At 40.5% G+C, this 48,167-nt stretch carries 42 protein-coding genes; 8 read left to right on the plus strand and 34 right to left on the minus strand.

Going from position 1 to position 48,167, the window contains the following annotated elements; genetic code table 11:
* Window positions 1-70: 70 nt before the first annotated feature.
* The 10 genes from HMPREF2607_RS03170 to add all read right to left on the minus strand — a co-directional run bounded on the left by HMPREF2607_RS03170 (window position 71) and on the right by add (window position 10,846).
* Window positions 71-1,819 carry an ABC transporter ATP-binding protein gene (locus tag HMPREF2607_RS03170; RefSeq protein ID WP_021144020.1) on the minus strand — a complete coding sequence of 583 codons (1,749 nt, stop codon included), beginning with the start codon at window positions 1,817-1,819 and terminating at the stop codon, window positions 71-73.
* Window positions 1,809-3,548 (minus strand): ABC transporter ATP-binding protein, encoded by a 1,740-nt coding sequence (locus HMPREF2607_RS03175; protein WP_070475801.1) that lies wholly within the window; start codon window positions 3,546-3,548, stop codon window positions 1,809-1,811. Before HMPREF2607_RS03175 ends, HMPREF2607_RS03170 begins: the two co-directional genes overlap by 11 nt.
* Window positions 3,549-3,578: 30 nt before the next feature.
* Complete coding sequence (locus tag HMPREF2607_RS03180; RefSeq protein ID WP_037597899.1) at window positions 3,579-4,190, minus strand: lysozyme family protein; 612 nt, start codon at window positions 4,188-4,190, stop codon at window positions 3,579-3,581.
* A gap of 1 nt (window position 4,191) precedes the next feature.
* A complete protein-coding gene (locus HMPREF2607_RS03185; RefSeq protein ID WP_004182031.1) occupies window positions 4,192-5,169 on the minus strand; it encodes a nucleoid-associated protein in 978 nt (325 codons plus the stop codon).
* Window positions 5,170-5,174: 5 nt separating this feature from the next.
* Window positions 5,175-6,425 (minus strand): serine hydroxymethyltransferase, encoded by a 1,251-nt coding sequence (gene glyA / locus HMPREF2607_RS03190; RefSeq protein WP_002891158.1) that lies wholly within the window; start codon window positions 6,423-6,425, stop codon window positions 5,175-5,177.
* A gap of 92 nt (window positions 6,426-6,517) precedes the next feature.
* Window positions 6,518-7,123: an L-threonylcarbamoyladenylate synthase gene (locus HMPREF2607_RS03195; protein WP_070475805.1), complete on the minus strand. Its 606-nt coding sequence runs from the start codon at window positions 7,121-7,123 to the stop codon at window positions 6,518-6,520.
* Window positions 7,110-7,943: a peptide chain release factor N(5)-glutamine methyltransferase gene (prmC, locus tag HMPREF2607_RS03200; protein ID WP_021144016.1), complete on the minus strand. Its 834-nt coding sequence runs from the start codon at window positions 7,941-7,943 to the stop codon at window positions 7,110-7,112. The genes HMPREF2607_RS03195 and prmC overlap by 14 nt, the downstream gene beginning before the upstream one ends.
* Window positions 7,940-9,019, minus strand: a complete 1,080-nt coding sequence (gene prfA / locus HMPREF2607_RS03205; RefSeq protein ID WP_004182370.1) for a peptide chain release factor 1 — start codon at window positions 9,017-9,019, stop codon at window positions 7,940-7,942. Before prfA ends, prmC begins: the two co-directional genes overlap by 4 nt.
* Window positions 9,020-9,054: 35 nt before the next feature.
* The gene (locus HMPREF2607_RS03210) at window positions 9,055-9,651 is read right to left on the minus strand and encodes a thymidine kinase (protein ID WP_070475808.1); all 597 of its coding nucleotides are present in this window, start codon (window positions 9,649-9,651) and stop codon (window positions 9,055-9,057) included.
* Window positions 9,652-9,835: 184 nt separating this feature from the next.
* Complete coding sequence (gene add, locus HMPREF2607_RS03215) at window positions 9,836-10,846, minus strand: adenosine deaminase (RefSeq protein WP_070475810.1); 1,011 nt, start codon at window positions 10,844-10,846, stop codon at window positions 9,836-9,838.
* A 172-nt stretch (window positions 10,847-11,018) separates the two neighbouring features.
* Here add and yghU point away from each other — a divergent pair, with 172 nt between their 5' ends.
* From yghU to HMPREF2607_RS03235, 4 genes are all read left to right on the plus strand, one after another.
* Window positions 11,019-11,807, plus strand: coding sequence for a glutathione-dependent disulfide-bond oxidoreductase (gene yghU, locus HMPREF2607_RS03220; RefSeq protein ID WP_021144013.1), 789 nt, complete (start codon window positions 11,019-11,021; stop codon window positions 11,805-11,807).
* 80 nt (window positions 11,808-11,887) lie between these two features.
* Window positions 11,888-12,832 (plus strand): DHH family phosphoesterase, encoded by a 945-nt coding sequence (locus HMPREF2607_RS03225; RefSeq protein ID WP_004182366.1) that lies wholly within the window; start codon window positions 11,888-11,890, stop codon window positions 12,830-12,832.
* Complete coding sequence (locus HMPREF2607_RS03230; RefSeq protein WP_021147186.1) at window positions 12,819-13,751, plus strand: FAD:protein FMN transferase; 933 nt, start codon at window positions 12,819-12,821, stop codon at window positions 13,749-13,751. Before HMPREF2607_RS03225 ends, HMPREF2607_RS03230 begins: the two co-directional genes overlap by 14 nt.
* Before the next feature lie 106 nt (window positions 13,752-13,857).
* Window positions 13,858-14,100, plus strand: a complete 243-nt coding sequence (locus HMPREF2607_RS03235; protein ID WP_003093591.1) for a type B 50S ribosomal protein L31 — start codon at window positions 13,858-13,860, stop codon at window positions 14,098-14,100.
* Window positions 14,101-14,226: 126 nt separating this feature from the next.
* On the opposite strand, the gene HMPREF2607_RS03240 is transcribed toward HMPREF2607_RS03235, so the two are convergent.
* The 5 genes from HMPREF2607_RS03240 to gyrA form a co-directional block, all read right to left on the minus strand.
* A complete protein-coding gene (locus HMPREF2607_RS03240; RefSeq protein WP_059749189.1) occupies window positions 14,227-15,489 on the minus strand; it encodes an NRAMP family divalent metal transporter in 1,263 nt (420 codons plus the stop codon).
* A gap of 140 nt (window positions 15,490-15,629) precedes the next feature.
* Entirely contained in the window at window positions 15,630-16,598 is a 969-nt protein-coding gene (locus HMPREF2607_RS03245) for a DUF1002 domain-containing protein (protein ID WP_013990439.1), read from the minus strand.
* Between the two features lie 114 nt (window positions 16,599-16,712).
* On the minus strand, window positions 16,713-17,114 hold the full coding sequence (locus tag HMPREF2607_RS03250) for an SMU1112c/YaeR family gloxylase I-like metalloprotein (protein ID WP_021144008.1): 402 nt from the start codon (window positions 17,112-17,114) through the stop codon (window positions 16,713-16,715).
* A gap of 37 nt (window positions 17,115-17,151) precedes the next feature.
* Window positions 17,152-17,913, minus strand: a complete 762-nt coding sequence (locus tag HMPREF2607_RS03255; RefSeq protein WP_004182361.1) for a class A sortase — start codon at window positions 17,911-17,913, stop codon at window positions 17,152-17,154.
* Window positions 17,913-20,381: a DNA gyrase subunit A gene (gene gyrA / locus HMPREF2607_RS03260; protein WP_070475813.1), complete on the minus strand. Its 2,469-nt coding sequence runs from the start codon at window positions 20,379-20,381 to the stop codon at window positions 17,913-17,915. Before gyrA ends, HMPREF2607_RS03255 begins: the two co-directional genes overlap by 1 nt.
* 220 nt (window positions 20,382-20,601) lie before the next feature.
* Between gyrA and HMPREF2607_RS03265 the strand changes: the two genes are divergently transcribed.
* The gene (locus HMPREF2607_RS03265; RefSeq protein WP_004182359.1) at window positions 20,602-21,588 is read left to right on the plus strand and encodes an L-lactate dehydrogenase; all 987 of its coding nucleotides are present in this window, start codon (window positions 20,602-20,604) and stop codon (window positions 21,586-21,588) included.
* 94 nt (window positions 21,589-21,682) lie between these two features.
* Here HMPREF2607_RS03265 and nox read toward each other — a convergent pair whose 3' ends face one another.
* From nox to HMPREF2607_RS03295, 6 genes are all read right to left on the minus strand, one after another.
* Window positions 21,683-23,056, minus strand: a complete 1,374-nt coding sequence (gene nox, locus HMPREF2607_RS03270; RefSeq protein ID WP_004182358.1) for a H2O-forming NADH oxidase — start codon at window positions 23,054-23,056, stop codon at window positions 21,683-21,685.
* Window positions 23,057-23,344: 288 nt separating this feature from the next.
* Window positions 23,345-24,883: an ABC-F family ATP-binding cassette domain-containing protein gene (locus HMPREF2607_RS03275; protein WP_070475816.1), complete on the minus strand. Its 1,539-nt coding sequence runs from the start codon at window positions 24,881-24,883 to the stop codon at window positions 23,345-23,347.
* Window positions 24,884-25,021: 138 nt separating this feature from the next.
* Window positions 25,022-25,552: an ECF transporter S component gene (locus HMPREF2607_RS03280; RefSeq protein WP_070475819.1), complete on the minus strand. Its 531-nt coding sequence runs from the start codon at window positions 25,550-25,552 to the stop codon at window positions 25,022-25,024.
* Complete coding sequence (locus HMPREF2607_RS03285) at window positions 25,542-26,399, minus strand: pyridoxamine kinase (protein WP_070475821.1); 858 nt, start codon at window positions 26,397-26,399, stop codon at window positions 25,542-25,544. Before HMPREF2607_RS03285 ends, HMPREF2607_RS03280 begins: the two co-directional genes overlap by 11 nt.
* Window positions 26,400-26,909 (minus strand): ECF transporter S component, encoded by a 510-nt coding sequence (locus HMPREF2607_RS03290; protein WP_002891181.1) that lies wholly within the window; start codon window positions 26,907-26,909, stop codon window positions 26,400-26,402. It abuts the gene before it with no gap.
* Window positions 26,910-27,047: 138 nt separating this feature from the next.
* Window positions 27,048-27,578, minus strand: a complete 531-nt coding sequence (locus HMPREF2607_RS03295) for a DUF5067 domain-containing protein (RefSeq protein ID WP_002891182.1) — start codon at window positions 27,576-27,578, stop codon at window positions 27,048-27,050.
* Window positions 27,579-27,737: 159 nt separating this feature from the next.
* Here HMPREF2607_RS03295 and HMPREF2607_RS03300 point away from each other — a divergent pair, with 159 nt between their 5' ends.
* Window positions 27,738-29,003, plus strand: a complete 1,266-nt coding sequence (locus HMPREF2607_RS03300; RefSeq protein ID WP_070475824.1) for an aminotransferase-like domain-containing protein — start codon at window positions 27,738-27,740, stop codon at window positions 29,001-29,003.
* Window positions 29,004-29,042: 39 nt separating this feature from the next.
* On the opposite strand, the gene HMPREF2607_RS03305 is transcribed toward HMPREF2607_RS03300, so the two are convergent.
* The 5 genes from HMPREF2607_RS03305 to pheS all read right to left on the minus strand — a co-directional run bounded on the left by HMPREF2607_RS03305 (window position 29,043) and on the right by pheS (window position 34,326).
* On the minus strand, window positions 29,043-29,381 hold the full coding sequence (locus HMPREF2607_RS03305; protein WP_002891184.1) for an ATP cone domain-containing protein: 339 nt from the start codon (window positions 29,379-29,381) through the stop codon (window positions 29,043-29,045).
* 91 nt (window positions 29,382-29,472) lie between these two features.
* Window positions 29,473-30,054 carry a hypothetical protein gene (locus HMPREF2607_RS03310; RefSeq protein ID WP_070475827.1) on the minus strand — a complete coding sequence of 194 codons (582 nt, stop codon included), beginning with the start codon at window positions 30,052-30,054 and terminating at the stop codon, window positions 29,473-29,475.
* Window positions 30,055-30,122: 68 nt separating this feature from the next.
* On the minus strand, window positions 30,123-32,531 hold the full coding sequence (pheT, locus tag HMPREF2607_RS03315) for a phenylalanine--tRNA ligase subunit beta (RefSeq protein ID WP_070475856.1): 2,409 nt from the start codon (window positions 32,529-32,531) through the stop codon (window positions 30,123-30,125).
* A gap of 216 nt (window positions 32,532-32,747) precedes the next feature.
* A complete protein-coding gene (locus tag HMPREF2607_RS03320) occupies window positions 32,748-33,266 on the minus strand; it encodes a GNAT family N-acetyltransferase (protein ID WP_070475832.1) in 519 nt (172 codons plus the stop codon).
* Window positions 33,267-33,282: 16 nt separating this feature from the next.
* Complete coding sequence (gene pheS / locus HMPREF2607_RS03325; protein WP_064521186.1) at window positions 33,283-34,326, minus strand: phenylalanine--tRNA ligase subunit alpha; 1,044 nt, start codon at window positions 34,324-34,326, stop codon at window positions 33,283-33,285.
* Window positions 34,327-34,763: 437 nt separating this feature from the next.
* Between pheS and HMPREF2607_RS03330 the strand changes: the two genes are divergently transcribed.
* Together HMPREF2607_RS03330 and HMPREF2607_RS03335 are read left to right on the plus strand one after the other, a co-directional pair.
* Window positions 34,764-34,961, plus strand: coding sequence for a helix-turn-helix transcriptional regulator (locus tag HMPREF2607_RS03330; RefSeq protein WP_002891190.1), 198 nt, complete (start codon window positions 34,764-34,766; stop codon window positions 34,959-34,961).
* 26 nt (window positions 34,962-34,987) lie between these two features.
* Complete coding sequence (locus HMPREF2607_RS03335) at window positions 34,988-35,533, plus strand: DUF3278 domain-containing protein (protein WP_070475835.1); 546 nt, start codon at window positions 34,988-34,990, stop codon at window positions 35,531-35,533.
* A gap of 390 nt (window positions 35,534-35,923) precedes the next feature.
* On the opposite strand, the gene smc is transcribed toward HMPREF2607_RS03335, so the two are convergent.
* The 8 genes from smc to cls (HMPREF2607_RS03375) all read right to left on the minus strand — a co-directional run bounded on the left by smc (window position 35,924) and on the right by cls (HMPREF2607_RS03375) (window position 47,830).
* On the minus strand, window positions 35,924-39,457 hold the full coding sequence (gene smc, locus HMPREF2607_RS03340) for a chromosome segregation protein SMC (protein WP_059749191.1): 3,534 nt from the start codon (window positions 39,455-39,457) through the stop codon (window positions 35,924-35,926).
* Window positions 39,458-39,459: 2 nt separating this feature from the next.
* Entirely contained in the window at window positions 39,460-40,149 is a 690-nt protein-coding gene (gene rnc / locus HMPREF2607_RS03345; protein ID WP_002885331.1) for a ribonuclease III, read from the minus strand.
* Between the two features lie 156 nt (window positions 40,150-40,305).
* Window positions 40,306-41,241, minus strand: coding sequence for a 4-hydroxy-tetrahydrodipicolinate synthase (gene dapA / locus HMPREF2607_RS03350; protein WP_013990425.1), 936 nt, complete (start codon window positions 41,239-41,241; stop codon window positions 40,306-40,308).
* A 383-nt stretch (window positions 41,242-41,624) separates the two neighbouring features.
* Window positions 41,625-42,701 (minus strand): aspartate-semialdehyde dehydrogenase, encoded by a 1,077-nt coding sequence (locus HMPREF2607_RS03355; RefSeq protein ID WP_070475838.1) that lies wholly within the window; start codon window positions 42,699-42,701, stop codon window positions 41,625-41,627.
* Window positions 42,702-43,021: 320 nt separating this feature from the next.
* A complete protein-coding gene (locus HMPREF2607_RS03360; protein ID WP_070475841.1) occupies window positions 43,022-43,909 on the minus strand; it encodes a LisH domain-containing protein in 888 nt (295 codons plus the stop codon).
* A 72-nt stretch (window positions 43,910-43,981) separates the two neighbouring features.
* A complete protein-coding gene (gene cls / locus HMPREF2607_RS03365) occupies window positions 43,982-45,556 on the minus strand; it encodes a cardiolipin synthase (RefSeq protein WP_070475844.1) in 1,575 nt (524 codons plus the stop codon).
* 130 nt (window positions 45,557-45,686) lie between these two features.
* The gene (locus HMPREF2607_RS03370) at window positions 45,687-46,199 is read right to left on the minus strand and encodes a GNAT family N-acetyltransferase (RefSeq protein WP_070475846.1); all 513 of its coding nucleotides are present in this window, start codon (window positions 46,197-46,199) and stop codon (window positions 45,687-45,689) included.
* A gap of 80 nt (window positions 46,200-46,279) precedes the next feature.
* Window positions 46,280-47,830: a cardiolipin synthase gene (gene cls, locus HMPREF2607_RS03375; RefSeq protein ID WP_186821381.1), complete on the minus strand. Its 1,551-nt coding sequence runs from the start codon at window positions 47,828-47,830 to the stop codon at window positions 46,280-46,282.
* Window positions 47,831-48,167: the final 337 nt, after the last annotated feature.

Genomic DNA, 48,167 nt, shown 5'->3' on the forward strand with positions numbered 1-48,167 from the left:
TTTCGGAACCACTAGCACAGCTAGTGGTTTTCGTGAGACAAAAAAACAGAGCTTAAAAGCTCTGTCGGATTTAACTATTTTGTGTCTTTTGGGCCGTCTGCATACGATAGTACATTCCCTTAGCTTGCATCAGTTGTTCATGGGTTCCGTGTTCAACGATATCTCCATTATTCATGACCAAAATAAGGTCCGCATTTTCGATGGTAGACAATCGATGAGCAATGATGAAACTTGTTCTACCTTTCATTAATTTAGCGAAGGCCTCTTGAATGAGGAGCTCTGTACGGGTATCGATACTAGAAGTGGCTTCATCCAAGATTAAGATTTTAGGCACATTGACAAATATGCGAGCAATGGTCAAAAGCTGACGTTGCCCCTGAGAAAGGGATTGCCCCGCATCATTCAAGTAGGTGTCGTAGCCTTGAGGCAACTGCTGAATAAAGAAATCTGCATTGGCAGCCTTGGCCGCTGCTATGACTTCTTCACGACTGGCTTCTGGATTACCATAGGCAATATTATCATGAATAGTGCCAACCTCAAGCCAAGTTTCCTGCAAGACCATCCCAATCTGTTTCCGAAGACTCTCACGAGTATAATCTGTAATAGGTCTACCGTCTAGTAAAATTTGACCCTTGTCCAAATCATAGAAACGCATGAGCAGGTTAATGAGGGTAGATTTGCCTGCTCCTGTAGGGCCAACAATGGCAACAGTACTTGCCGCAGGTATATCAATGCTCAAATCCTTTATAAGAGGTTTATTAGGCAAATAACCAAATTGAACATGCTCAAATTGAAAATGTCCCTGAACATCTGCTTCTTCTAAAATCGCATTACCCGTTTCTGGTATTTCATCTTCATCTAAAATCATATAAAGGCGATCAGCACAGGCCAAAGCACTTTGAAGTTCAGATAGAACAGATGAAATATCATTAAAAGGTTTCGTATACTGAGTCACATAATTTAGGAAGGTAGTCAATTGTCCCACTGTAAAAGCACCACCTGACATGATTCGATAGGCTCCAACACCTGCAATAAGAGCATAGATCAGACTATTGACAAAACGTGTAGCTGGGTTAACCGCTGACGAATAAAAGATAGCACCCTGTGAATAATCAGCATACTTACCATTGACGTCTTTAAAACTCCTAACCATCTGGTCTTGAGCATTTAGACTTTGTACTAAAGCTTCTTGAGTCAGACTTTCCTCAATCAACTGAGTCTGCACACCTCGCCATTTAGTTTGATTGCGATAGAGTTGATAGCTCTTCTTTGCGATAAAACGTGCCACAAGCATTGACAGAGGCGTCATCACTAGAACTAAGAGCATCATGAACCAGTCTAACCGAGCCATGGTAATGATTATGACAAAGATAGTCAAAAGCCCAACGAAAAATTGGTTAAAGACCATGAGAAGTCCGTTGTTTAACTGATCGCTATCTGTAGTCACACGGCTAACCATGTCTCCAGTTCCTTGACGATCAAGGTAACTAAGTGGCATAGCATGAATTTTCATCATGACTCGTTCACGTAAACTTTCGCTATATGAATAAATTAATCGATTATAAATCAAAGGGTTAAGCCACTGGATTGCACTATTAGCTAAGATAACTACAAGCATCTGCCAAATTAAACGTGACATCAATAGAACGGCGTTCATCTTAAGAACAGCGTCCACTGCATCACCAATTAAGATAGGTAAGTAAACCGTTAAGGCAACTTGAATAATGGTCCCAACAGTTGCTAAGGCAAAGAGGTAGCGCTGACTTAAGATATCTCTACTTAAACGTTTAAGCGTTGATTTATTATTTCTAGCCTTCATCAGCGACCTCCTTTTGATGTTGAGAATAATGAATGTCTTGATAGAGTTTATTTGTGGCAAGCAATTCTTCATGATTACCCAAGCCAACTTGATGTCCCTTATCAAGCACCAAAATTTGATCAACAGCTTTTAGACTATTTGTTCTTTGCGAAATAATAATCAGACTCGTTGATTTAAGATTGTCTCTGATAGCCGCTAGTAAGCGACTTTCAGTCAAGTAATCTAGGGCTGAGGTGGAGTCATCCAAAATCAAGAATGGTGCTGGTCTCATCAGCGCACGCGCAATAGTCAAACGTTGACGTTGCCCCCCCGAAAAATTACGGCCAAATGACTCAACTGGCTCATCTAAACCAAGGTCCTTATCCCTTACAAAATCAGCAGCCTGAGCCATGTCAAGCGCATGCCACAGTTCTTGCTCACTCGGTTCGTGGTCAAGTCCTAATGACAAGTTTGAACGAATGGTTCCTCTAAATAACTCAGCTTTTTGCGGGACATAGGCAACCCAAGAACGCCACTCTTTAAGGTTCTTTGGTGATTTTTGATCTTTGAAAATAGCTAATAAACCAATCTGAGGCTGATATAAGTTCATGATTAAGTTCACCAATGTCGATTTACCCGAACCTGTACCACCAATAATACCTAGTGACTGACCTTGAGTAAGACTGACATTAATCTCTTGGAGTGATGGCGAACTAGCTGTAGGATAGGTAAAGGTCATCTGATCAATAGCTAGCACTGTGGAAGCCTGACTAGAAGTTCGGACTTCTAAAGGTGCTTCAATATCCTCATCTTGGAGTTCAAAAATAGCTTGTACCCGTTTTGCTGAAATAAAGCTTTGATTCAGATTGGTCAACATCATGGCTAATTTAAGGAGCTCCGTCAAAATTTGCAAGAGATAATTGACCAGAGCAATCAGCATACCTTGAGACAAAAGACCAGCTTGAATTTGCAGATTTCCTTGCCAAAGGATAGCAATCAAGGTCATATTAACAACCAAGAAAGTCAAAGGACTAATGAGACTTGCTATTACTCCTGTTTTGAGCTGCCACTTCTTCAAGTCTTTATTGACAGTAGTAAAGTTATCTAATTCACGCTCACTCTGATCAAAAGCCCGAATAACCCTCATACCTTCAAGTTGTTGACGCGTATTGGTAACAATTGATTCATTAATTACTCGAATCTTGACGTATAAAGGATTGACGATGCGACTAGCTAGTACAATAATAAGGGTCAATACCAAGACCATGCCAAGAAACCAAAGGGTCAAGCGTGGACTGATTCGGAATGCCATAATAATGGCTCCCGTCACGATAATCGGTGCCCTCAAAAAGAGCCTCAAAAATTGATTGATGCCCGTTTGGATTTGAAAGGTATCACCAGTCAAACGTGTCACCAAACTTGACGTTCCAATCTCATCCCGCTTTTCCTTTGATAAACGCATGATCTTCGCATACAAATCATTGGTTAAACCTCGGGCATAGCCAACTGCTGCTCTGGATGAAAAATACTGTGCTGAAATAGCAACAACAACCCCAATAACGGCAAGTCCGAACAAGAGAAAAATCATCATAAACAGATGATTTTGGTCTTTATTTGGAATAGTTGTGTCGACAATTCCAGCAATCACTAGAGGGACCAAGAGTTCGAAACTGGCTTCGATTAATTTAAAAACGGGTCCCAGGATACTGTCTTTGATGTATCCTCTAAAATACACTAATAATGCTTTCATTTGTCTTTCCTAAGTTTAACGTCCTTTCTCTTAGAGGCGCGAGAACATACGCATCAAAAAGAGATTAAACTGTACTTCCTTAGCGTAGTAAATATTACCGCCATTTGTATAAAGTTTTCCGCCACCATAGTACATGGCAACCGGTTGGTAATAGGTGTATGTTTGCCCGCTAGTGTTTCCTAGACTCGGAGCAACGACATTTTTAGAGTAAGCCTTTGCGAGTTCGACGGTGTTCACTCCACCATTATCAGCCACATAATCAATATAGGCCTTACCAAAATTATAGGCTTGTACTGCTGTCCAAGGATCCACCTTATGGTGGGCAGCTTCTTCCAGATTTTCCGACAGCACCGTCACCCCTTGACGAATACTTTCTTTTCGATCTGTTATGGAGTTGGTCACCCCTGTAGAACTTTCACTGGACTGCATCACGTCATCTGTCTTCCCCTTGGTTTCTGTGTAGATCATAGCCAGAACCAAATCGACATTGGTTGTATTATCAATGTCGTCCTCTGCCAAAACCTCCTTAACCATGGATTCATAGGTTAAGACATGTTGAATATTGGCATGGATTCGATAGCATTGGATACCTATGATGAGGACTACGACAAAAACCGCCAGACGTCTTATCCATTTAAACATATTATTTATTGATGATATCCTCGATATTTTTGATGAGAATAGAGTAGGTGCCATCAGGATTTTGAATAAACTCAACACTATCAGCATCCTGATACACATTATTAGGCACGATTAACTCAATTCCGTTCGATAACGATAATTTTTGATTCTCCAATTTCTTAATTTGACGCGAATGGTCAATATCTGATACCGAGATAGGCTCAGGTATGGCCTCTTTGAGCTCATCAACAAAGGTCAAACGAGCTGTCAAATTATTATCAAAGAGCTGGTCTGCCAATTTTTCAGGTGATAACTCTTGATCTTCTTCCAAATTATTGAAAATAGCAGATTTCATTTTTCCTTGGAAGTTAAAATCATCCTGATTAAAATTCTCAGCAATCTTCTGGGCAGTGTCTTCAACCATCTTAATCGATTTCTTGACAGATTGCTCAGGCTGGACTTGCAACAGATTTTCAGAGAAATAATTGGCAAAGCTTCCATTATGCTTGATTCGCTTTTCAATCAAATAATACTGCTTACTACTACGATTGATTACCAAAGCTTCATCAGGTGTCTGGGCTGCAGAAGGCAAATTATTTTGTGACAATTGAATAGGATGTTGGCTATCTCCCAAAGAATGAATCAAACTATCCTTGAGAGCAATACGCAAGAAAGCAAAATACTCTTGCCCTTCTTTGTCAAACTGAATAAAGACCAAATCATTGGTCTTTTGATCTTCAGAAATGACAAATTCTTCCTTCCAAAGTTGGGCAATCTTGACTGAGCTTTCCATCAAATCATCTCCTAAATGACTGATGAAAACATTCTCTGCATCGAAATAGCCACGTTTAGCCTCATCAGAGAAAACTTTAGAGAGTTTCTTTCGAAAATACTCATCTAAGCGTGGCGTTATTTCAAGAGGCCCTTCTGCTAAAACCAGCTCCGTATCATTTGGCGAAAACTGGTGAATGATAATGCGTTTAATATATAAATCTAACATAGTTTTTAATAGAGTGGGAAGGCATCTGTAAGAGCTTTAACTTCTCCACGAATGCGTTCCAAAACTTCAGGTTTATCGTGATTTTCCAAAGCTTCAACCATTAATTCAGCAATTTTACGGCTCTCAGCTTCACCCATACCACGACTTGTGATGGCTGGACTACCAACACGGATACCTGATGTCTTGAATGGAGACAATTGCTCGTAAGGAATACCATTCTTGTTCAAAGTAATATTAACTTCTTCAAGAACGTTTTGTGCAACTTTACCATTTTCAACAACTTTAGTCACATCAACCAAGAAGAGGTGATTGTTAGTACCACCTGAGATAACACGGAAATCTGGATGTTGATTGAAAACATCAGCCATGGCAGCAGCATTCTTGATAACATTTTCCCCATATTCCTTAAAGGCAGGGTCAAGTGCTTCTTTAAGAGCAACAGCCTTAGCAGCAATAACGTGTTCCAATGGACCACCTTGCAAACCAGGGAAGACCGCAGAATTCAATTTCTTAGCGATATCTTCATCATCAGTCAAAATCAAACCACCACGAGGACCACGAAGTGTCTTGTGAGTTGTTGTAGTGGTCACATGTGCATGAGGAACTGGACTTGGATGATGACCAGAGGCTACAAGACCGGCAATGTGCGCCATATCTACCATAAGGTAAGCTCCTACAGCATCAGCAATTTCACGGAATTTAGCAAAATCAATGATACGTGAGTAAGCTGAAGCCCCAGCCACGATGAGTTTTGGTTGTACTTCTTTAGCCTGAGCGAGAATCGCATCGTAATCAAGAAGTTCAGTTTCCTTATCAACGTTGTAAGCCACGAAGTTATAAGTCTTACCAGAGAAGCTAACTGGTGCACCATGTGTCAAGTGACCACCCGCTGACAAATCCATTCCCATAACCGTATCACCTGGTTGAATCAAAGACATGTAAACCGCTGCATTGGCTTGACTACCTGAGTGAGGTTGCACGTTGGCAAATTTTGCTCCAAAAAGTTCTTTGGCACGCTCAATAGCAAGAGACTCGACCACATCAATCACGTCTGTACCACCATAGTAACGTTTACCTGGATAGCCTTCTGCGTACTTGTTAGTCAAGAGTGTTCCTTGAGCAGCCATTACAGCTTTAGATACCACGTTCTCAGAGGCAATCAACTCAATATTGTTTTGCTGACGTTCTGCCTCAGCATCGATGGCGTTCCATAGTTCAGGGTCAAATGCTTTGTAATCTTCTTTATCAAAAATCATAGAGGTCTCCTTTGAGGTCTAATGGGGTTCAATCAACTCACCCACATACAGTCGGAAATTATCTCACACTTCCATAGGTCTCTGTTAGTCATTTATTCTATGGTCAACTCGGGTAGAGCCACCAATAGGTTTTCTTTTGTAATCTTTCCTTGTCTGAGAATCCTAGCAGGTGAGACAGACAAATCCAAAATTGTCGAATCTACACCTAACAAGGCAGCGTCATCTTGATAGCCAGTCACCTGGAAATCAAATTGGGCTCTTATTTGGTCAAAATAACGACCACTAGCCTTCCCAGACTTATTAGCAGATGGACCAATCAAAGGGCCCTCAGATTGAATCAGTTCTCTAGTGACAGGATGATTTGGCAAACGGAAGCCAACTGTCGCCAAACCTGAATTAATCCATCTAGGTACTTGATCATTAGCTTTTAAGATAATGGTCAGAGGTCCAGGCAAAAAAGCATCATACAATTGTTTTAAATATTTGGGCTGCTCTTTCGAATAAGACAGGATATCTTCATAAGAAGCGACATTCAAATTCATGGCTTTATCTCTAGGACGATTTTTCAGCTCATAAACATGGTTCACAGCACTCTCATCCAAAGCCTTAGCAAATAAACCATAGACAGTCTCTGTAGGAAGAACGACTGCCCCACCGTTAGCCAAAGTTTCTTTTAACTGTTTCTTATTTTCCATCATCCATCACGACCATTCTATCTTGTCCAAACTGATCCTTAAGGATACGCACGCGCTTATCTGGAAAATGCAGATACAAGAGTTGCTTCAAATCCTGACCCTGCTTATAGCCAATCTCAAAATAGATTTTTCCTTGAGGAATTAAATGCTCAGCCGCTCCTTCAACAATCCGTCTATAAATAGCTAGCCCATCTTCATCAGCAAACAAGGCCATATTAGGCTCACTCGTCAAGACATTGACACCAACTTCGTCCTTATCATTTTCAGAAATATAGGGAGGATTTGACACGATAATATCAAAATTACCAGAAATATCTTCAAAAACATCCGATTGAACAAAGCTGATGTCTGCCTGATTTAGCTTGGCATTCTCCTTAGCAAGTACTAAGGCATCAGCTGACAAGTCACTAGCTGTTACTTGCCAAAGGGGGCGACTCTTTTTCAGGGATACCGAAATAGCACCACTCCCAGTTCCAATATCGAGAACCTTGAGCTCTTTGCTTGGGTTTTCCTCTAAAATTAAGTCCACCAATTCCTCAGTTTCAGGACGCGGAATTAAGACACGTTCATCAACCTGAAAACGCAAGCCATGAAAGTCTTCATAGCCCAAGATATACTGAGCTGGTTTATGTGCTTGCAATTGGGTGAAGATAGCAGCCAAAAGTCTATCGTCCTCTTCCGAAACTTCTTGTCGTAGATTAAGAACAAATTGAGTCAAATCCCATTGCTTCAAATCACGATAAACAAAGGAAAGGGCCTCTGGCTCTTCTCCAACTGCCTCAAGCTGCTTCTCATAGTCAGCCAGAACATCCGCTAAAATCATTTGTTAAGCTCTTCCAATTTTTGAGTTTGATCGTAAAGAACAAGAGCATCAATGACTTCATCCATTTTCCCAGCCAAAATCGTATCTAATTTTTGAAGGGTCAAACCAATACGGTGATCCGTTACACGGTTTTGTGGGAAGTTGTAAGTACGGATACGCTCTGAACGGTCCCCTGTACCAACAGTAGATTTACGCTCAGCATCTTGTTCATCTTGAGCGATTTGTGCAAAGTGGTCCGCAACACGCGCACGGATAATCTTCATGGCTTTATCACGGTTCTTCTGTTGTGTACGTTCTTCTTGCATCTCTACTTTGATTCCAGTAGGAATGTGAACCATACGAACCGCAGTCGCAACCTTATTGACGTTCTGACCACCGGCACCAGAAGCGTGATAGATATCGACACGAAGGTCCTTAGGATCAATTTCGTACTCTACTTCTTCAACTTCTGGCATAACCAAAACAGTTGCTGTAGAGGTATGAACACGACCTTGACTTTCAGTCACAGGCACACGTTGCACACGGTGTGCTCCTGATTCATATTTGAGTTTAGAATACACGGATTGCCCTGAAACCATGGCAACCACTTCTTTGATACCACCGACACCATTATAAGAGGCTTCCATGACCTCAAAGCGCCAACCTTGTGTTTCTGCATATTTTTGGTACATAGCTAGAAGATCACCCGCAAACAAGGCAGCTTCATCACCACCTGCAGCCCCACGAATTTCGAGGATAATATTCTTGTCATCATTAGGGTCTTTTGGCAAGAGAAGAATTTTCAAACGTTCTTCATACTCTTCTTTAGCGGCTTTGGATTCTTTGAGTTCTTCCTTAGCCATTTCTTCCAAGTCAGGATCACCGCTTGCTTCCTTAATCATCTCTTCAGCATCTGAGATACTTTGTATGACTTGCTTGTACTCACGGTAAGCTGTCACAGTTTCACGAGTATTTGCTTCTTCACGTGACAACTCCATGAAGCGTTTAGTGTCTGAAACAACTTCAGGGTCACTAAGCAATTCACCCAATTCCTCATAGCGGTCTTCAACCGCTTGTAACTGATCATAAATATTCATCTGTTATCTTTCTCCTTATATAACTAATAGTCATTTTAGGCCTTATTCAAAGGGATTATGTTTTCGTGAGGTGGATTAAACCAGTGCTTTCGGCAAACTGAGATATAACTCTCGTGTCCTCCAATTTGAACTTGTGCTCCTTCATAAACTGGCTTACCATCTTCCATACGAAGAACCATGGTTGCCTTTCTCGAGCAATAATGACAAATGGTCTTAATCTCATCAATCTTATCAGACAAAAGTAAAAGGTATTTAGAACCTTCAAAGAGATTGTTCTGAAAATCATTTTTGAGACCAAAAGCCATCACTGGGATATCTAACTCATCAACAATTCGTGCCAAATCATAGACATTCGCACGGGTCAAAAACTGAGCCTCATCAACTAAAACACAGTACGGTCGTGAATCCATATTAGCAATGTAACCAAAAATATCCGTATCATCACCAATAGGATATGCCTTACGTTTCATGCCAATACGACTAGAGATATAGCCAACCCCATCGCGATTATCCAAACAACTGGTCAACAATACTACTGGTTTTCCTTGTTCTTCGTAATTATAGGCAACCTTAAGAATTTCAATGGATTTCCCAGAATTCATAGTGCCATAGCGAAAATAAAGTTGTGCCAAACCAGTCTCCTCTAAAATATGTATTGTACTTATTTTATCATAATTCCAAGCGTAAAAGGGAGGGAGACTGAACAATTTTTGAAAAAAGTTCGCCTCACTCCCTTATTTTTATAATAGGTTTGACTTGTGTTTCAAATGGTTCAATCTTATCATCTTAATAACATTTCACCAGTCTAATAGTTTCTTATGAATAGGCTTTAGCCAATTTTTCAAGAAGTTCTTCTTTCTCCTCGTCACTAGCAAATGAAGCTTCGATTGCCGTCTTATTATGAGCATAAAAGTCTTGCACTGAGCTATTAAAATGCTTGTGATAGAGTTCGTATTCCTTGGTTAAGTTTGTATCAGAAACCGTACGATTGTCTGTATTAATGGTAATATTCGCACCTGCTGCTTTCATTTTTAGATAAGGAAAATCAGCAACTGTAACGGCTGCCTTAGTCTGCAGATTACTTGTTAAACATAACTCTCCTGTGACACCATTTTTGACAAACTCTTCCAAAAGCTCAGGCTCTTGAGCCAAAATCGTTGCATGGCCATTACGCTTAATTCCCATGGCAATCGACTCAGCCAAAAAGGCTGGGCAACCACACTCACCAGCATGAAATGTCATGGGACGGTTGTAACTTTGGACTTGTTCAATTAGAGGTTTAATCGCTTTAGGTCCATAATGATGCTCATCTCCGGCAAAATCAAAACCAACAAAGTCACTATCTTCAACCTTATTCGCTTCATTAAGAATACGAGCCGTTAAATCTTGATTTGATTGACGCATGCCACAAACTAGGGCCTTAGCTACAATTCCAAATTCTTCTTGAGCTTGACGTAAGCCTTGACAAACGGCATCAATGGTTTCAGCGACAGTCAACCCCTTATCCATTGACAATTCGGGAGCAAAACGCACTTCAATATAGATAACATTTTCAAGAGCAGCATGTTTAGCGACATCATAAGCCGCAATGGTCAAAGCTTCCTTTGTTTGAAGCAAAGGACGAATGTAATCAAAAGCCTCTAGATAATCTAGGAGACTCTCACAGGTAGCCGGGGCTGTCACATGGTGTTTGAGCTCCGCATCATCCTTAGGTAACTCAATCTTTGCTAAGTCAGCTAGGTGACGAATAGTTTCCAATGATAGAGAACCATCCAAATGGCAGTGCAGTTCTGTTTTTGCCAACTTATGAAAATCAATAGCAGTCATTCTTTTCTTCCTCTCTAAACAATATGTTTTTATCAGTTAAAAATTAATTTTTACTATCTTATCATTCTTATAGAAAAAGTCAAGATGTCGCGCTAATAGGACGTAGTAGATTCTTGAAATGCCATTAGCATTTTGTTAGGATGTAACTATCAAGAATACAAGGAGAAACTTTATGTCTGACTATATTTTACCAGAAGTTTGGCAAAATCCAACCTCTATGGGAGGTGCCTGGGGCGGCCTCAATCAACCTACAGCTGGTGCACGTTTCGAACAAACTTTACCTAAAGGTGACCAACCTTTCCAACTCTATACTCTTCCGACACCTAATGGTATCAAGGCAACTATCATGCTTGAAGAACTGAAAGAACTCGGTGTGGCTCAAGCAGGCTATGACGCTTATCGTATTAAGATTGGCGACGGTGACCAATTCGGATCTGACTTTGTTTCAATCAATCCAAACTCAAAGATTCCAGCCATGATGGATTACTCTGAAGACCAACCGGTTCGTGTCTTTGAATCAGCTAACATCTTGCTTTACTTGGCTGAAAAATTCGGAAAACTCATTCCAACTGATCACGCAAAACGTACGGAAGTTCTCAACTGGCTCTTTTGGCAAACAGGTGCTGCTCCCTTCTTAGGTGGTGGCTTTGGGCACTTCTTCCACTATGCACCTGAAAAAATCGAATATGCCATCAACCGCTTTGCCATGGAAGCCAAACGCCAACTTGACTTGCTAGATAAAGAATTAGCAACCAAACCTTATATTGCTGGTGATGAATACACTATCGCTGATATCGCAATTTGGTCTTGGTATGGCCGTCTTGCTCAAGATAAGATTTGGGACAAGGCTGGTATTTTCCTTGATGTTAAAGAATACAAGCACCTTCAAGCTTGGACTGAAAAAATTGCCGACCGTCCAGCGGTTAAACGGGGACTTGAAGTCGACTATAAAGATATCTAATTTTTATAACGGTTTGCCTAGGCTAACCGTTTTTCTATTGTTTCATGATATAATAGAAGCAAAATTACAAGGAGACATTCATGACTGTATTTCAAGCTATTTTAGAAAAAATCAAAGCCTACGACACTATTATTATCCACCGCCACCAAAGACCTGACCCAGATGCCATTGGTAGTCAGGTAGGACTGAAGGAAATTTTAAAAACAAACTTTCCAGATAAAAAGATACTTGCAACAGGTGTCAATGAGCCTACCTTATCTTGGATTGCTGAGATGGACGAGGTAGCTGACCAAGACTATGAAGGGGCACTTGTTATTGTTACCGATACAGCCAATACCCCTCGTATCGACGACGATCGTTATGATAAAGGTGACTTCCTTATCAAAATTGACCATCATCCTAACGATGATGCCTACGGTGACCTTCTACTTGTTGATACGACTGCTTCAAGTGCTAGCGAAATTGTGACAGACTGGGCCCTCAGCCTTGGTCTTTCCTTGTCAGATGCTGCTGCTCGTGTTCTCTACAATGGTATTGTTGGCGATACAGGTCGCTTCCTCTTTCCATCTACTACTCCTAAAACACTTCAAATCGCGGCTAAACTTCGTGAATACGACTTTGATTTTGCAGCAATGGCTCGTCGTATGGACAGTTTTCCTTTCAAAATTGCTAAACTACAAGGTTATGTTTTCGATAATCTAGAAGTCGATGAAAATGGTGCAGCTCGAGTTGTCTTGACACGAAAGATTTTGGATGAATTCAATGTCACTGATGCTGAAAGTTCTGCCATTGTTGGCACTCCAGGCCGTATTGATTGTGTCGAATCTTGGGCTATTTTCGTAGAGCAGCCTGAGGGACATTACCGTGTCCGTCTACGTAGTAAAAGCATTGTCATCAACGAGATTGCCAAACGCCATGATGGTGGCGGCCACCCACTTGCTAGTGGGGCCAATTCCTACAGCTTAGAAGAAAACGAACAAATCTATCAAGAAATTAAGGATACTGTTGCCCATGCAACTCACTAATCGTCGTGTACGTCTCATGGGAACTGTGATTGACGTCTCTATCTATCATAAAGAACCAGAACCCCTGCTAGACCAAGTTGAAGCACTTCTACATACCTACAATAAGCGCTTCTCAGCCAATGACGACAGTTCCGAACTCATGAAAATTAACAAGGCAGCAGGCTTACATCCGGTGAAAGTTCACCCAGAGCTTTTTGAACTTATTACTCTTGGAAAATGGCATAGCTGCCAACCTGGAAGTCACCTTAATATTGCTATTGGACCTCTCATTCAGACTTGGCGGATTGGTTTTTCTGATGCTAAGCTGCCTCTTCCTGAAGAAATTCGTCCACTCCTGGACATCATCAATCCCAATGCCATTCTTCTATCCGAGGAAAATCAAAGCGTTTTTCTCAAAGAAAAAGGGATGAAAATTGATCTTGGTGCTCTGGCAAAGGGATATATTGCAGATCGTATTGCAGATTTTCTTAAAGCTGAAAAAGTAACCAGCGCCCTAATCAATCTCGGGGGTAATGTCCTAACCTTTGGACCAGCCCTCCATAATCCTGACCAAAAATGGCGAATTGGTATTCAAAATCCTAAGGAGACAAGAAACACAAATCTTATGGTGCTTGCTATAAGAGACCAGTCTGTTGTCACTTCGGGAATCTATGAACGCACTTTTGAGATTGATGGCAAAACCTACCATCATATTTTTGATAGCCAGACTGGTTATCCAGTCTCCAGTGACCTAGCCAGCCTTACCATCATTTCATCCCTCTCAGTGGATGGTGAAATTTGGACAACCCGCTTATTTGGCTCTAGTCTCGAACACATATTCCAAGAAGTTAGTTCACAAGCTGAGCTTGAAGCAATCATCGTTGATAAAGACAATCACTGCTTTCAGACAGGTGGCATTTACAAAATGCGAATTTCCTAAAAAATAGTAAAAAAGACTTGTCAAGTAGACCACCTTTTGATAAACTAAAATAGTTAAAAAAAACTATGGTGCGGAAAGTACCATGGCAGAAAGGAAATATTTTAACATGAAAAAAGATATCCATCCAGATTACCGTCAAGTAGTATTCATGGACACAACTACTGGTTACCAATTCCTTAGCGGTTCAACTAAACACTCAAACGAAACAGTTGAATTCGAAGGTGAAACTTACCCACTTATCCGTGTAGAAATTTCATCAGATTCACACCCATTCTACACTGGCCGTCAAAAATTCACACAAGCAGACGGACGCGTGGATCGTTTCAACAAAAAATACGGTCTCAAATAAGCAACATCTTGTTGTTAAGCCATTCCGATTGGAATGGCTTTTTTGTGTGCTCTTGGGTGTAAGCTCTCCTACTCCCATATTTATAAAATAAAAAAACAGCTTCCATATGGAAACCGTTTATTCCTATTAACCTGCTTTACCAATAGCCAAAGCCCAGATAAAGAAGAGAGCAAATCCGAACAAGAAGATCAAACCTGCAATGGCAAGTCCTTTCAACCAAGTTGGAAGGTCTTTCTTCTCTTTTGTAACAAGAACGTAATTCAAAAGCGCAAAGAAAGGTGTTGTAAGGAATGAACCAATCATGGCGAAACGAAGCATGGTTGCTACTTGACCTTGGAAGAAGAAAATAATGATGAGACCAAGAATAGCTGTCAAGGTCATCCAAATATTCAAAGGTGTTTGATTTTTTTCTTTTTGGTTAAACAAAAGACGAAGAGAAATTTCGTTAACACGTGAGTAACCATCAATTACGGTAATTACAGTACCAAAGATACACAAGAAAGCGATAAAGGTAATCAAATAGCGTGACCACTCACCAAGTACTGATGCGTACATACCAACAAACTGTGCAATATACTTAGCTGATGCTGCTTCTACTGGCTTACCAGTTGGGTACTGGATAAGAGCACCGAGGGCTACAAAGAATACCGCAAGAATAGCTGTTCCGATGTAACCAACGTTAAAGTCAAAGAGGGCATCATCAGTATTGAAATCAACAGTTTTCTTTTTCTCAGCTGACCAAAGTGAGTTAATGGCTGAAATTTCAATTGGTGCTGGCATCCATCCAAGAAGTGAAACGATAAATGGAAGGGCTGCGAGCTGCCATGGTGTTTTTTCAACGAAGTCAGCACTGTACTCTGGGTGTTTGATTGCCGCAATAATAACTGCTGCTACTGTTGCAATAGTCAAAGCTGACATGATCCATTTAGCCATACCATCAAGAAGTTTGTAACCACCAAAGAGTAACATACCCCAGATAATGGCAACCAAAATAATTGACCATGTGGTAATACTCAAACCAAGCATTGGAAAGGCACTAGCAATGATGGCTGAACAAAGAATAGAAACTCCCGCAGTATTAACCAAAGCTGAGAAGACATTCAAAATGAAGAATACCCAAAGATAGAATTTACCTTTCTCAGCATAACCTTCAACGAGGGTTTTACCCGTATCTGCGGTATACTCGGCACCAAAACGGAAGAATGGGTATTTAAAGAGGTTGGCAAGAATAACCAAGCCTAGCAAGGCCCATCCATAAGAACCACCCGCTTGGGTTGATGAAACGATGTGGGAACCACCTACGGCCGCTGAGGCCATTAGGATACCGGGTCCCATTGCTTTTATTTTACTACGCCAGGTAGACTGACTAGATACACTTGTTTCTGACATAAGAAAATCTCCTAAAACAAATTTTCAGAATAATCTGAATTGATGTTTACCATTGTACACAATTGTTGGAATAATTTCAATAGCATTTCACATATTTTCTGAAAAATAGAAAAAAGCCATCCAAACGGATAGCTCTTTTACTATTTAGACAGTCCTGTAAAGAAATCAACGATAGCTTGCCAAATTTGTGCAAAGATATTTTTGCTGTTCTCAACCGCTTTGTTGGCATTAAAGTTTAGGTTGATTCCAGAGAAGGTATTACCAGCTTTCGAAACGATAGAATCTTTAAGTGAACTCAAGGTTGACTTAAAGCTAGCACTGTCAATGATTGAAGACTTAGATAAATTCATAGCAAAATTCACTAGAAGGTTAATTTGCGTATCAGAAAGATCCAAGTTGTAATTATTGATAGTCTGCTGAACAATCGTTTTAGCTTGGTCTTCAGTCAACTTATCCCCTTTATCAGCAACTGCTGACTTAATATCAGTCATAGCTACATTAAGCTTGTCCGCATCATAGTCACTCTTGCCTGAATTTTCCTCATTAATTTGAGAAAGGGTTTTAAGTTCCTCCTGCGCAAGCTCTTTGCTTTCATCTGAAACCTTAGCCCCATTTTGCTCAAGGGAATAGTAAATACCAGCCAAGGCACTTTCTCCAGTAACTGCGATTGGTGCTGCTACGGTAATCTTAGCATGTTCGATACCAAGTGTCGTTGCAGCATTACGGTACATATCTGGAGTGATTTTCGTGATATTTTGCGGTGTCACAATCTCTACACTCAAGGTTTCCTTAGCACCAAGCTTAGCAATCTTAACCGAAGAATATAGCTGAAGACTAGAATCATCTGCAACGTTCATAATATTCGCATATGCAGATGTCGTCAAGGTCTTGACATTAGTATCCTTACTACTGTCATACCCTAACAAATTCAAGGTTTCATTACGTTGCTCTTCCGACAATGAATAACCCATCACATAGTCTGGTTGAACATAAGATTCATCAATAACCTTTTGGACTTGCGATGATGTTGCTGCTTGCGCAACCGAAGTGAAGGCTGTTACTGAAGCCAATAAAGCCATCCCAGTAACAAGAAGTTTTTTCAATTTCATGTGTGTTTCCTTTCGAAAATAGAATATTATTCCATAATCTCCTAAAGGACGACTGGGTACGAGTCCAATCGTGAATTTATTATACCATGACTTAAAAAATTAAGGTCAAAAAAACTACTCGTGCAACTCCAAGGGAAGACCATCTGGATCAGCAAAGAAAGTCATCTTTTCACCGGTAAAAGTGTCCTTGCGAATAGGTTGGCAGGAAATACCCTTCTCTTCTAAACTCTTGACAACCTCTTCAATATTAGTCACTCTGAAAGCTAAATGACGTAAGCCACAGGCCTCAGGATAAGACGGACGTTTAGGGGGCTTCACATAGTTCGGATCACTGGTCTTATTGCCAAAGATTTCAAGTTCTATATCCCCACAACGTAGGTCTAACTTATAATCATGACGTTCTGGACGGTGATTTTCCCGAATAATCTCAAAACCAAGTTTATCGACATAAAAATCTCGAGACAACTCATAATCAGAAACAATAATAGCAACATGGTGCACTGTATTTAAAAACATATTTTCCTCCATAGAAAAAGGCCCTAAGGCCCCTTTCTTAACTTTGAAATTGATTGTATGACTTATTAAAGGCCTCAATAATATCTGAACTTGCCTTGTCAAAATCTACCTGTGATTTCAATTCACCTTTGACGATTGTACGCTGAGTTGCTTCAGCATCCGTACAGGTTACCAAAGTAACTTCAGACTTGCCTGGTGTATCATCAACCACTGCTACTTCAGTTGGTTGAACAACCTTGACCTCACTAATGACATAAGTATAGACTTTATTTTTATCCGTAAGATAAATTTTCATGCCTTCCTTAGCCTTATCTAGTGGTGAAAATAGCATGTCAGATGCACCAGCAATACCAAAGACGTGGTGACTAGCTAGTGAATAGTTATTTTCACCACCCATGACTTGGTCTTCTTTCATAGTTCCTGCACCGTAAGTCAACTCTGTGTTGCCAAGTCCTTTGAAAATAGGAAGATTGATACCCACCTCTGGAATGGCAATGCCACCAACGACTGGAAGTTCTTGAGCATCCATCTGTGCTTGTAAGACAGACTCTGTGCTAATTGATTTAACGGTATCAAAGTCAAAGCTCGTCTTAGCTTCCTTGTTTTTCTCAATAGTCTTTTTAGAAACCTTGCTCACTTGATACTTATTTGTATTCCAAGCAATTACTGTGTTTCGAATAGACTTATTGAAAATCAAGGCTAAACCAACAACCAAGAGAACGACAATCAACACCCAGCGAAGAATATCCAGCCACTTACGGCGTTTTTTTGTTGCTTTATTTTTCTTATCTTTGCTCATTAGTTGTCACCACTTTCTTGGTCTTCGGAAGCTTGTTCTACTTCTTCCGGCTCAACTAAAGCAAAGGTTACAATACGAGCAGAGTCATCCAAACGCATGACCTTAACCCCTTGAGTTGCACGACCAGTTTGAGAGATATTAGCAACGGCAGTACGGATGATAACACCTGTATCTGTGATGACCATGATATCCTCATCACCATACACTGTGACAATACCTGCCAGGTTACCATTCTTCTCTGTGATATTAGCAGTCTTGATACCTTTACCACCACGTCCCTTCGTTGGGTATTCAGTCGCTGAGGTACGCTTACCGTAACCTTTTTCAGTGATAATCAAGACTTCTTGGTCTTCTGTAATAGCAGCTGCACCAACAACTTGGTCACCATCACGAAGAGTTACCCCTTTAACACCGGCAGCCATACGGCTCATGCTTCGAATAGTGTCCTCTTTGAAGCGTACACTGTAACCAAATTTGGTACCAATGACAATTTCTTCATTACCAGTAGTCAAGAAGACATTAATTAGCTCGTCACCTTCTCTAAGTTTCAAGGCAATCAAACCGTTTTGACGAATGTTCTTAAATTCTGCTTCTTTGGTACGTTTAACCAGACCTCGGCGAGTTACAAAGACAAGGTGATTATTTTCAGATGCCTCATCACTCTTAGCGTTAATGACTGTTTGAATAGTCTCACCTTCATCTAACTTCAAGAGATTGACAATAGGTAATCCTTTGGCTGTACGACCATACTCAGGGATTTCATACCCCTTGAGACGGTATACACGCCCCTTATTAGTCATGAAGTAAAGGTGATCATGAGTACTTGTTGAGACAATATCTCGAACAAAGTCATCATCGTTAACACCAGTACCTTGGACACCACGTCCTCCACGTTTTTGTGAACGGAACTCGTCTTGGGCTAAACGTTTAATATACCCCTTATTTGAAAGAGTGATAACAACATCTTCTTCTTCGATGAGATCTTCATCTTCAAGAGAAACGACTTCTCCGACCATAAGTTCTGTACGACGAGCATCTGCGAATTTACGCTTGCTTTCGTCCAATTCTTCCTTGATGATAGCAATGACACGTTCTGGTTTGGCCAAAATATCAGCTAAATCAGCAATCAAGGCAAGGAGATCATTATACTCATTTTGAATCTTATCACGTTCCAAACCTGTCAAACGACGCAAACGCATATCAAGAATAGCTTGACTTTGACGTTCCGTGAGTTCAAAACGAGCCATCAACTCAGCTTGAGCCTCAGCATCAGTTTGACTGTTACGGATAATCGTAATCACTTCATCCAAATGATCAAGAGCAATCAGCAAACCTTCTAAAATGTGGGCACGTGCTTCAGCCTTATCCTTGTCAAACTGTGTACGACGGACCACAACTTCTTGTTGGTGAGCAATATAGTCAGCCAAGATTTGACGCAAAGAAAGAATTTTAGGAACACCCTTTTCAATGGCCAACATGTTGAAGCTAAAATTAGTCTGAAGTTGCGTTAATTTGAACAAATTATTCAAGATAACATTGGCCGAAGCATCACGACGCACTTCGATGACAAAGCGCACCCCTTCACGAGAAGACTCGTCACGGACTGCTGTAATCCCCTCAATACGTTTTTCTTGTGCTAAACGAACGATATGTTCATGAACCTTGGTCTTATTGACCATGTAAGGAAACTCAGTGACAACAATACGCTCACGACCTGATTTAGTTGTTTCAATTTCGGTACGCGAACGAAGGACAATAGAACCCTTACCAGTCTCATAAGCACGGTGAATACCAGATTTCCCCATGACCAAACCTCCAGTTGGGAAGTCGGGTCCAGGAAGGACTTCCATCAGTTCACGTGTTGTGACTTCAGGATTATCCATCATCAATTTGACAGCATCAATCGTTTCAGCCAAATTGTGTGGTGGAATGTTAGTTGCCATACCAACGGCAATCCCTGTCGCACCATTGACAAGAAGGTTGGGAATACGTGACGGAAGAACAATTGGCTCACGTTCTGATCCATCATAGTTATCTTGAAAATCTACAGTATTCTTGTTAAGATCACGTAGCATTTCCAAGGCGATTTTAGACATACGCGCCTCAGTATAACGCTGAGCAGCAGCCCCATCTCCGTCCATAGAACCAAAGTTCCCGTGACCATCAACCAACATGTAACGGTAGCTCCACCATTGTGCCATACGGACCATGGCTTCATAGATAGATGAATCCCCGTGTGGGTGATATTTACCCATGACATCCCCGGTGATACGGGCAGATTTTTTATGCGGCTTATCAGGTGTCACCCCAAGCTCATTCATTCCATAAAGAATACGACGTTGTACAGGTTTTAAACCGTCACGAACATCTGGAAGAGCACGAGACACGATAACACTCATGGCATAATCGATAAAGCTCGTCTTCATCTCAGACGTCAAATTAACGTCAATTAAATTATTATCTTGCACTCTAAAAATGCCTCTTTTCTTTCATTCAAATCATTCCAAACTCTAATAAAAGAGTATAGAAGATTTCTATAATATTATACCATAAAACGCTTTATTTTTCAGTTGTGTAAAACGCTTTCATCCATTATTTACTTAATATTTCGTGACATCCATCACTTAAAGTGGTAGAATAAGCAGTGTATGGGGTAACCCAATTAAAAAAAAGGAGATGTTTAGACCCATGACTGCAACTAAACAACACAAAAAAGTCATCCTCGTTGGTGACGGTGCCGTAGGTTCATCTTACGCTTTCGCACTTGTAAACCAAGGTATCGCTCAAGAACTTGGTATCATCGAAATTCCACAATTGTTCGAAAAAGCTGTTGGTGATGCGCTTGACCTTAGCCACGCGCTTGCTTTCACTTCACCTAAAAAAATCTACGCAGCTAAATACGAAGACTGTGCGGATGCTGACCTTGTAGTTATCACTGCTGGTGCTCCACAAAAACCAGGTGAAACTCGTCTTGATCTTGTTGGTAAAAACCTTGCTATCAACAAATCTATCGTTACTCAAGTTGTTGAATCAGGCTTCAAAGGAATCTTCCTTGTAGCAGCTAACCCAGTTGACGTATTGACTTACTCAACATGGAAATTCTCAGGATTCCCTAAAGAACGCGTTATCGGTTCAGGTACTTCACTTGACTCAGCTCGTTTCCGTCAAGCACTTGCTGAAAAACTTGATGTTGACGCTCGTTCAGTTCACGCCTACATCATGGGTGAACACGGTGACTCAGAATTTGCCGTTTGGTCACACGCTAACATCGCCGGTGTAAACCTTGAAGAATTCCTTAAAGATACTCAAAACGTTCAAGAAGCTGAATTGGTTGAATTGTTCGAAGGTGTTCGTGATGCCGCTTACACAATCATCAACAAAAAAGGTGCTACATACTATGGTATCGCCGTAGCTCTTGCTCGTATCACTAAAGCTATTCTTGACGATGAAAATGCAGTACTTCCATTGTCTGTATTCCAAGAAGGTCAATATGGTGTAAGCAACGTCTTTATCGGTCAACCTGCTATCGTAGGTGCACACGGTATCGTACGTCCAGTGAACATCCCATTGAACGATGCTGAACAACAAAAAATGAAAGCTTCTGCTGATGAATTGCAAGCTATCATTGATGAAGCATGGAAAAACCCTGAATTCCAAGAAGCTTCAAAAAACTAATTTGACATTAGTTAAATAAAAGTCTCCAGTAGGAGGCTTTTTCGTATTCAAAAAGAAAAAAAACAGCTAATTCAGTTGAATTAGCTGTTTAAGTTTATTTAGCTGAGATAGCTGCTTTAGCAATATAGCTAAGCGGTTGGTTAAAGTGTGGCAAGAAGAACAAATCAAGCAATTGAAGACGGTCGATAGTTACACCTTCTTGGATAGCCAATGAGAACATGTGGATTCCCATAGAGATGTCCATACGTGATACCATTTGAGCACCAAGAACTTTGCGTGTATCTTTGTCATAAACGATCTTGATTGTAACGTCTTCATTTTCATCTTCCATGAAGGCAGCTTTTTGAAGATCTGTTGATTCTACTACTGCTGGATTGAAACCAAAGCGTTTTGCTTTTTCTTCTGTCAAACCAGTAGATACCATGTTCAAACCATAGATTGAGATACCATTTGATCCTTGAACACCGTTTGATTCAACATCGCCACCACCGGCATTATGACCACCGACAATACCTGAGCGAACAGCGTTTGAAGCCAAGGCAATGTAGTTGACATCTTCAAGGGCATTGTCATAAACGGTAGCACAGTCACCAACTGCATAAACATCTTTGATTGATGTTTCTTGTTTCTTATTAACAAGATAAGCCCCATTACGGAATGTTTCCAATTTACCAGCACCAAGAGCTGTGTTAGGACGGAAACCTACTGCAAGGACAACCATGTCGACATCGTAAGCATTTTTATCAGTGACGATACGTTCAACTTTAGTATCACCTTCAACTGCCTTAACAGTTTCACCAAATGCCAATTTAATACCGTGGCTTTCCATATTTTTAGCCATAAGTTCAGTCAAGTCATGGTCGTAATAACCTGCCAAACATGTATCAACAACGTCGATAAGGATAACTTCTTTACCGTGACGTTGGAAAGCTTCAGCTAATTCAACACCAATGTAACCAGCACCTACAACCGCTACACGTTTGATATCTTGAGATTTGTCGTTCAACTTATCGATAACTTCTTGAGCGTTTTGGAAAAGTTTAACGAATTGAAGGTTTTCAAGTGTAGCTTCGAAAGTACGGCTACCTTCTTTAATTTCAGCACCTTCGATTGGAGGCAAGATTGGTTGAGACCCAGTAGCCAAAATCAATTTGTCATATGATTCAACGTGCTCTTTGCCATCTACAAGGGCCGTAACAGTTTTACCATCAAAGTCAATAGACTCAACTGGTGAGTTCATATAAACTTTAGCACCCTTGCTTTCAAGTCCTTCTTTGTTGGCATAGAAAAGACCATCAGAACCAGAAATTTGATTACCGATCCAAAGAGCCATACCACAACCCAAGAATGAAATGTTAGAGTTTTGGTCGAAAACAACTACTTCATTTTGGTCTCCGTAATTATCGAGAATAGTATTAATACTAAAAGTACCAGCGTGGTTAGCACCAACAACTACGATTTTTGACATAAGTTTATCCAACTTTCTTTTGATAATAGTTTACTATTTTATTCTACCATAATCAGAAAACGGTTACACCTTTTATGCTCAGACTTTGTTACTTTTTGAACAAATTAAGTTTCTATGCTCAAAACCCATGTAGAACATGTCAAAATAGGTAGAAAATCGCTTTATGATGACGGTTACCTTTCTTAACACCATCACTGTCTTACCAAATCCCAGAAAGTTACTTTGCTTTAAAATATAAAAAAAGAGTGAATAACTTTCTCTTTAGAGAATGTCAACACTCTTTTATCTCTAGACTAACTCATTAAAATCCCAAACGTCTGTCCAACCTTCATAAAATTCTGGTTCGTGACATACCATAAGGATACTACCCTTGAAGGCCTGAAGGGCACGCTTCAATTCGTCCTTGGCGTCAACATCCAAGTGGTTGGTTGGTTCGTCCAGAACAAGGACATTATTTTCACGATTCATAAGGAGACAAAAACGAACTTTAGCCTGCTCTCCTCCTGACAAGACCTGAATTTGACTTTCAATATGTTTAGATGTTAAACCACATTTGGCTAAGGCTGCACGAACCTCAGCTTGATTTAGAGCTGGGAAAGCATCCCAAACTGCTTCAAGTGGTGTCTGACGTGAGCCTTCTGCCTCTTGCTCAAAATAACCTAGGTCAATAAAATCACCCGTTTCAACTTCTCCTTCAAGAGGTTGAATAATCCCAAGTAAACTCTTCAGCAAAGTGGTCTTACCAATACCATTGGCACCAACGATAGCTACCTTTTGATTACGTTCGAAAGTGAGATTCAAAGGCGACTTAGTCAAAGGACGATCGTAACCAATAACGAGATCTTTGGTTTGGAAAATAAAACGTCCAGGCGTACGGCTTTCCTTGAAATGGAATTCAGGTTTTGGTTTTTCCGCTTGCAACTCGATAATTTCCATCTTATCCAATTTCTTCTGACGAGACATGGCCATATTTCGAGTAGCAACACGCGCTTTATTACGGTTCACAAAATCTTGAAGGTCCGCAATTTCCTTTTGCTGACGTTCATAGGCAGCTTCTAATTGTGCTTTTTTCATAGCATAGACAGATTGGAAATTGTCATAATCACCTGCATAGCGAACCAAATCTTGATTTTCAACATGGTAGACAATATTAATCACATCGTTTAAGAATGGAATATCATGCGAAATAAGAACAAAAGCATTCTCATACTCTTGGAGATAGCGTTTAAGCCAGGCGATATGTTCAGCATCCAAATAGTTTGTTGGCTCATCAAGGAGCAAGATATCTGGTTTTTCAAGCAATAATTTAGCCAAGAGAATCTTGGTACGTTGACCACCTGAAAGATCCGTTACATCTGTATCCATACCAAAATCCATAACACCCAAGGCACGAGCAACCTCATCAATCTTAGCATCTAGGGTATAGAAATCACGAGTCTCCAATCGATCCTGAAGCTCACCTACTTCTTCCATCAGAGCATCAACATCAGCACCCTCATCAGCCATAGACATGTAAATCTCATTGATTCGCTCCTCAGTCTTAAAAAGCTCATCGAAAGCCGTCCGAAGGACATCACGTACGGTCATTCCCTTTTCAAGAACAGCATGCTGATCCAAATAACCCGCTGTCACATACTTAGACCATTCCACCTTACCTTCATCAGGTTGCAATTTTCCAGTAACGATAGACATAAAGGTTGATTTTCCTTCACCGTTAGCACCAACAAGACCGATATGCTCACCTTTGAGCAATCGGAATGAAACATTTTCAAAAATGGCACGGTCACCAAATCCGTGGCTAAGATTTTTGACTTCTAAAATAGACATAGCAAATCTGGGCTAAAACAGTCTTTAGCCCTTTCCTTTCTTGACATTAACTTAACTATTTTACCATTTTTTAGTGCAAAATTGGACCTCTGCTTATGGAAAATCGAAAAGAAAAAGCAGGACCAACCTGCTGAATCTTTAGTTTCTCCGTAAAATGCGTTTAAACACAGGATATAAAAGAGGAACCGCAATGATTGTAACAACTGATGTCCCAAAAGTCCCACCAATCTTAACCACTGAAGCCAACATTGCAGCTTTTAAAGGTAGAGATGCGACGACAGTGTTTATAATTGTATATTTGACAAAGTTAAGAATGATTTTCGTCACTGCAGCTATCACTCCAGCGATAATGATGTAAACCATTTTATCATTTGATTTTAGGAGCTTTTCAAAAACAAGATAGAGCACCAGACAGACAATCAAGGATTCTAAAATGGTAATCCAAACCTCAGCAGCATATCCATTAAAAATATCAAATAGTCCTAATCCTACTGTTGCTACAAGAGCACCTTTTTTTGAACCAAAAATCAAAACAGCAATCACAACTAGGGCATTTCCCAAATGGACAAATTGTGGTCCAAAAGGAATCCGAATAAACTGTACACTAACAATAATTAAGGCTGCATACAAACTCAATTCAACTAATTCACGAGTTTTATCATTTTTCATTTTTCTCCTCCAATAGCTCATTAATGCCATTAAATAAATAACCGATATAGGGCTCATAACAGAGACCATATTTTAAAGGTCGACCACTAGAAAGTGTAAATGATAGGACTTTATCCAGGATATCCAAAGCCAAATCACAAACCTTTAGAAAATTAAGGTTATGAAAGTAGCCAGCTGATAAAATTGCCGTAAGTAAGTCCCCGCTCCCATAAAAATGTGAATGATATCGTTTCCTCATTCGATAAATTACTTGATTGGCCTCCTTATCAAAATAAGCCAATCCGATTTTTTCAGTTTCAAATGAAATACCTGTTAAAATAACTTTTCTAGGTCCAAGCTTGGTCAACTCTCTCAGAAGCTTTTCAATAGTGGCCTCATCATAGGAACCTTCTTCAAGATAGGGAGTATCCGTCAAAAAGGCAGCTTCTGTCAGATTAGGAATGATGACATCTGCTTGTTGACAGAAAGCTTTCATGGCTTCTACATAGTTGCTATCAAAACCTTGATAGAGACTACCATTGTCACCCATAATAGGGTCAACAAATAGAGCTATCTGTTTATCGCGAGCCAATTGACCTACACATTTTAGTGCTTCTTCTGACTTAAAATAACCACTCACAAGGCCATCTACTATAAAATCCAGGTGCTCCCACTGCTTACAAAATCCCTTTAGGTCATCCGTAAGATCCCGTACATAGATATTTTCAAACTCTCCTGTATGCGAAGATAAAAGAACTGTTGGTAAAGGAAGGACTTCAGTTTGACAAGCTGACATGATAGGGAGGCTACTAGTTAAAGCAACCTTACCTAGACCAACCAGGTCATTGGCAACAATTACTTTGGTCATCTATTTTCCTTCCCAGGTCTTTTTAAACTGTTTAACAAAACCTGTGTGGAAATAAATGTAGTAGGCCACTCCTAAACCAAGAATAGCAGCTACAATGTCAAAAGGAATCTTCATAATAGCATAGGCAGGCGTACCGTAGATAAAGGCTCTTCCTAAGCCATATCCTACTAAGTCAATAATAGCCCCAATCAAGAGACCTAAAGCTGCCCTAGACTTGCTCAATTTTCCTAAGCGTCCTCCAACAATGAGTGCAATAGCGAGAACTTGAAGGCTATGTGTTACTAGAGTTACCCACATAGGAAGAGGGTAAAAAAGAAAATCTCCAATAAAGGAACCTACTCCGGCAATAATAACTGCTTCTGTAGGTGGGAAAATTAAACCAACTAGGAAAATAATAATCCCGTTAAAATAGAAATGACCTCCTGGCACAGGAATGGATAAGAGACTCGAGCTCAAAATAATGACAAGTGCCATGAAAAATGCAGAAATGGTTAAACGTTTTGCTGACATAGCTAAAACTCCTTAGTCAATAAATATAGTATAAGTTTATGAAAATTCTGACGATTAAACAAGATAGTATTTTCATTACTGTCTGGGTACAGATTTAAGTCAATAAAAAAACACCACACATTCATGTGGTGATAAGACTTATTGAGCTTTTTTATCAAAGTATTTGACAGGTGCCTTTTCAAGATTTTGTAGTGAAAGCTTGGCAGTCGCGTTTGCCTCAGTACCATAATCAGAAAAATCAATGCTAAGATCATGATCAAAATCAGCAACGGCATAGTCAACAACGATTTCTTTAACTTCCTTAGGAGCAATCTTGGTCTTATTTGCAATCTTATCTCGGTCATCATCTTTAGAAAAGACCAATGTAGCAACCTTCAATTCTTCCTTCTCTTGTTTCACATCAAGGACCACCTTCATCAAAAGAGTGTAGGCATTCATTGTTTCTTTACTTGAGTTGCTAAGTTTATAGTGAACACGAACAGCTTTTTGACCTTCTGGTGATTCGATTTTAGTTGCAGAAAGAACTTGTACACTAGCATCTTGTCCTGTAAATAGCATTTTGTTTTTATCGTAGGTCCAAGTAGGCTCTTTCTCTGGTGTGCAAGCTGACAAACCGATAATGGTTAAGCATGCAAGAGCCAGAAGTCCTAAGATTTTCTTAAAAGTCATTCTTACAATCTCCTTAAACTTGTTTGGGATGGAAATTTAGTATTTCCTAATAACCTTTTTATTATGTCAAAATCTAATAATCTTGTCAAATGTCTCCAGACATCTTGCTCTCAGAGGACAAGTAGGGTACAATAAGGAAAAATCTGTAAGGGGTCAGTTATGAGTATTTATCAAGATATTGTCGAGACCATCATCAAAGATATCCAAAATGGGACTTTGAAAAAAGGGAGTAAGCTCCCCTCTATTCGTCAACTAAGCCAGACTCATGGCTGTAGTAAGGATACCGCCCAAAGAGCACTCTTGGAACTAAAGTATCAAAACTATATTTATGCCGTACCCAAAAGTGGCTATTACGTCCTAGAAGGTCGTAATGAAGTTGATAATAAGGTGCTTCTTAACCTTAACGATTACAATCAATTGGCCTACGAGGATTTTAAGCTGTGTTTAGATGAAAGTTTGGCAGGTCATCAAGACTATCTCTTCAACTATTATCATGAACAAGCCGGACTCAAAGATTTGCTTGAAGCCTTAAAGAGTCGATTAATAGCTGACGATATTTATGTCAATTCGGATCAGATTGTCATAACCTCAGGAAGCCAACAGGCCCTCTACATCCTTTCACAGATGGATTTTGGTAATGGGGGCTACAAAATTCTCTTAGAACAACCTACCTATCATCGCATGAACCAGCTCGTCAACCGTCAGAATCTAGCTTACGAGACGATTAACCGTGGTTTTGATGGTTTAGATTTTGACCGCTTGGAAGAGTACTTTACATCTGGACAGATTAAGTTCTTCTATACCATCAGTCGTTACTCCAACCCTCTTGGATTAAGCTATTCTGCCAGTGAAAAAGAAAAGCTAGCCCAACTTGCCAATCAGTACAATGTTTATATCGTCGAGGATGACTATATGGGAGACTTTAGCGATAGTAAAAATCTCCCGATTCACTACTATGACACCAAAAATCAGACCATCTACATCAAATCCTTTTCCATGGCTCTTTTTCCAGGTTTACGTCTAGGTAGCCTTGTCTTACCTCCTAATCTTAAGCCTACCTTTTTGAGCCACAAGGGACTTATTGACTATGATACCAATCTCATTATGCAAAAAGCACTTTCCGTTTATCTCGCAAATGGCATGTTCCAAAAAAACATTAAGAAGCTGGGTGACCTCTTTCAACAAAATATGGCTAAAAGTCAAGCAATCATTGAGAAATCTAAGGTTAGCATTCCTTATCAGATTTCTCCTAGACATGTGACTTGGCAACTTCCTAAGGAGTTTTCACTTGAAAAATTCAAAGCCCACAAGCAGATTCGCTTTTTAGAATCCTCCTTTATTAGACCAACTTCTGAAACTTATCTGCAGATAGGTCATGGACAGGAACTGGAATCCTTTATAAAACTTTTAAAAAAGACAAAGTGACAATCAGACACAAAAAAAGCCATCGCTTGATGGCTTTTCTTATTTAGTCTGCTCAAAGCGTAGGTGTACAATGACCTTGTCACCATAACCGTTACGCTCCAAATCTCGTTGCAAACGGTATGAAATATAATGCTCGGCAATATTGATAAAGCCTGCTTCCATGAGACGATTTTCAACCAATGACTGAATCATGTTAATGGTTGGGCGTTCCACCTGAGCATCTTGAAGATCAAGCACTACTTTTTTCGTCACTTGAGCAAGATTTTGGCGCCAAGTATCATCAAGAACATACACAGTCTGTGCTGCTTTTAAGATGGCTTGGTAAATTTTATCAGGATCAAATTCAGCAACTTGACCATTACGTTTAATAATTTGCATGGCTACCCTCTTTTCATGGCTTTTTCTTTTATTATGCAGAGAATTTACATATTTGTCAAGTGCAAATCCCTGAAAGAGCTATCCAAACCGCTTATTCCCAGAATTTAGAAATGTAAACTGGTTTGCCATGTTTATCAAAGGAAAGTGTTGCCGTGTAGGACTCTGCCTCATGATGGCGCATATAATTAGCGATTCTCTTATCACCGTTTATCAGGTGAATGTCATAAATCTGCCCGTCAGAGCTTACAAAGTGAGCATTAATCCTAGCACTATTCGTTTTTGTCCCAACATGACTAATATCTATTTTTTCCACTTGACCATCAATGGTTTTAGCTATAGGACCTCTATAGTCTTTGTAAATAGTGACGGTAGCCAAAACATCATCAACTAAAACATAGGTCATTCCGAAAACGAACAGATAAACTATTGGGATGACAATGAAAGATAATTTACTTTTGCGGAACGTTTCTTTATGCCAAGCCCAAATATCCCGAGGTGACATGGTTAAAAATTTTTTAAAATATTGATGAACGAATAACCTGTAGACTAATAATACAAATATTACTTGCCCCAAGGGATAAGCAAAACTGGGTAAACCATCAATCAGAACATTAACTTTATCAGATTCAAAAGTGTAATGTCCTAATACCCCATCAAAAAACTCTAAAAACAAATTAACTCCTTTTTGTAATATAGTCTAGTCACTTAAAAATCCATCTTCTCAGATGGATTTTTTAACTATTAACGAACCTCTGCTTCGACTTTCTCAGTAAGAGCTTTGGTGATTTTTTCCATGTATTTAGCAACTTCTTCGTCTGTGAGGTTATCATTTGGATTTTGGAAGGTAAGGCTATAAGCCATTGATTTCATTCCAGCACCAAGTTTTTCACCTGCGTAAACGTCGAAGAGTTTAACGGCAACCAAGCGTTTCACTCCTGCAGAATAGATAGCATCAAGAACTTCTTGATGAGTGATTTCTGCCTTGAGAAGAAGGGCGATATCACGTGATACTGCAGGGAATTTTGTGATTTCAACAAATGGTTGAGCCGGTTGCAAGGCTGCTTCTACAGTACTAAGGTTAATTTCAGCCACATAAGTTTCTGGAATACCGTAGTTTTTAGCAGTTTGTGGGTGAACTTGACCAAGGAATCCAATCGTTTGACCATCAAGGACAATAGCAGCTGTACGACCTGGGTGCATGCTTGCTAGGTCTTTTGTCGGTACATAGTCAACTGAAACCTCAAGTTTATCAAAGAGAGCTTCAACGATACCTTTAGCATAGAAGAAATCAACTGGTGTTGCTTTAGTTTGGAAATCTTTTTCAGCTACAAGACCAGAAATAGCGAAGGCAAAGGTATTGATTTCATTTGGCAATTCCTCTTTTGGATTGCCATTTTGTTCAAAGACCTTACCGATTTCGTAAATAGCAACGTTACTATTCTTACGGTTAACATTGTAAGCAACAGTATCAAGCATACCAGAGACCATGTTCTGACGGAGGGCTGAACGGTCAACAGTCATTGGCCACATCAACTCAGTCAAGTTAGTAGGTGTCACAGCAAATTCAACAGCTTTTTCAGGTGTAGTCAAAGCATATGAGATGATTTCCGTCAATCCAGCACCTTCAGCAATGGTACGAACCTTACGACGAAGCGCTTGTGTTTCAGTCAACTCACCAGCTGTTCCTGCTGCCTCTGGAAGTGTCGTAGGCAATTTTTCATAGCCGTAGATACGTGCAATTTCTTCAACCAAGTCTGCTTGGATACTGATATCCCAACGACGACGTGGTACAGATACAGTGAATTTATCAGCATCACCAGTCAATCCAAAACCAAGTTTCGCAAACACATCTTCAATATCCGCAAAAGTCAATTCTGTACCAAGGCGAACATTCACGTAGTCAAGGCTTGTAGAAACTTGAACTGGCTCTGTATCAACTGACCCCGCTTGAACACGGCCTGCAAGAACCGTTCCATTTGCCAATTCTTGCAACATAGCTGCAGCAAAATCAAGGGCTTCAAGGACAGTATCATTATTGATACCTTTTTCAAAACGTGATGATGATTCTGAACGAAGGTTGAGACGGCTACTTGTCTTACGAACTGATTTTCCATCAAAAACAGCAGCTTCGAGAACGACATTTTTAGAATTGTTGTCAATTTCAGTTGAAGCGCCACCCATAACACCTGCGAGGGCAACTGGTTTGTCAGCAACTGTAATAACAATATCTTCAGCAGTCAATTCACGTTCTTCACCATCGAGAGTGACTAATTTTTCACCATCACGGGCATCACGGGCAACGATACGTGAATCTTCAAATTTATCCAAATCGAAGGCATGCATTGGTTGTCCAAAGTAAAGAAGAACATAGTTTGTCACGTCAACCACGTTGTTGATTGGACGGATACCAGCATTCATAAGAAGGTTTTGCAACCATTGTGGACTTGGTTGAACAGTAACATTCTCAACCACACGACTAGCATAAGTAGCCACTTTATCACTTTCGATGGCTACTGAAATCTTATCAGAAGCTGGTTTACTGTCTTCAGTAACCGTTTTTTCTGGGAAGTGAACAGATTTTCCATAGATTGCAGCGACTTCATGTGCCACACCACGCATAGAAAGAGCATCCGCACGGTTAGGTGTGATTGACAATTCGATGATTTCATCATCAAGGTCAAGATATGGGAAGATGCTATCTCCAGGTACGGCATCTTCTGGCAAAATTTGGATACCATCTGCAAATTCCTTAGGAATAATGCTATCTGGAAGTCCAAGTTCTGCCAAAGAACAGATCATACCGAGAGATTCCATGCCTCGAATCTTCCCTTTTTTAATTTTGTAATTGTCCGCAATGCGTGCACCAGGAATGGCAACAATTACCTTGATTCCAGCAGTGACATTTGGAGCTCCACAAACAATTTGACGTGGACCTTCAGCATCTCCTGTATCTACTTGACACAAGTGCAAGTGTGTTTCAGGCACATCTTCACATGACAAGACATGACCAACAACCAATTTAGACAAGCCTTCAGCAGGTGTTTCAACACCCTCCACTTCAATACCTGTCGTCGACATTTTTTCAGCGAGTTCAGCAGTGGTAACATCCACATCAACCAACTCTTTTAACCATTTATAACTAACTAGCATAATAATGATACCAAGCCCGTTAATAGCTCTCAGCAAAAATAGGAAAGGCAACGTTGGTGCATCAGCACCTAGGAGCCTTTATCTTTTTTGCCCAGAGCTTAGGGCGGGTTCAAATCCTTTCTGTAATATAGGAATATGTATAGCTGATATAAGAGAAAGACGAACTGACACGTTTAATCGCCTTATAAACTCCTCTCTATCAACTTAATAATCGGTTTATAGTTTTAATTTAAGCAACCAGTCACAGTCTACTTTACCGTCACCGACCGGAAAATTGTGTTCTGCAAATTTTTCAAAGCCATATTTATCGTAAAATATCTGTGCTTTGAAATTTCTTTCCCAAACACCCAACCAGGCCCAATCACAACCTAGATCACGAGCTTCTTGTAGGGCAAACTCAAAGAGTTTCTTACCCAAGCCCATGCCTTGGAAGGCCTGACTGATATAAATACGTTGAATTTGGAAGGCATTGCCCAAGTGCTGCTCTGTTTGAGCAGAACCTACATTAGTCTTTAGAAAACCTGCCTTTTCACCATCAACGAGAATGAAAAAGTAACGCGATTCTTCATGAGTGATTTCATCTAAGAGCACTTCCTCAGAAAGTGCGGTATCAAGGTATCCTTGCAACTGGGCTTCGGTATTATCATGAGCAAAAGTCTCTCTAAAGGTATCTTCGGAGATAACTTTTAATTCTGCTACTTCTTCCGGAAGAACCTTACGAATAACGACTGACATGACAACCTCCTAAACCTTATTTAAACTGTTCTGAGAAACGAACATCCCCTTGGTAGAAACCACGAATGTCGTTGATACCATAACGAAGCATGGCAATACGTTCTTGACCAAGACCGAAGGCGAAACCTGAATATTCTTCAGAATCGACACCAGACATCTCAAGCACTTGTGGGTGAACCATACCTGCACCGAGGATTTCAATCCAACCTGTCTTCTTACATACGTTACAGCCTTTACCACCACACTTGAAGCATGACACATCAACCTCAACTGAAGGCTCAGTGAATGGGAAGTAAGATGGGCGCAAACGGATTTGACGTTCTGCACCAAACATTTTTTGGATAATCATTTCAAGTGTTCCCTTAAGATCACCCATTGAGATTTTTTTACCAACGACCAAACCTTCGATTTGGTGGAACTGGTGACTGTGAGTCGCATCATCTGTATCACGACGGAAAACACGTCCTGGTGAGATCATCTTAAGTGGACCTTTAGAAAAATCGTGTTTATCAAGTGTACGAGCTTGGACAGGACTTGTGTGTGTACGAAGCAAAATTTCTTCAGTAATGTAGAAGGTATCTTGCATGTCACGGGCTGGGTGGTCCTTAGGCAAATTCATACGTTCAAAGTTATAGTAATCAGTCTCAACTTCAAAACCATCAACGATTTGGAAGCCCATCCCCAAGAAAATGTCTTCGATTTCTTCAGCTGTTTGGCTAAGAATATGACGGTTACCAAGTTTGACTTGGCGTCCTGGAAGGGTTACGTCAAGACTTTCAGAGTCAAGTTGTGCTTGAATTTTAGCGGCTTCAACAACTTTAGCTGCTTCGTCAAAAGCTTCAGTCAAAACGTCACGAACTTCGTTGACCATTTTACCAACTTTAGGGCGTTCTTCATTTGGAAGGTCTTTAAGTCCCTTCAAAAGATCTGTCAAAGATCCTTTTTTACCTAAAACTGCAACACGCAATTCCTGTAATTCTTTAGAGTGTTCACCACGCATTTCAGCCAATTTAGCCTGCGTTGATGTTTTCAACTCTTGCAATTGTGTTTGTAAATCCATGAGATTCCTTTCTGATGTAACAATTTCGAATCGCAAACAAAAAACCACATGCCAAAACTCCAACCCGGAGCGTTGACACGCGGTACCATCCGTTTTTTATCTGGTTACCCAGACCTTGATTCGCCAGCCGTCTTCATGAGTGAATTCGCCAAACTTCCCTTGAGGAGGCTTCCAGTCCATGACCCCCAATCCCTGTCAATTTCCATAAGGTTACTAGTCTCTACGACTTCTATTCAATTACTATCAATTTTACCAAAAAAACAAAAAGCTTTCAAGAGCTGACAAAGAATCCTTTATTTAAAACCAAATGGTCTTATGTCTAAGATAATTGACACACCTATATAAACGTGCTACAATTATGTCAGATAAAGTTGACATAATTAATAAATTGCGACTTACAGCAACACATTAGCTTGTCTTTCAGAAGGAGGCCCATTATGAATCATGTCAGGGAATTTAGAAAGAATATGGGGCTTTCGCAATTAGAACTCGCAAAATCTATTGGTGTTTCCCGACAGACCATTAATATGATTGAAAATAACAAATATAACCCAACACTGGAGCTCTGTCTAAATCTAGCTAAAGCACTAGACACAGATCTTAACAGTCTCTTTTGGGATGGAAATTGCGAATAGAGATATAAGTTAGAAAGAGGTAAATCATGATTAAAGAAACTTTCACTGACAAACTCATTAAACGTTTTTATGGTATCACAGGCCCTTTAGATGAACAAAAGCGCCAACAGGTTGATCGAATGGGTAACATGGCTTTCGTTGTTCTCTTCTATATTTTAATTTTTGGTAATTGTATTGCCTTACTTCTAAGCTTTAAGTATCCCGAACTTGTAGCTCGTATTTATCCTATCCTCCTCTTGATTATCATTCTGTTAGTTAGCAGCATCCTTACTTATAAGTTAAAGATAAGTGCTGTTAATGCTTTTGACGAGGAAGAACTGACTGAGAAAGAGAAAAAACAACTTAAGCACGTGGGGCTTAAGTCAGGTTTATACTTTGGGATTAGCATGTTCTTAGGCATGCCCCTAGTTCACTTCTTAGTTGACAATAAAGACTATTTGACAGAATTATTCTCAATCCATAATATGCTATCAGGCATTTTTGAAGCTATCCTTTTTGGGGCTATCATGCAGGGCTTGGTCAATGCTGGTATCAAACAAGCCAAATCTCAAGCTGAGAAAGGTGACCAATAAACTAAAAAGACAAAGAAAAATCCAGGTTTCCCAGCCTGGATTTTTCGCTCGAAAGAAGACTTCTTAGACTTGTATACGCGAAGCCTAAATGTGTCCAGAAAATCGTATCTTAACACATACACTATAACTAACTTCAAAAAACACCATATCCCCATATGACATTTCCTTAAATATTGTAACATGTCAGTGGGAAATGACAAGTCGCCCTCTCTCTCATAAACCCTAAAATCCTAATCATAGCCCTTGTTATGCCATTTTACGCAATCGATTGCGTAATTTTGAAAGCGCAAACTTAATGTTTTTTCTAAAAGTCTTTACAAATTTTTTGAGACTATGAAAAAAGATAGTGATAAAGCTATCAACTATCTTTCATGAAAATATAATCTATTTTTAGTCTAAATCAAGGTCTTTTAGTTTGACAGAAACGATTTTCGAGACACCTGATTCCTGCATAGTTACCCCATATATAGAGTCTGCAGCAGACATCGTTCCCTTACGATGGGTAACTACAATAAATTGACTGGACTTGTCAAAACGATTAAGGTAGTCCCCGAAGCGTTTAACATTGGCTTCATCCAAAGCCGCTTCTACTTCGTCTAGGATAACAAATGGAATGGTCTTAACACGAATGATGGCAAAGAGAAGGGCCAAAGCTGACAAGGCCTTCTCACCACCAGACATAAGGTTAAGCGATTGAATTTTCTTACCTGGTGGCTGCACAGAAATTTCTACCCCAGCCTCTAGGAGATTGTCTGAGGTCAAAATCAAGTCTGCTGAACCTCCACCAAACATCTGGGTAAAGGTCTGTTTAAAGCTTTCTCGGATAGCCTCAAAGGTTGCTTTAAAGCGTGATTTCACTTCATCATCCATGTCATTTATGGTATTCAGAAGGAGGCTCTTCGCTTCGAGCAAATCATCCTTTTGTCCGTTCAAGAAATCAAGACGTTGCTTAACCTCTTCAAATTGAGCAATAGCATCTACATTGACCGGACCCAAAGCTTTAATCGAACGCTCAAGACCTTGCAGATTATGGCGAGTTTGTTCGACATTGTCAAGAGGACTAGCCTGACCTTTGGCAACTTCAAGTGTCATTTGGTAATCTTCAGCCAACTGAGTAGCAAACTTACGAAGCGATTGACTAATCTGACTTTCACGTTCTTCCAAGCGAGTCTGCTGACGAATCAAGTCCTCGTTACGATTGCCAGCTTTAGCCAAACGCTCCTCCAAGTCTTCCAACTGACCTTCGTAATCTTGCACCTGAATCTTGGCACGGACAAGAGCTTGTTCCAAATCGTCCTTACGTTGAACAGCTTCTTTATGCTGTGCTTGCAAATGCGGAAGGCGGTCAGCTTGGTCATCATTGACTTGGTTATTAAGAAGCGCTTTAAGACTATCCGATTCCTTCATTAACTCAGACAAGTCGGCTTGAAGACGATTACTTTCTGTCTTAGCAAAACGCAATTCTGCTTGCAAATCACGTTCCTTCAACTGAAGTTTAGATTGCTTGTCTAAGAGAACCTGTTTTTGTTGGCCAAGTGCGTCTTTGTCTTCCTTAATAGCCTCAATACGGTCGTTAATGGCCTCACGCTTGGAAGCAATTTGTGCTAACTCTGCTTTAAGTTGTTCAGCCTTATCTTGAAGATTTGCCCCTTCAGTTCCCTGAGAATCCTGTTTGAAACTATCCACTAGGGTTTGATTTTTCTCCACCTCTGCCAAGGCTTGTTGGTGTTCCAAGCCTAGTTTTTGCTCTTGCAGACGAGCATTTTCACCATCTACCTTAAGGTCTTCTAGCTCTTTCTGTAGAGTCTTACGTTTGGTCTTAAGGGATTCAACTTTAGCCTCACTATCACTTAATTGAGCCTTAATCTGGTTAATTTCAGAAGTCAATGCATCCAGTTCGGGCTTGATAAAGAGATTATTATTTTGTTTGTTGGTACCACCAGCAAAGGCACCACCGGGACGGATCTCAGACCCGTCAAGAGTAACCATACGTACTTGGAAACGAACAGCTCGAGCTGCCTTATTAGCATTGTCAATGGTATCAAAGATTGCCGTTACCCCTAGGAGGTTTTGGAAAATATTAGATAAGCGGTCCTCATAGGTAACCAAATCGGAAGCCATACCAATAAAGCCTGGTGCATTGGCAAGACTTTGAGCAAATTGTCCATTAAGTTGACGCGGTTTAATAGTGGTCAACGGCAAGAAGGTCGCACGACCCTGACGATTGCGCTTCAAGTAGTCAATCGAACGCTTAGCAGCCGCTTCATCCTCAACAATAATATTTTGCCCGCTGGCTCCCATAGCAATTTCAAGAGCTGTCTGATAACGTGTATCAAAGGTCAAGTGTTCACTAACTGCACCAATAATTCCTTGAATGGATTGGGCGTTTTGAAGGACAGCCTTAACCCCTGCATAGAAGTTAGAATGATTTTTTTGGATAGACTCTAAACTTTGACGACGGGCATCTTTACTCTTAAGGTGATCCATGAGGTCAAACATCTGCTTTTGAGCCTCTTGATAGTCCTTATCAAGAGTTTGATAAGCCTGGGCCTTTTCTTTGTAGATAGTTAGAAGGTTTTGAAGACTTGCTTGGGCCGCTTGATAAGCTTTTTGGGTTTCGCTAGCCACTTCCTGAGCGGAAAGCAAGTCTGCCTGAGCTTGTTTAAATTCTTCAGCTTGTGCCTCAAGCGCTTGTGTCTGACTGTCCATGTCGTGAGTGACCTGAGTCAAATTGTTGGAAACCTTGGCTTCCTCCTGCATCAGACCAACATAGTCCTCACGTAAACGTTCAATAAGCGTATCTGGGTCATCAGAAAATTGCTCCAGTTCTTTTTGAATAGCAATCAGCTCTTGGGCAAGGCTATCCAACTCCGCATTCAATTCAACTTGGCCTTGATTAACCTTATCAAGTGCTGCCTGAGCTTCTTCTTTCAAATGCTCTAACTCACTGAGACGAGCTTCAGTTTCTTCTTTTTTCTCTGAACGCTGCTGACTCTCCATGGTATAAAGATCAATTTGACGCTCAAAATCACTAATAAGACGTGTGACATCCACCAAGGTTTGTTGGTCAGAAGAAATTTGTTCTGAAATTTGATGGCGTTTTTGCTTGAGTTCTTGATTTTCAGTCTCTAGACGATGACGTTCCTCATAATAGCTAGTTAATTTTTCCTTGACCGCTGCCAAACCCTCTTGGGTCTGGCTCAAATCAGATTTACCAACTTCAATATCGTGGACCAAAAGATTAAGCTGAGTCTGTCTACGTTCCTCATCTAATTCCAAATAACGTTTGGCAGTCGCAGCTTGCTTTTCAAGCGGTTTAACCTGACCATCTAACTCGTAGATGATATCTTCCAAACGATCAAGATTATCTTGGGTTTGATTAAGCTTGCTTTCCGTTTCTTTCTTACGTGTCTTATATTTGAGAACCCCTGCTGCTTCTTCGAAAATAGCGCGGCGTTCTTCAGGTTTGGCATTAAAAATAGCCTCAACACGACCTTGGGAAATAATGGAAAAAGAATCACGCCCTAAACCTGTATCCATGAAAAGGTCATGAATATCACGTAGACGAACCTTACGACCGTCAATCAAGTAATCATTGTCACCGTTTCGATAAATGTGGCGTTCCACACGAATTGTTTCACCAGCACCCGCGATAAAGCCATCACTGTTATCAAGTGTGACCGCTACTTCCGCATAGTTGAGAGCCTTACGAACCTCTGTTCCTGCAAAAATAACGTCAGGCATCTTGCCCCCACGCAAGCTCTTGGCAGATGATTCACCCAGTGCCCAGCGCAGACTCTCTGTAATATTTGATTTTCCCGATCCATTTGGACCTACAACGGCTGTTACTCCCTTGTCAAAGATGACTTGCGTCTTATCCGCAAAGGATTTAAAGCCCTGCATTTCAATTGATTTCAAATACATGCTTAATTTCCTAGTTGTTCAAGGGCAGCCTTTGCCGCTGCCTGTTCAGCTAATTTCTTAGATTTTCCAAGACCTGTGCTGAGCTCCTTACCATCAACAGCTACCTGCATAGTAAATTCTTTGGCATGAGCTGGTCCAGACTCGTCGATAACGGTATAAGTAATATCAACCGTACCATTGACCTGAAGACGCTCTTGCAAGGCTGTCTTATAGTCTGTTACACGGTCAAAGTTTCCCTTTTCAACCTGAGGAATCATGACCTGATTCAAGAATTTCTCAACTGCAGGCAAACCTTGATCCAAATAAAGAGCACCGAGGAAGGCCTCCCAGAGGTCACCAAGGATAGTGGCACGTTCACGTCCACCAGATTTTTCTTCCCCTTTACCAAGACGGATATACTGCTCGAAACCACAAGCCTTTGTAAAGCCTGCCAAACTCTCTTCACGAACAATAGTACTACGCATCTTAGACATTTCCCCTTCTGGCTTATTAGGGTAGCGTTTGTAAAGATAAACAGAAATGACTAATTGCAGAGCCGCGTCTCCTAAAAATTCCAAACGTTCATTATGTGAAATGTTTAGGAGGCGGTGCTCATTGGCATATGAGGTATGGGTAAATGCTGTTTCTAAGAGGTCTTTTTGGCTAAAAACAATACCAAAATCCTGCTCAAGTTTTTGTTCAAGTTGATTCATGAAACTTCCTTTCTTTTTAAGCACACTAACTATAATTATATCAAAAAAAGCCAATTTTCATGATAGAAAACTGCTTTTAGACCCTATATCAGCTTATTTTGTGAGATTTAACCTATTCAACTAAAAAAGCTGAGCAAGCTGCTCAACTTCATTTTCTTAATAATCAGGACGAACGACACCTGTAACTGTCTCACGTGTTGCCTCGACATCTTCTTCGAGGACAACCTTGATGATACGTTTAGCTTCTTCTGAAGTACATGCAACCAATGGCAAACGAAGTGGTCCAACTTCGAAACCAAGATGATTAAGAACAGCTTTAACAGGTGCAGGGCTTGGTACTGAGAAGAGAGCGTTAACTTTAGGAATGAATTTACGTTGGATAGCTGCTGCTGTCTTGAGGTCACTATTTTCAATAGCTTCAAGCATGGCATGCATCTCATCACCGTTTGTATGAGAGGCTACTGAGATGACACCGTTAGCACCAAGGTTCATAGCGTGGAAGGCATCCCCATCTTCACCAGTGTAAACCAAGAAATCTTCAGGTTTATGTTCGATAAGGTAGGCCATATTTGCAAGGCTGGTGCATTCTTTAACACCAATGATATTTGGATGTTCCGCCAAACGAAGCATGGTATCAGGAGCCATTTCAACAACCACACGACCAGGGATGTTATAGATGATAATTGGCAAATCAGAAGCATCCGCAATAGCTTTGAAGTGTTGGTACATACCTTCTTGTGATGGCTTGTTGTAGTAAGGCACGATAGCAAGACCAGCTGCGAAACCACCAAATTTGGCAACTTCCTTAGCAAACTCGATAGAGTCACGTGTATCGTTGGTACCGACACCAGCAATCAATGGCACACGTCCATTAACAATTTTCTGCACAGCCGCAAAGAGTTCCAACTCCTCATCGTGAGTAAGTGTTGGACTTTCAGCCGTTGTTCCCGCCAAAAGAAGAGCTTCTGTATGGTGAGCCAAAAGATGCTCAATCAATTCTGGAAGGGCATCATAATTGATTGAGCCATCTTCGTGGAAAGGTGTAATAAGGGCTGTGATCAGTTTGACATCTCTTAATTGATCAATTGACATAATATTCTCCTTCAACCGTTTTCTAATCCTTTCCATTTTACCATAATTTTGACCAGACAGACAGATAAGTTGACAATTTTCTGAAAACGTGAGAACTGACTATTTCCATTTGATGGCTAATAAACAAAAAAACAGAGAGAAGTCTCTCTGCTTTATAGGATTCAGCTTGACTTTAGTATTTGAATACAACACCAAATCCTTACTGATTTCTGAATCATAACGCAGTGGTTGATTGGAACTACTCATGTCTACAACATTCGTACTTCCTAATCAACTGTGCGGGGGTGGTATAAAAGTCCTGTGGACTTTTATAGCCTAAGCCTTAAATTATAAAAGCGAAGGAGAAATCAAACTCTTCGAGTTACTGATTTCTGTTTCGCTCCCTATTTCAATTCAAATTTCAATTCTGAAGTTGGGCGAACCAAACCACGTTCGTGAAGTGTTTCTGCGATTTGGACTGAGTTCCAAGCGGCACCTTTAAGGAGGTTATCTGAAACAACCCACATGTGGATACCCTTTTCAGCATCCAAGTCTTTACGGATACGTCCGACGAATGTATCACGTGAACCTACAGCATTAACGGCTTGTGGGTAGACTTGGTTAGCAACGTCGTCTTCAAGGACTGCACCTGGGAATTCTGCAATAGCAGCTTTCACTTCGTCAATTGGTGCCACTTCTTTTGTTTCAATATAGACTGACTCTGAGTGAGCTGACAAGACTGGAATACGCACACATGTTGCTGATACAGCAATGCTATCGTCTCCCATGATTTTCTTAGTTTCGTTTGTCATCTTCATTTCTTCGTAAGTATAGTCATTTTCAGTGAAGACGTCGATTTGAGCCAAGGCGTTGAAGGCGATTGGGAAGTGTTTCTTATCACCACCACATGGCAAGATTTCAGCTTTAACATCACGTGGGTTAACGTCGTCATTCAAAACTTCTTTCAACTCACGTTGTGTTTCAAGGATTGCTCCCATACCAGCACCTGATACAGCTTGGTAAGTTGACACGATGATACGGTCCAAGCCCCATTTTTGACGAACTGGCTCAAGGGCAACCATCATTTGGATAGTTGAACAGTTAGGACAAGCGATAATACCGTTGTGAGCATCAAGCGCATGCGCATTGACCTCAGGTACAACCAATGGCACATCTGGATTTTGACGGAAGTATGATGTGTTATCAACGACTACTGCACCGGCTTTAACAGCGTATGGTGCATATTTAGCAGAGGTAGATCCACCAGCTGAGAAAAGTGCAATGTCTACACCTTCAAATGCGTCTTCAGTCGTTTCTTCGATGGTCACGTCTTGACCTTTAAACTGCAAGACTTTTCCTGCAGAACGAGCAGACGCAAGGTAGCGAATTTTATCGATTGGAAGTGTTGATTCTTCCAACATTTTGATCATTTGAGCACCAACGGCACCTGTAGCACCGACAACAGCAACTGTGTATCCCATAGTTAAACCTCTTTCGGAATTCTCTATCAATTTAGTTTAGTGAATCTATTATACTACGTTTAAGTCCAGTTGAAAAGGGTAAAAAAGCCAAGAATAAAGAAAAATCCCCTACCAAACGGCAAGGGATAAGAGGCATCTTTCGATGAGAGTAGCAGGTTCACACAACTACTCAAGGTCCGCTCCTGCGTTACAATCTAATGTAGACCTCCTCAGCGCAAAAGGCTCTAAAGAGCCAATCGACTCATCGCATACTCCTATTCTAGCATAATGAACGACAGAGTCAAGTCATGAATACCATGGAAATATCTTAGCCATTGTTCTTACTTTCCATCATCATGACCATCTTTATAACCACGTAGGTATTCTGTTTTTTCTGAAGTTGTTGTGAATTTGCCAAAAAGAGTTGATTCCTTTGAGTATGAATCATAATTATCAATGCCTTTGTCGGCATCCGCAAAGCCATCCTGATAGCCCTTGGTATAAGCGTTATTATTCACTTTTGAATGGTAAGAATTCCCATAGCGATAATAAGAACGTCTGCTCATATACATCCAGAACCAGGGATTACGGATGACATCTTGTCTGTAATAACGGTCACGGGTTTGATAGTAGTCATTATTGTCAAAAACACTTTTGGACTGTTCATCTGAAAAATCATCATTTTGTTTGGAATACTTTTTGAGTGTCTCATCGTCACTAACTTTTGCACCTGATTGAAAGTTAGAACGTTCAGAGTCATTTAGCTCAGGAGATGACATCTTAGGCTTTGTGTATTCTGAATTTGTATCCGATTTTGACTTGCTAGAACTGTTACCAGAAGAGGAATGACTGTCTGAATAGCTCTGACTGCTACTTGATTTGGTACTAGAGTCAACGTCTGAATCCGAACTATGCGAGCTACTAGAACCATAAGTTTTACTAGATCCATTGTAACTGTCATGATCACTACTTGACTTGTAACTCTTACTAGACCCACTATCAGATTTATACCCTTTTCCTGAATTGCCATCAGAATGATGTCCTTTGCTTGACCCAAAACCAGATTTTGATCCACTTCTGCTACCTCTACTTGAAGAACGCGAACCACTACGTCTGCTTCGTAGAGCGATGATGTTTTCAGAAGTTTCTTGAGCTTTAACTTCTTGTACTGTTGTCAAAATTAGTCCTGAAACTAAGGCCACTCCTAAGAGAGTCATTGCTTTTTTCATTAAAAAATCCCCTTTTCATCTAATGGTCTTATTATACCATAGAACAAAAAACGGGGAAATTTATAAAGAAGATTACATCAAAGGTCCAATCAGAGAAAAGAGATAGCCACCTAGACGATGAGCCATAGGTATTTTAGACAAACTTTCCAGAGTGACTTCCTCTGAGAGAGCCTGGGTTTTCTCAAAATCTTGTTCAATGTTAAGCACTACCAGATTTTTATAGAGATAGACCCCATCTTCAAAATTTTGATAGAGACTCCGGTAATCAGTGTTAATGGTACCTACCACAGCTTGTTTGGCGTCAGAAACATAAACTTTAGCATGGATAAAGCCTGGGGTATAACGGAAAATACGGACGCCAGCATCCAAGAGCACTTTAAAATAGGTCGTCGCAATATCAAAGGCATACTGCTTATCTGGAATCCCTGGCATAATGATACGAACATCTACACCTCGTCTAGCAGCAAAGGTCATAGATTGAACCAATTCATCATCCAAAATCAGATAAGGTGTCATGATATAGACATAATCGGTAGATGTATTCAGAAGATGTAAATAAACATTTTCTGCAACCTTGTGGTAGGTCAAAGGTGAATTGGCATAAGGGAGAACCAAACCCTGACTCTTGCTTTTTTGAGGTTTTTCTTGTAGATAGTGCTCCATATCTGTCTTGTCTTCTACTCCAGTCACCGTCCACATGGTCAAAAAGAGAGCTTTTAGCGTTTGAACTGCTGATCCATCTAGGCGAAGGGCTGTATCCTTCCAATGACCAAAGCGTTCTCGTTTATTGACATACTCATCAGCGATATTTACACCACCAGTATAAGCAACTTGACCATCAATCACAGTAATCTTCCGATGGTCTCGGTAATTGTAATAGGTTGATAGGATGGGCTTGACTGGTGAGAAGGCTTGAGCTTTAATACCAACCTTGTGTAGTCGCTCAATATAATCGTAGGACAAGGTGGTCATCTCATTCATCCCATCAAACATGACACGAACGTCCAGGCCTGCCTTGGCCTTTTCCTCCAAAATGGCTAAAATCTCACCCCACATGATACCTTCGTCAATGATGAAATACTCCATAAAGATATAACGCTCTGCGTTTTTCAAATCCTCCAACAGTGCTGGAAGCATGTCGTCTCCAAGTGGGAAATAGGTCACCTCAGTATCTCTGTAGATAGAAAACTGAGCTGGACTATGCTCCAGAAAATAAGCTAAACGCTGTAGTAGACGATCACCATAAGATAAATAATCAGCTACTTCTGGATCGGTGCTTAAATAATTAGAAGCTTGCACTGTAGCATCCTCAAGTCGTTTCTTCAACCGTCTCACACCCAAATCAGCAAGTGAAAAGTAAAGCAAGGCTGTCCCAAAAATTGGGAAAAGAGCAATGATAATCAGCCAGGATAATTTGGAACGAGAATCCATGGAACGATTGAGCAAGTAAAAGAAGGTAAAAACACTCAACAAGTGTTCCCATAAGATAATGGATGGAAAATGCTCTTGTAGACTGAGATATGAGAAAACGAGAAAAGCCAATTCCAGTAAGAAGAACAGGAAAATAGGTACCTTGCGATTAAGAAGACTTTTAGCCCATCTGGAGGGCTTTTGGGGTAACAGTCTAGCACTGGTTACTTGAGTCATATAGGTTCCTTTCATGTATGGGAGACCACCACAAACTTTTCGGTCTCTCCCAGTGATTTTATTAGTATCATTTTAGCATATGCAAAAGGCAGGGATAATTAGCCATTCTGATTTAAGATTGGTGGGGCATCTACTGTATCTTTCTAACAGGCCCATCCAGGATTTTTTGCATCCAGACGATATCGTGCCATTGCTCAAACTTGTAGCCAACTTTTGGAAAATGAGCAACTTGGACATAACCCCGCTTTTCATGCATAGCAACGCTGGCCTCATTAGGGACTGCAATGCAGGCTAAGAAACGCAAGAACCCTCGCTTCTCAAGTTCCTCCTCAAGGGCATCATAGAGCTGATTTCCCAAACCTCGACCACGCGCATCTTCATGAAGATAAATAGACAATTCTGTTGTCCAATCATAGGCTGAACGAGCATAATAGGTTGAAGCATAAGCATAGCCGAGAACTCGGCCATCCTCTTCTACCACTAGATAGGGGAATTTTTCAAGCGTCTTGCTGATGCGTGCTTCAAACTCTTGAATGCTGGGAACCTCGTATTCGAAAGTAATAGCTGTCTTTTCAACATAGGGTGCATAGATGGCCTGAATAGCTGGTGCATCGGATAACCTGGCTGGACGAATAGTTAACATCATTTTCTCCTTCGACTTCATTATCTTTATTTTAAACTATAAGAAAAGAGGGCTCAACCCTCTTCTAACAGATATTGTCACTACATCAACGGAGCAACTAATCTAGTCAATAATCCCAAAGCCTTTTGATGGAACGGCAGATTTTCAATCTCGGCGACACTAACTCGATGACACTTGGCTTTGGTCGCTTGGAAATCTTCCTCAATGGAAACCACTGATGACGTCCTATAAAGATAAGTCGCACACTCAAAGTGATGATAAAGACTGCGGTAATCCAAGTTGATTGTTCCTACAACAGCCCTACTATTGTCACTCACAAAAATCTTGGCGTGAACAAAACCAGGTGTGTACTCATAGATCTTAACACCAGATGCTAAAAGTGTTGGGTAGTAAGTCTTAGCTAAGTAATAAGCTGACTTTTTATCAGGAATACCAGGCATGATGATACTAACATCAACTCCACGCTCAGCCGCAAACTTCAAAGCATGTAGTAACTCGCCATCTAAAATAAGATAGGGCGTCATGATATGAACAAAATCACGCGCATGATTAAGAATATCAATATAAACATTCTCACCAACCTTATCCTTATCCAGTGGGATATCCCCGTAAGGAACAACAAAACCAGGAGTATCAAAGGTCTCATGCTCAACCATATATGGTGTCACATCCAGTGTTTCATGTGAGTAAGTCCACATTTGAAGGAAGAGGACTAAGAAAGTATCAACCGCTGGCCCCTCAACCATGAGTGCAGTATCTTTCCAATGGCCAAAACGCTCAATCTTATTGATATATTCATCAGCTAGATTAACCCCACCTGTAAAGGCTACCTTACCATCAATCAGCAAGATTTTTCTATGGTCACGGTAATTGTAATAGGTTGACAAGAAAGGCATTACTGACGCAAAAACACGAGATTGAATGCCAATTCTCTCCAGACGTTTCTTATAGTCGAAACTCAAGGTTGAAAATTCAATCATGCCATCATACATGACACGTACTTCCACCCCTTCTTGAACCTTCTGTTTCAAGATAGCTAGGATTTCACCCCACATCTCACCTTCGTCAATGATGAAATATTCCAAGAAAATGTACTTCTCCGCTTTAAGGAGCTGTTTCTTCATTTCCTCAAATTTGGTTTCTCCGCTTGGAAAATAGGTCGTCTTACTATGACGATAGACAGGAAAATGCCCATTAACATTTTCAAGATACTGAACCAAATTGTAGTTACTCGTGTGACGTTGCTTAAGCTCTTCGAGAGCTTTATCATCCTGTTTCAATATTCCACAACTGCGGTCAATATTGCTCTGAATCGCACGCTTCATCCCTGTATAGCCCAAATCTAGTTTTGTATAGGCTAGGAGTAAGGTTCCGATAATAGGGAAAGGTAAGACAATCAGCAGCCACGTATTAACAGCCGTCGACTCCATATCACTTTGAAAGAGATAAATAATGGCCAGAATACGAAGGACTACTTCTGTAACTTGCAGGTGTATCCTATATTGATGCAACCAGAGGTAAGACATGGCCACAACAACAAGCTGCAGTAAGATGATTAAGAAGATAATCGTAGCACGACTAAAGATTCCACGAAGAAATCCGCGACGACTCTTATCATAAAGACGTTCAATTTTAGCTTCGTTTTTGATAGCATGACTCCTTTCCCTTTTTAATTAATCTTATTATAACCAAATTTGTAAAATTAAGCTAGACAGAAAAAGCCATCTATGTTAGGCTCAGATAAACACCACATTTATCTGAAAAGAACTAACATATAGGACGAAATGGATTACCGAAACAAATGGATTTTACGAATGTTTCTCAAAATTATGAGGCTGGGACAAAAGTCCTAGCCTCTCAATTTGTCTTTGGATTGTCGAGAAAGACGCAGTGGTTGAGTGGGCTCTACTACACTGATTTCATCAGCTTTTACAGCCCTACTCAACTGTGCGGAGGTGGGACGACGAA

Source organism: Streptococcus sp. HMSC078H03, from assembly GCF_001808655.1.
Classification (GTDB): Bacteria; Bacillota; Bacilli; order Lactobacillales; family Streptococcaceae; genus Streptococcus; species Streptococcus salivarius_G.

Bases quoted from the DNA above. Each gene is read 5' to 3' on its own strand.
- HMPREF2607_RS03170 (WP_021144020.1), bottom strand. From the start codon at position 1,819: ATGAAGGCTAGAAATAATAAATCAACGCTTAAACGTTTAAGTAGAGAT.
- HMPREF2607_RS03175 (WP_070475801.1), bottom strand. From the start codon at position 3,548: ATGAAAGCATTATTAGTGTATTTTAGAGGATACATCAAAGACAGTATC.
- HMPREF2607_RS03180 (WP_037597899.1), bottom strand. From the start codon at position 4,190: ATGTTTAAATGGATAAGACGTCTGGCGGTTTTTGTCGTAGTCCTCATC.
- HMPREF2607_RS03185 (WP_004182031.1), bottom strand. From the start codon at position 5,169: ATGTTAGATTTATATATTAAACGCATTATCATTCACCAGTTTTCGCCA.
- glyA (WP_002891158.1), bottom strand. From the start codon at position 6,425: ATGATTTTTGATAAAGAAGATTACAAAGCATTTGACCCTGAACTATGG.
- HMPREF2607_RS03195 (WP_070475805.1), bottom strand. From the start codon at position 7,123: ATGATGGAAAATAAGAAACAGTTAAAAGAAACTTTGGCTAACGGTGGG.
- prmC (WP_021144016.1), bottom strand. From the start codon at position 7,943: ATGATTTTAGCGGATGTTCTGGCTGACTATGAGAAGCAGCTTGAGGCA.
- prfA (WP_004182370.1), bottom strand. From the start codon at position 9,019: ATGAATATTTATGATCAGTTACAAGCGGTTGAAGACCGCTATGAGGAA.
- add (WP_070475810.1), bottom strand. From the start codon at position 10,846: ATGACTGCTATTGATTTTCATAAGTTGGCAAAAACAGAACTGCACTGC.
- yghU (WP_021144013.1), top strand. From the start codon at position 11,019: ATGTCTGACTATATTTTACCAGAAGTTTGGCAAAATCCAACCTCTATG.
- HMPREF2607_RS03225 (WP_004182366.1), top strand. From the start codon at position 11,888: ATGACTGTATTTCAAGCTATTTTAGAAAAAATCAAAGCCTACGACACT.
- HMPREF2607_RS03230 (WP_021147186.1), top strand. From the start codon at position 12,819: ATGCAACTCACTAATCGTCGTGTACGTCTCATGGGAACTGTGATTGAC.
- HMPREF2607_RS03235 (WP_003093591.1), top strand. From the start codon at position 13,858: ATGAAAAAAGATATCCATCCAGATTACCGTCAAGTAGTATTCATGGAC.
- HMPREF2607_RS03240 (WP_059749189.1), bottom strand. From the start codon at position 15,489: ATGTCAGAAACAAGTGTATCTAGTCAGTCTACCTGGCGTAGTAAAATA.
- HMPREF2607_RS03245 (WP_013990439.1), bottom strand. From the start codon at position 16,598: ATGAAATTGAAAAAACTTCTTGTTACTGGGATGGCTTTATTGGCTTCA.
- HMPREF2607_RS03250 (WP_021144008.1), bottom strand. From the start codon at position 17,114: ATGTTTTTAAATACAGTGCACCATGTTGCTATTATTGTTTCTGATTAT.
- HMPREF2607_RS03255 (WP_004182361.1), bottom strand. From the start codon at position 17,913: ATGAGCAAAGATAAGAAAAATAAAGCAACAAAAAAACGCCGTAAGTGG.
- HMPREF2607_RS03265 (WP_004182359.1), top strand. From the start codon at position 20,602: ATGACTGCAACTAAACAACACAAAAAAGTCATCCTCGTTGGTGACGGT.
- nox (WP_004182358.1), bottom strand. From the start codon at position 23,056: ATGTCAAAAATCGTAGTTGTTGGTGCTAACCACGCTGGTACTTTTAGT.
- HMPREF2607_RS03275 (WP_070475816.1), bottom strand. From the start codon at position 24,883: ATGTCTATTTTAGAAGTCAAAAATCTTAGCCACGGATTTGGTGACCGT.
- HMPREF2607_RS03280 (WP_070475819.1), bottom strand. From the start codon at position 25,552: ATGAAAAATGATAAAACTCGTGAATTAGTTGAATTGAGTTTGTATGCA.
- HMPREF2607_RS03285 (WP_070475821.1), bottom strand. From the start codon at position 26,399: ATGACCAAAGTAATTGTTGCCAATGACCTGGTTGGTCTAGGTAAGGTT.
- HMPREF2607_RS03290 (WP_002891181.1), bottom strand. From the start codon at position 26,909: ATGTCAGCAAAACGTTTAACCATTTCTGCATTTTTCATGGCACTTGTC.
- HMPREF2607_RS03295 (WP_002891182.1), bottom strand. From the start codon at position 27,578: ATGACTTTTAAGAAAATCTTAGGACTTCTGGCTCTTGCATGCTTAACC.
- HMPREF2607_RS03300 (WP_070475824.1), top strand. From the start codon at position 27,738: ATGAGTATTTATCAAGATATTGTCGAGACCATCATCAAAGATATCCAA.
- HMPREF2607_RS03305 (WP_002891184.1), bottom strand. From the start codon at position 29,381: ATGCAAATTATTAAACGTAATGGTCAAGTTGCTGAATTTGATCCTGAT.
- pheT (WP_070475856.1), bottom strand. From the start codon at position 32,531: ATGCTAGTTAGTTATAAATGGTTAAAAGAGTTGGTTGATGTGGATGTT.
- HMPREF2607_RS03320 (WP_070475832.1), bottom strand. From the start codon at position 33,266: ATGTCAGTCGTTATTCGTAAGGTTCTTCCGGAAGAAGTAGCAGAATTA.
- pheS (WP_064521186.1), bottom strand. From the start codon at position 34,326: ATGGATTTACAAACACAATTGCAAGAGTTGAAAACATCAACGCAGGCT.
- HMPREF2607_RS03330 (WP_002891190.1), top strand. From the start codon at position 34,764: ATGAATCATGTCAGGGAATTTAGAAAGAATATGGGGCTTTCGCAATTA.
- HMPREF2607_RS03335 (WP_070475835.1), top strand. From the start codon at position 34,988: ATGATTAAAGAAACTTTCACTGACAAACTCATTAAACGTTTTTATGGT.
- smc (WP_059749191.1), bottom strand. From the start codon at position 39,457: ATGTATTTGAAATCAATTGAAATGCAGGGCTTTAAATCCTTTGCGGAT.
- rnc (WP_002885331.1), bottom strand. From the start codon at position 40,149: ATGAATCAACTTGAACAAAAACTTGAGCAGGATTTTGGTATTGTTTTT.
- dapA (WP_013990425.1), bottom strand. From the start codon at position 41,241: ATGTCAATTGATCAATTAAGAGATGTCAAACTGATCACAGCCCTTATT.
- HMPREF2607_RS03355 (WP_070475838.1), bottom strand. From the start codon at position 42,701: ATGGGATACACAGTTGCTGTTGTCGGTGCTACAGGTGCCGTTGGTGCT.
- HMPREF2607_RS03360 (WP_070475841.1), bottom strand. From the start codon at position 43,909: ATGAAAAAAGCAATGACTCTCTTAGGAGTGGCCTTAGTTTCAGGACTA.
- cls (WP_070475844.1), bottom strand. From the start codon at position 45,556: ATGACTCAAGTAACCAGTGCTAGACTGTTACCCCAAAAGCCCTCCAGA.
- HMPREF2607_RS03370 (WP_070475846.1), bottom strand. From the start codon at position 46,199: ATGTTAACTATTCGTCCAGCCAGGTTATCCGATGCACCAGCTATTCAG.